Genomic DNA, 57671 nt, shown 5'->3' with positions numbered 1-57671 from the left:
TGGTCTCCGCGTCCGACCCCTTCCAGACCAACGCCATCAGCCAGGACGGCACCACGGCCTACGCCGTCGCCACCTACAAGCTGACCGCGCTCAAGCTGACCGACGAGGCCCACGACGGTCTCGACAAGGCCCTCGCCGACGCCCGGGCCACCGGTCTCGTCGTCGAGGCCGGCGGCGACGCCGTCAAGGTCGACGGAGCGCCGGGCGGCGGCGCCGAAGGCATCGGCATCCTGGTCTCCGCCATCGTCCTGGTCCTCACCTTCGGCTCGATGATCGCCGCCGGTATGCCCCTGCTCACGGCCATCCTCGGCGTCGCCATCGGCGGCGCGGCCATCACCGCGCTCGGCAGCACCCTCGGCCTGTCCAGCACGACGTCCACCCTCGCGCTGATGATCGGCCTCGCCGTCGGCATCGACTACGCCCTCTTCATCGTCTCCCGCTACCGCTCCGAGATGGCCGAAGGCCGTGAGCGCCAGGACGCCGCCGGGCGGGCCGTCGGCACGGCCGGCTCCGCCGTCGTCTTCGCCGGCCTCACGGTCATCGTCGCCCTCGCCGGCCTCACCGTGGTGAACATCCCGATGCTCACCAAGATGGGCCTCGCCGCCGCCGGCACGGTCGCCGTCGCGGTCCTCATCGCGGTCACCTTCGTCCCGGCCCTCCTCGGCTTCGCGCCGATCAAGGTCATGCCCCGCCGGGACCGCAAGCAGTACAGCGGCAAGCCGCTGACCGAGCGCCAGCAGCGCAAGGCCGACCGGCGCGCCGCCAAGGGCCACAAGCCGAACCTGGGCACCCGCTGGGCGCGGTTCGTCGTCCGCCGCCCGCTCGTCGTCCTCCTCTTCGGCGTCGTCGGCCTCGGCGTCGTCGCGGTGCCGGCCGCGAGCCTCCAGCTCGGCCTGCCCGGCGAGGGAACCATGGCGCCGGAGACCACCCAGCGCAAGGCCTACGACATGCTGTCCGAGTCCTTCGGGGCCGGGTTCAACGGGCCGCTGATGGTCACCGTCCAGGCCAAGGACGCGGCGACGGCCGCCGCCGGCGTGGGCAAGGAGCTCGCCAAGATCGAGGGCGTCGCCACCGTCACCCCCGCCACGCCCAACGACAAGGGCGACACCGCGGTCCTCACCGTCATCCCGAAGACCGGACCCACCGAGACCGCGACCGAGGACCTCGTCGGCCACATCCGCGGCGCCGCGGGCACCCTCGGCACCGGCAACGGCGGCGCCGAGATCCTGGTGACCGGTCAGACCGCCCTGTTCATCGACTTCTCCCAGACCCTCGACGACGCGATGCTGCCCTACCTGGGCCTGGTCGTCGGACTCGCCTTCCTCCTGCTGGTCCTGGTCTTCCGCTCGCTGCTCGTCCCGCTCAAGGCGGCCCTCGGCTTCCTGCTCTCGGTGAGCGCGGCCCTCGGCGCTGTCGTGGCCGTCTTCCAGTGGGGCTGGCTCGGTGACTTCTTCGGCGTGGAGCACCCCGGCCCGATCATGAGCACGCTGCCGATCTTCATGATCGGCGTGGTGTTCGGCCTGGCGATGGACTATGAGGTCTTCCTCGTGACCCGGATGCGGGAGGCCTACGTCCACGGGGCGCAGCCCAAGGACGCGGTGATCACCGGATTCCGCTACGGCGGCCGGGTGGTCGGTGCCGCCGCGATCATCATGGTCAGCGTCTTCTCCGGCTTCATCATGGAGGACAACGTATTCGTCAAGATGGTCGGCTTCAGCCTCGCCATCGCCGTCCTCTTCGACGCGTTCGTGGTCCGCATGGCCCTCGTGCCCGCCCTGTTCGCCCTGCTCGGCCGCTCCGCCTGGTGGCTGCCCCGCTGGCTCGACCGGGTGCTGCCCAACATGGACGTCGAGGGCGAGAAGCTGAGCCGCACCGCCCCCGTCGTGCCCGCCCAGCAGCGCCGCGAGCAGGAGGCCGGCGCCCTGCGCTGACCCCAGCGCCCGGCGCCAGCGCCCGGCGCCAGCGCCCGGCGCCAGCGCCCGGCGCCACCGTCCGACCCGAACGCCCGTACCCGACGGCCCGAAGCCGTCGGGTACGGGCGTTCCCGCCGTCCGTCCGCGCCGCTCAGACCACCGGCAGGCCGGTCGGCTCCTTGATGCGCTTCATGATGATCTGCGAGTTGACCTCGGTGATGCCGGTGAGCGCGGTCAGCTTCTCGATCCACAGCCGCTCGTACGCGCGCAGGTCCGCGACGGCGATCCGCAGCAGGCAGCCGGGGCTCCCGAAGAGGCGGTAGGCCTCGATGACGTCCGGGATGTCCTGGAGGGCGGCCTCGAAGGCCTCCACCGCCTCGCGGTCGCGGCGCACCTCCACCGAGACGAGCACCTCGAAGCCGCGCTCGACCGCCTCGGGGTCGATCACGGCGCGATAGCCCTGGATCACCCCGTCCTGCTCCAGCTGGCGCACCCGGCGCATGCAGGGCGACGGTGTCAGCCCCACCCGCTGGGCGAGCTCCTGGTTGCTCAGCCGCCCGTCGGCCTGGAGCTCGCGCAAGATATCGCGGTCAATAGCGTCCATGGCGCAATTATCACCCACGCTTTCTCGGCCACCTCGGCGGAAGACGCAAGCATATTGCGTGTAGATCGCTCTATCATTGCTGCTTTGAGTACATATGTGCGAGTGACGTGAAGGGTGGCCAGGCAGCATGGGACGGATCGTCGTCATCAGCACCGGCGGCACGATAGCCAGCCGCTGGCAGGGCTCAGGCTTCGCGGCGGACGCCGACGGCAACGAGGTCATCGCCACGGCGCCGCTGCCCGAGGGCATGACCGTCGAGGTCGTCGACCTGTTCAGTGTGAACAGCCCCCGGCTCACCACGGCCCACCAGCTCACCCTCCTGCGCACCGTGCACGAGGTGCTCGCCGACCCCGGCGTCGACGGCATCGTCGTCACCCACGGCACCGACACCCTGGAGGAGTCGGCGTTCCTCGTCGACCTCCACCACCACGACCCGCGCCCCGTGGTCTTCACCGGCTCGCAGCGGCCCATGGGCACCGCCGACGGCGACGGACCGGGCAACCTGTACGACGCGCTGCTCACCGCGGCCACCACCCGCGGGCTCGGCGTCCTGATCGCCTTCGCCGGACGCGTGCACGCCGCACGCGGCACCGTGAAGACGCAGGCCGTGGACCTGGACGCCTTCGCGGACCCCTCCAGGGAACTGCTCGGGAAGGTCGGCTTCGGCAAGGTGACCGTCCTGCGCACCCCCCTGCGCCCGGCCCCGCTCCCGCTCCCCGCGATGCCCGAAGTCCCGCCGCGCGTCGACGTGGTGATGCACCACGCCGACGCCGACCCGGTGCTCCTGAACGCCTCCGTCGAGGCCGGCGCCCGCGGCATCGTCCTCATCGGGACCGGCGCGGGCAACGCCACCCCGGAGATCGCCGAAGCGGTCCGGGCCGCCGTCGCGCGCGGGGTCCTGGTCGCCCTGACCACCCGGGTCATGGCCGGACCGGTCACCGAGATCTACACGCACGGCGGCGCGGTGGACCTCGTCGCCGCCGGCGCCGTCCCCACCGGCACCCTCCGCGCCGGCCAGGCCCGCATCGCGGTCCTCTCCGCCCTCCTCGCCACCGACGCCACCGCCGAACAGTCCCGCATCCTGCGCGACTCCCTCACCCCGCAGGGCCCGGTCCTCGTCGAGGCATGACCCTCCCGGGCGTCATCGGCTGACCGGGGTGACCGGCCGGCGCCCCCGCAGGGGTGCCGGCCGGGCGTCCGCCGTCAGGTCCCCGCGCCGCCGAACGCCGACAGGATGCGGTCCGCCGCCGAGGTCGGGGTGAGCGAGCCCGCCCGGACCTCGGCCTCCAGCTCCGGCGCGAGTTCCCGTACGGCCGGGTTCGCACGGAGCCGCTCCAGCAGCTCGTCGCGGACCATCGACCAGGTCCACTCCACCTGCTGCGCCGCCCGCTTCGCCGCCAGCCGGCCGCCCGCCTCCAGCAGGGTCCGGTGCTGCTCCAGGCGGTTCCACACCTCGTCCAGGCCCGTCGACTCCCGGGCGCTGCACGTCAGCACCGGCGGGGTCCAGGCCGCGTCCACCGGGTGCATCAGCCGCAGCGCGCCCGACAGTTCCCGGGCGGCGGCCTTCGCGTCGCGCTCGTGCGGGCCGTCCGCCTTGTTCACCGCCAGCACGTCGGCCAGCTCCAGGACGCCCTTCTTGATCCCCTGCAGCTGGTCGCCCGTACGGGCCAGGGACAGCAGCAGGAAGGAGTCCACCATCCCCGCCACCGTGGTCTCCGACTGGCCCACGCCGACCGTCTCGACGAGCACCACGTCGTAGCCCGCCGCCTCCATCACGATCATCGACTCGCGGGTGGCCTTGGCGACCCCGCCCAGCGTGCCCGCCGACGGCGACGGCCGCACGAAGGCCGCCGGGTCGACCGCGAGCCGCTCCATCCTGGTCTTGTCACCCAGGATGGAGCCGCCCGTGCGCGTCGACGACGGGTCCACGGCGAGCACCGCGACCCGGTGGCCGAGCCCCGTCAGCATCGTGCCGAAGGCGTCGATGAAGGTGGACTTGCCCACCCCCGGCACACCGCTGATCCCGATCCGGCGGGCCCGGCCCGAGTGCGGCAGCAGCTCCGTCAACAGGCTCTGCGCGAGCGCCCGGTGCGCGGGCAGGGTGGACTCGACGAGGGTGATCGCACGCGCGACGAACGCGCGCTTCCCGTCGAGCACCCCCTTCGCGTACGCCTCGATGTCGATCTTCGGCACCGGCGCCCGCCTACAGCTCGTGGCCCAGGTCCGCGGCCAGCCGCGTCACCAGGTCGTGGGCCGCGTCCGGGATGACCGTTCCGGGCGGGAACACCGCGGTGGCGCCCATCTCCAGCAGCGTCGGGACATCGGCCGGCGGGATCACCCCGCCCACGACGATCATGATGTCCTCGCGGCCCTCCTCCGCGAGCTGCTCGCGCAGCGCCGGGACGAGGGTCAGGTGGCCGGCCGCCAGCGACGACACGCCCACCACGTGGACGTCCGCCTCGACGGCCTGGCGGGCCACCTCCGCCGGGGTCTGGAACAGCGGGCCGACGTCCACGTCGAAGCCCAGGTCGGCGAAGGCCGTCGCGATCACCTTCTGGCCGCGGTCGTGCCCGTCCTGGCCCATCTTCGCGACCAGGATGCGCGGACGCCGTCCCTCCGCCTCCTCGAACCGGTCCACCAGCGCACGGGTGCGCTCCACCGACGGGGACTCGCCCGCTTCGTTTCGGTACACGCCCGCGATCGTACGGATCTGGCTCGCGTGCCGCCCGTACACCTTCTCCAGTGCGTCCGAGATCTCACCCACGGTCGCCTTCGCGCGCGCCGCGTCCACCGCCAGCGCGAGGAGGTTGCCGTCGCCGCGCTCGGCGGCGTTCGTCAGCGCCCGCAGGGTGTCCTGGGTGACCGCTTCGTCGCGCTCCTCGCGCAGCCGCCGCAGCTTGGCGATCTGCTGGGCGCGCACGGAGGAGTTGTCGACCTTGAGGACGTCGATCGCCTCGTCGTTCTCCACGCGGTACTTGTTCACGCCGATCACCGGCTGGCGGCCCGAGTCGATCCGGGCCTGCGTCCGGGCCGCGGCCTCCTCCACGCGCAGCTTCGGGATGCCCGCGTCGATGGCCTGCGCCATGCCGCCGGCCGCCTCGACCTCCTCGATGTGCTGCCAGGCCCGCCGCGCCAGGTCGTACGTCAGCTTCTCCACGTACGCGCTGCCGCCCCACGGGTCGATCGACCGGCAGGTCCCCGACTCCTGCTGCAGCAGCAGCTGGGTGTTGCGGGCGATGCGCGCCGAGAAGTCCGTCGGCAGCGCGAGCGCCTCGTCGAGGGCGTTGGTGTGCAGCGACTGCGTGTGGCCCTGGGTCGCGGCCATCGCCTCGATGCAGGTGCGCGTGACGTTGTTGAAGACGTCCTGCGCGGTCAGCGACCAGCCCGAGGTCTGCGAATGCGTGCGCAGCGACAGCGACTTGGCGTTCTTCGGGTCGAACTGCTTCACGAGCTTCGCCCACAGCAGGCGCGCCGCGCGCAGCTTCGCGACCTCCATGAAGAAGTTCATGCCGATGGCCCAGAAGAACGACAGGCGCGGCGCGAACGCGTCCACGTCCAGCCCCACCGCCTGCCCGGCCCGCAGGTACTCCACGCCGTCCGCGAGGGTGTACGCCAGCTCCAGGTCGGCCGTGGCGCCGGCCTCCTGGATGTGGTAGCCGGAGATGGAGATCGAGTTGTACCGCGGCATCTTCTGCGAGGTGAACGCGAAGATGTCGGAGATGATCCGCATCGAGGGCTTGGGCGGGTAGATGTAGGTGTTGCGGACCATGAACTCCTTGAGGATGTCGTTCTGGATGGTCCCGGCGAGCTTGTCGGGGGTGACGCCCTGCTCCTCCGCCGCCACGATGTAGAGCGCGAGGACGGGCAGCACCGCGCCGTTCATCGTCATCGACACCGACATCTTGTCCAGCGGGATCCCGTCGAACAGCTGGCGCATGTCGTAGATGGAGTCGATCGCCACGCCCGCCATGCCGACGTCACCGGTCACGCGCGGGTGGTCGCTGTCGTAGCCGCGGTGCGTGGGCAGGTCGAAGGCCACCGACAGGCCCTTCTGACCGGACGCCAGGTTGCGCCGGTAGAAGGCGTTCGACTCCTCGGCCGTGGAGAAGCCGGCGTACTGCCGGATCGTCCAGGGCTGGTTGACGTACATCGTCGGGTACGGGCCGCGCAGGTACGGGGCCACGCCCGGGTACGTCCGCAGGAAGTCCAGGCCCTCCACGTCCCGCCCGGTGTAGAGCGGCTTGACACCGATGCCCTCGGGCGTCTCCCACAGCAGGTCCGCGGCCGCGGTGCCGGTGGACTCCTTCACCGAGGACCGCCACTGCTCCTCGGAGACCGGTGCGGCGGCGGAGGGGCCGAGCGCCAGCTCGGAGAAATCGGGGATGCTCATGCGGGCACTCCCATCCGGTCGAGTACGGAGGACAGCACGGCGACGGCGTCACAGCCGGCGAAGACGTACTCGTCCACGGAAGCCTCTGCGGTGCCCGGCCGCCCGGCGAGGAAGACCGTCGTGGCGCCCGCGGCGCGCAGCGCCCCGGCCACCGCCTCGGCCTGCTCCTCGTACAGGGCGTCGCTGGAGCAGAGCACGGCCATGCCGTCCGCCCCGCTCGCGGCGTAGGCCGCGCCCGCCGTCTCCGGGTCCACCGACACCGGGTCGTGCACGGACTCGACGCCGCCCGCCTGGAACAGGTTCGAGGCGAAGGTGGCGCGCGCGGTGTGCGCGGCCGCCGGGCCCAGCGCGGCGAGGAAGATCCGCGGGCGGGCGCCGGTCGCCGCCAGGTGCGCGTCGCTGCGGGCGCGCAGGGCCTCGTACGCCTCGTCGCGCCGTACGCGGGGGAGCCCGCCGGTGGGCGCCGCGGGCGCCGGTTCGCGGACGACCGGCTTCTCCGAGAGCAGCGGGAACTCGCTGACGCCGGTGATCGGTTCGCGGCGCTTGGCCAGCTTCTTGGAACGCTCCGCCCAGGTGGCGGCGAGGCGTTCGGCCACCAGCCCGGAGCGCAGGGCCGCGGCCATGCCGCCGGCCTTCTCCACCGTCCGGAAGAACTCCCAGGCCGCGTGGGCGAGTTCGTCGGTGAGGCGCTCGACGTAGTAGGAACCGCCGGCCGGGTCGATCACCCGGGCCAGGTGCGACTCCTCCAGCAGGATGGTGGAGGTGTTGCGGGCGATGCGGCGCGCGAACGCGTCCGGCAGGCCCAGCTCGTTGTCGAAGGGGAGCACGGTGACCGAGTCGGCGCCGCCGACGCCCGCGGCCATGCAGGCCACGGTGGTCCGCAGCATGTTCACCCACGGGTCGCGGCGGGTCATCATGACCGGCGAGGTGACGGCGTGCTGGAGCTGGGCGCCCGCCTCCGGGGCCCCCGAGGCCTCGGCGATCCGGGCCCACAGCCGGCGCGCGGCACGGAACTTGGCGATGGTGAGGAACTGGTCCGCGGTCGCGGCGTAGCGGAACTCCAGCTGGCCGAGCGCGTCTTCGACGCCCAGCCCACCTGCGGAGAGGGCGCGCAGGTAGGCGACTCCGGTGGCCAGCGAGAGCCCCAGCTCCTCGGCCGCGCTGCCGCCGGCCTCGTGGTAGGGCAGGGCGTCCACGGTCAGGGCACGCACCCCCGGCAGGCCGGCGGCGGCCTCCCGGGCCAGCTCGACGGCGGCGTCCTGGTCCAGCGCCTCGCCGGTGCGTGCCTCATGGCCCAGCGGGTCGGCGCCCAGGGAGGCCCGCACAGCCTCCGGTGCCACCGAGCGCTCGGCGTACAGGTCCAGCAGGGCACGGGCGGCCGCGGCGTAGTCGGCGCCGGCGTCCAGGGCGACCGGGGCGAGGTCCAGGTAGACCCCGTCCAGGGCCCGGGCGAGAGCGTCGACGGGGATGCCGCCGCTGCCCACGGTGAGCCAGAGGGAGGTGACCCCGTTCTCCAGGTCGGCGAGGGCCGCCTCGTTCAGGCGCTGCGGGTCGGTTCCGGCATGGCGCTGGCGCACGTCCCAGCCGTTCGCGGTGGTGCCTTCCGGCCTGCCTCCGCGGACGAAGGGGGCGAAGCCGGGAAAACCGGTGTCGGGCACCGTCCCGTCGGACGGCGCGGTGTACAGCGGGCGGGTGGTGAGCCCGTCCTCGAGTCGGGTGGACAGCGCATCTTCTGCGGCCTCGCCGGATGCTTCCTTGCCCGACTTGCGCAGTACGCCTTCTACAAGGCGCTGCCACTGCTCATGCGTCGCGTCAGGGAACTCGGCGGCCAGGGAGAGCCCGTCGTCAGGCAGGACCGTCATGGCTCGAATGTAGGGGAGCGCGCTCAGGTGGCACCATACCGACGGGTGTGATCTCCCCCTCTCGGAGGGTACCGAGGGGGTCCTGGAACACCCGGCTGAGCAGCACGGTTGCGGCGGCCTCGGGGAGCACGGCCGGACCCGCGTGCGGGACGACGATCCGTTCGGGGTCGTCGCAGACGTGCGAGAGCTCCAGCGCTGCCGCCCGGAGCTCCTCCAGATAACCGTCGTGCAGGACGCTCGCCAGCTCGGTCACGACCATGACCGCCGGATTGAAGACATCCAACAGAAGCGACGCCGCACGGCCCACGGCGCGGGCGCGCTCGCGCAGCAGCCGGTCGGCGCGCGGGTCCCCGGCTGCCGCCGCGTCCACCAGCAGCGGGACGGAGGGGTCGGGCACGATGCCGCGGCGCACCGCCTCGGCGCCGAGCGCCGTGTCGGAGGCCGTCGCCTGCAGGCAGCCGCTACGGCCGCACGCGCACGGCACGGTCGCCCCGGGCACCGGCAGGTGCGCCACGTCGCCTGCGGCGGAGCCGGGGCCCTGGTGCACGGTGCCCTCGATCCCGAAGGCGGCGTCGACGACGTTGCCGATGAACAGGTGCACCAGGCTCCGGCGGGCCTCGGGCCGGCCGAAGAGGATCTCTGCCCGCGCGACGGCCCGGGCGTGGTTGTCGATCCACACGGGCAGCCCGAGGGCGGCGGACAGCTCGGCGGCGAGCGGCTTGCGCCGCCACCGCAGCACGGGGTGGCGTACGACGACCCCCTCGTCGGGCCGGACCCAGCCGCCCAGGGCCGCGCCGACCCCGAGCAGCGGCCGCCCGGAGTCGAACGCGGCCAGGAAGCGGCCCAGTTCGGCGGTGATCTCGCCGGACAGTCCGGCCGGGTCCCGGCCCTCGTGGGGGAAGGCCCGCCGGGCCAGCAGCCGGCCCCGCAGGTCGACGAGGCTGAAGGTGGAGGCGGGCACACCGATGTGCAGCCCGGCGGCGACCGGTCCGCCGACGGCCCCGGTGTGCAGGTCCAGGGGGATCCGCGGCCGCCCCACCCCGCCGCCGGGCCCGGGCAGCTCGCGCAGCAGCCCGCCCCGCAGCAGCCCGGTGGCCTGCCGGGACACCGCGGCGGGGCTCAGCCCGCAGAGCGGGGCGATCGCGCTGCGCGCGACCGGGCCGTGGTCCAGCACCGTCCGCAGCACGGTGGCGGCATTGGCGGCCGTCCGGCTGTCACCGGCCATACGCGTCACGCGGTCTCCTCGGGGGTGGGGTGCGTCCCCCGATGATGCCGGTTTCCCGCGGGGTGCCCGGCGGGGGAGAGGGGCTCGGGCCCGCCCGGGGTCCGGCACGTGGTCCGGCCCGGGGGCGGATCCCGGCGAACGCGTGGCGGCCGCATTGCGGCACCGTGAAATCCGGCCACGCTTTTCGGCCGCCGGGGTGGGGCGGGGAACAGGCCTGGGCGAGGGGGAAAGGGCAGGTCGTAGGGGGTGTACGGGGTGGGCCGGGGGGCCGGTCGGGGGTGCGTCCGGTGGCCGAGGACGGGGGTTGACCCGGGTCTGGGGCGCTGACACGCTCCGGGACATGTCCGCGAACGAACACCTCGCCCCGCGGCTCCGCACCCCCGGCCCCTGCACCGCGCCGGGCCGGTGTCCGGGCCGCTGTCAGGCCCCCTGTCGCCCCTGACCCCACCGCCCCGGCCCCGCCCGCGGCGCGGACCCCGCCACCGGCGGCCCGCGAATACCGGCGGACGGCCGTCCCGGTGGCTCGCGCTCCGCACGAGCCGACCGGGCCCGCCCGGCCCGCAGGCCATCAGTCCGGCGGACCGGTAGCCGGGCGGCCCGCAGGCCCTACGGCCCGGTGGGCCCGCGTCGTCGTCCGGGCGGTCCGGCGGGCCGGTAGCCGGGCGGTCAGCAGGCTCTAGGGCCCGGCGGCCCGCGTCGTCGTCCGGGCGGTCCGGCGGCCCGCAGGCCACCAGTCCGGCGGACCGGTAGCCGGGCGGTCATCAGGTCCTACGGCCCGGTGGCCCGCGTCGTCGTCCGGGCGGTCCGGCGGTCCGCAGGCCTGAGGCCCACCGTCGACCCATGGCGGGTGGTCCGGGCTCGTCGGCCCACAGGCCGGTCGAGCCGGCCGGTCGGTCGTCGGCTCGCCGGTCCGACCGTCCACGGGCGGACGGGGACAGCAGCCGTCTGCGCACCGCGGGCCGGCCGGGCCACCAGCCCGGTGGTCTGCGGGTCCCGGCGGCCGGCCGACGGACCGGCCCCGGGGCGACGGCCCGCAGACCACCGGTCCGCCGGACCGGGGGCCCTCCGCGACCCCGGTCCGGCCCCCGCGCCGCGGTGCACCCGGCCCCGAAGCCGCACCTTGCACCGCACCGAACCCGTATCCGCACCCGCACCCGCACTGCACCGCGCAGCGCACCCGCACCACACCGCACCCGTATCCGCACCACACCGCACCCGTATCCGCACGGCACAGCGCAGCGCACCCGCACCCGTATCCGCACAGCTCAGCGCAGCGCAACCGCACAGCTCAGCGCAGCGCAACCGCTCGTCCGATCCTTCGTAGCTCCATTTCTTCCGCTGCGGAAATAACCCCCGCAGCCGTATCCGGGAGTCACCATGGCCACTGCCACCCGCGCCGACGTCCACGTCGACACCACCCTCACCGTCACCAAGATCGGCGGCCGTATCGGCGCCGAGATCGGCGGCGTCCGCCTCGGCGGCGACCTGCCCGAGGCGGACGTCGCCGGCATCCGCGCCGCCCTGCTCGCCCACAAGGTCGTCTTCTTCCGCGGTCAGGACCACCTCGACGAGGCCTCCCACGAAGCCTTCGCCGAGCTGCTCGGCGCCCCGGTCGCGCACCCCACCGTCCCCTCCGCGGACGGCCGTTACGCCCTCGGCATCGACTCCCACCACGGCGCCCGCGCCAACCAGTGGCACACCGACGTCACCTTCGTCCCTGCCTACCCCGCCTTCTCCATCCTCCGCGCCGTGACCATCCCCCCGTACGGCGGCGACACCCTCTGGGCCAACACGGCCACCGCCTACACCCACCTCCCCGAGCCGCTCCGCGCCCTCGCCGACGGCCTGCGCGCGGTCCACTCCAACGAGTACGACTACGCCGCCCTGCGGCCCGACGCCCTCCCCGAGGCCCTGGCCCAGTACCGCGAGGTGTTCACCTCCACCAAGTTCCTCACCGAGCACCCGGTGGTCCGCGTCCACCCCGAGACCGGCGAACGCACCCTGCTCCTCGGCAACTTCGTCCAGCGGATCCAGGGCCTCACCGGCCGTGACTCCCGCGCGCTGCTCGACCTGTTCCAGGCCCACGTCGAGAGCCCCGAGAACACCGTCCGCTGGCAGTGGCAGCCCGGCGACGTCGCGATCTGGGACAACCGCGCCACCCAGCACTACGGCGTGGACGACTCCGACGACCACGAGCGCACCCTGCGCCGCGTCACCGTCGACGGCGACGTCCCGGTCGGCCCCGACGGAGCCCCCTCGCGCCTGCTCAGCCCGGAGAACGTCCCGGACCCGGCCTTCGGCATCGCCTCGGGCGCCTCCACCTCCGACGCCCCCGCCGCCTGATCCGGCAGAAGCCCGGTCCCGCCCGCGCCCCGGCCCGATCCCGCAGAGAACGTACGCCGCCCAAGGAGCCACCGTGCCCAAGCTGCTCGCCCTCACCGGCAGCCCCTCCGCCCACTCCCGCACCGACGTCGTCGCCGACCTCGCCCTGCGCCACCTGACCCGTTCCCACTCCGGCTTCGAGTCCGCCCGCCTCGCCGTGCGCGCGCTGCCCGCCGCGGACCTGCTCGCCGCCCGCCGCGGCGAGCCCGAGATCCGCCGCGCCCTGGACGCCGTCGCCGAGGCCGACGGCCTGATCATCGCGACCCCGGTCTACAAGGCCTCGTACACGGGCCTGCTCAAGGCCTTCCTCGACCTGCTCCCGCAGGACGGCCTCGCCGGCAAAACGATCCTGCCGCTCGCCACCGGCGGCAGCCTCGCCCACGTCCTGACCATCGACTACGCACTGCGCCCCGTGCTCTCCGCCCTCGGCGCCCGGCACGTCACCGCGGGCCGGTTCGTCCTGGACTCCACCGTCGAGCGCGGCTCCGGCCCCGACCGGCTGCGGCCCGAGGCGGAGCTCGACCTCCTCCAGGCCGTCGACGAGTTCGCGGACGCCCTGCGCACCCCGGTCCCGTCCGCGGCCACCGCGCTGACCGCCGCCGACGCCCTCACCGCCACCGCCGCCCCGTAAGCCCGTCCCCGCCCCTCAAGAACCGCACCGACAAGGATCCGTCATGCCCGCAGCACTCACCTCGACCACCACCTCCCGGCGCCAGTTCCTGACCCTGCTCGGCATCTCGGCGGCCGCGGTGAGCTGCGGCACGGCCACCGCCGGCGGCGGATCCGGCTCCGGTTCCGCCGGCCAGGTCACCACCCTCAAGTACCAGGGCAGCGTGGGAGCCGTCACGCTCCCCGAACTCGCCGCCGACCTCGGCTACCTCGGCGACGTCAAGCTGGAGTGGATCGGCAACACCATCAGCGGCCCGCAGGACATCCAGTCCGCCGCCACCGGCCAGATCCACTTCGGCGGCGCCTTCAACGGCGCCGTGGTCAAACTGGCCGCCAGCAAGGCCCCGATCACCTCCGTGATCTCCTACTACGGCTCCGACCAGCACTCCTACAGCGGCTACTACGTCCTGGAGGACAGCCCCATCCGGACCGCCCGCGACCTCATCGGCAAGAAGGTCGGCATGAACACCCTGGGCGCCCACTCCCAGGCCATGCTGGAGATCTACCTCAAGCGGGGCGGGGTGTCGAAGGCGGACTCGGCCAAGGTCGAATCCCTGGTCGTCCCGCCGGTCAACACCGAACAGGTGCTGCGGCAGAAGCAGATCGAGGTGGGCGTCCTCGGCGGGGTGCTGCGCGACAAGGCCCTCGCCGCCGGCGGGCTCCGCCCGATCTTCACCGACTTCGAGCTGCTCGGCCCGTTCAGCGCGGGCAGCTACGTGATGACGAAGCGCTTCATCAAGGAGAACCCCGACACCGTCCGGACCTTCGTCACCGGCGTCGGCAAGGCCATCGAGTGGTCCCGCACCACCCCGCACGACCAGGTCATCGCCCGGATGACGGAGATCGTCACCAAGCGCGGCCGCAACGAGGACACCGCCACCCTCAAGTACTGGCGCTCCTACGGCGTCGCGGAGACCGGCGGCCGGATCTCCGACAAGGAGTTCCAGGTCTGGCTGGACTGGCTCGCCGAGCGCGGCGACATCAAGGAGGGCCAGCTGAAGGCGGCCGACCTCTACACCAACGAGTTCAACGCCAACGGGAAGGGGTGACGACGGCCATGGCGAAGATCGTGTTCGAGGGCGTCCGCAAGACCTTCGGGGACTTCACGGCCCTCGACGGCATCGACCTGGAGATCCGCAGCGGCGAGTTCCTCGTGGTCGTCGGCCCCAGCGGCTGCGGCAAGTCCACCCTCCTGGACCTCCTCGGCGGACTGTCCACCCCGACGTCCGGCCGGATCCTGCTCGACGGCAAGCCGGTCACCGGGCCGGGACTCGACCGGGGGATCGTCTTCCAGCAGTACGCGCTGCTGCCCTGGCGCACGGCGCTCGGCAACGTCGAGTTCGGCCTGGAGGCCACCGGCGTCCCGCGCCGCGAACGCAGGGCACGGGCGAAGGAGTTCCTCGACCTCGTCGGCCTGACCGGCTTCGAGGACCGCCACCCGCACCAGCTCTCCGGCGGCATGCGCCAGCGCGTCGCCATCGCCCGCTCGCTGGCGTACGACCCCGACGTGCTGCTGATGGACGAGCCGTTCGCCGCCCTCGACGCCCAGACCCGCGAGTCCCTCCAGGACGAGCTGCGCCGCATCTGGCAGCGCACCGGCAAGACCGTCGTCTTCATCACGCACGGCATCGAGGAGGCGGTGTACCTCGGCCAGAAGGTGGCCGTCATGACCTCCCGGCCGGGTCGGATCAAGGAGATCGTCCCCGTCTCCTTCGGCGAACGCCCGGGAACAGGTACCGGAACCGGCACCGCAACCGGCACCGCAACCGGCACCGCAACCGGCACCGCGATCGGCACCGGCACCGGCCCACAGGGCGAGGACCTGCGCTCCAGCCCGGAGTTCGCCCGCTACCGCCACGAGATCTGGACCCTCCTCCACGACGAGGTGGCCCGCGCCCAGCAACTGGAGAAGGAGGAGGCCTCCGTATGAGCACCGGAACCGACACCGCAGCCCCCGCCCTGCTGCCCGCCGCCCCGGCCCCCGCCGAGGAGGTACGGCAGGCCGCGCCCCCGCCGCGTCCGGAGCCCGACGCCGGGCACCCGGCACGCCCCGCCCGCCGGCCCCTCAGGGCGCTGGGCCGCCGCCTGCGGGCCGTCGCCCTGCGGTCGGCGGCGATCCTCGCCCTGCTCGCCGTGTGGGAGGCCGCGCCCCGGCTCGGCCTGGCCGACCCCACCTTCCTGCCGCCGGTCAGCGAGGTGGCCGCCGCCTGGTGGGAGCTCCTGGGCAACGGCCAGCTCGGCCAGCACACCTGGGCCAGCCTGGTCCGCTCCTTCGGCGGCTTCGCCATCGCCGTCGTCGTGGCCGTCCCGCTGGGGCTGCTCATCGGCTGGTACCGGCCGGTCGCCGCCCTGCTCGGCCCGCTGCTGGAGGTGTTCCGCAACACCGCCGCGCTGGCCCTGCTGCCGGTCTTCGTGCTCCTGCTCGGCATCGGCGAGACCTCGAAGGTGTCCATCGTCGTCTACGCCTGCGTCTGGCCGATCCTGCTGAACACCATCAGCGCCGTAGGCAACGCCGACCCCACCCTCGTCCGGCTGGCCCGCTCCATGGACCTGTCCACCCCGAGGCTCTTCCAGAAGGTGATCCTCCCGGCGTCCGTGCCGGCCGTCTTCACCGGCATCCGGCTCGCCGGCGCCGTGTCCATCCTCGTCCTCGTGGCCGCCGAGATGATCGGCGCGAAGGCGGGCCTGGGCTACCTGATCAACGCCTCGCAGTTCAACTTCGCGATCCCGCAGATGTACGCGGGCATCGTCACCATCTCCGCCATCGGCGTCGCCTTCAACCAGCTCCTGGTGACCATCGAACGCCGCCTGAGCACCTGGCGCGTCCCCTCCTGACGCCCGCCCCGGCCGGCCCGTGCGGACCCGCCCGCCCCGGCCGGCCGGCACACCCCTTCCCACCCCGCCGCACACCACGTCACGCCACGCCCCGCCACATCCCACCACGCCCCGCCACGCCACGAACCGGAACCACGAGGACCCGTCATGACCGCTCCCCGGACCCTCCACCTCAACGCCTTCCTCATGAACGCCGGGCACCACGACGCCGCCTGGCGCCACCCCGCCAGCGCCCCCGAACGCGTCACCGACCTGACGTACTTCCAGGAGCTGGCCCGCACCGCCGAGCGCGGCCGGCTCGACTCCATCTTCTTCGCCGACGGTCTCGCCCTGTGGGGCAAGGCCCGCTACAACGCCCTCGGCGGGTTCGAGCCGCTCACCCTGCTCTCCGCCATCGCCGCCGTCACCGAACACATCGGCCTCATCGCCACCGTCTCCACCACCTTCAACGAACCCTTCAACCTGGCCCGGAAGTTCGCCTCCCTCGACCACATCAGCGGCGGCCGGGCCGGCTGGAACATCGTCACCTCCGGCACCCTCGACGAGGCGCGCAACTTCAACCGGGACGAGCACCTGGAGCACAGCCTCCGCTACGACCGGGCCCGCGAGTTCCTCGACGTCGCCACCAAGCTCTGGGACAGCTGGGAGGACGACGCGATCGTCCTCGACAAGGAAGCCGGCATCTACGCCGACACCGACAAGCTGCACCCGGCCGCCCACCGCGGCGAGTACTTCGGTGTCGCCGGCCCGCTCAACGTCCCGCGCTCCCCGCAGGGCCACCCGCTGCTCGTGCAGGCGGGCTCCTCCGAATCCGGGAAGGAGTTCGCCGCCCAGTACGCCGAGGCCGTCTTCACCGCCCAGCAGACCCTCGCCGACGGCCAGACCTTCTACAAGGACCTCAAGTCCCGCCTGGCCCGGTACGGCCGCGCCGAGGGTGACCTGCTCGTACTGCCCGGCATCGCCCCCGTCATCGGCTCCACCGAGGCCGAGGCGAAGGCCCTGGAGCAGGAGCTCACCGACCTGCAGGTGCCGGAGTACGGCCTCGCCCAGCTCTCCGGCATGCTCGGCGTCGACCTCACCGGCCTGCCGCTGGACGGCCCGCTGCCCGACCTGCCCGAGGAGCGGGACATCAACGGCAACAAGTCCCGCTTCACGCTCGTCGCCGAACTCGCCCGCCGCGACGGCCTCGACCTGCGGCAGCTGATCGCCCGCCTCGGCGCCGGCCGCGGCCACCGCGTCTTCGCCGGAACCCCCGAGCAGATCGCCGACCAGCTGGAGCAGTGGTTCACGCAGGGCGCCGCCGACGGCTTCAACATCATGGCGCCCGTACTGCCCACCGGCCTCACCGACTTCGTCGACCAGGTCGTGCCCATCCTCCAGCGGCGCGGACTCTTCCGCACCGAGTACACCGGCCGCACCCTGCGGGAGAACTACGGCCTGCCCCGCCCGGCCAACCGGTACGCGGGAGCCGTCTCATGACGGACCTCGCCACCGACGTCCTGGTCGTCGGCGGCGGACCGGCCGCCGCCTGGGCCGCCCTCGCGGCGGCCCGGGCCGGAGCCCGCGTCGTCCTGGCCGACAAGGGCTACTGCGGTACGAGCGGTGCGACGGCCGCCGGCGGCACCGGCGTCTGGTACGTCCCGCCCGACCCGGCCGCCCGCGAAGCGGCCATGGCCAGCCGTGAGGGCCTCGGCGGCCACCTCGCCGACCGGCGCTGGATGGGCCGCGTCCTCGACGAGACCTACGCGCGCATGAACGAGCTGGCCGTCGGGGCCGGCCGGTACCCGTTCCCGGCCGGCCCCGACGGGACACCGCTCCTGGGAGGCCTCCAGGGTCCCGAGTACATGCGGCGGATGCGCATCCGGATCCGCCGCGCCGGGGTCCGCATCCTCGATCACAGCCCGGTCACCGAACTGCTCACCGACGCGGACGGGGCCGTCGCGGGCGCGGCCGGCCACCGCCGCCAGGCCCGCGAGGACTACCGCGTCCGGGCCGGTGCCGTCGTCCTCGCCACCGGCGGCTGCGCCTTCCTCAGCGGCGCGCTCGGCACCAACACCAACACCGGGGACGGCGCGCTCTTCGCCGCCGAGGCCGGCGCGGAGCTCTCCGGCATGGAGTTCTCCAACGCCTACGGGATCGCCCCCGAGGGCACCTCGGTGACCAAGACCGCGTTCTACTCCTTCGCCACCTTCTACCGGGAGGACGGCAGCGTGCTGGAGGGGGCGGGCAGCCAGGGCGGCCGCTCGGTCATCGCCCGCACGCTCCTCGACGGCGTCAAGGTCCACGCCCGCCTGGACCGCGCCGGCGAGGCCGCCCGGTCCGCGATGCGCCTGGCGCAGCCCAACTTCTTCCTCACCTTCGACCGGCTCGGCATCGACCCCTTCACCGACCGCTTCTCCGTGACCCTGCTGGCCGAGGGCACCGTCCGCGGCACCGGCGGCATCCGGATCACCGGGGACGACTGCGCCACCGGGGTCCCCGGCCTGTACGCCGGCGGGGACGCGGCCACCCGCGAGGAGATCTGCGGGGGCTTCACCGGAGGCGGCAGCCACAACGCCGCCTGGGCCATCTCCTCGGGCAGCTGGGCCGGAGCCGGCGCGGCCGCCCACTCCCGCTCCCTCGGCCCGGGCCGGGCCGCCTCCCGGCCGGTCACCGGGGCCGGCGGAGCGGGCCTGCGCCCGACGGGGCGGCCCGCCGCGCCCGGCGGCCACCGGGCGGCCGTGGAACTCGTACAGCGGGAGGTCCTCCCGTACGACAAGAACTACCTGCGCCGCGGCGACCGGCTGGCCGCGTCGCTGCGGGCGCTCGACGCCGGCTGGGCCGAACTGCGCTCCGGGCTCCACGGCGAGGGCACGGACCTCGTCAGGGCCCGGCAGGCGGCGGCGATGACGGCGCACGCGCGGTGGATGTACGCGGCCGCGCTGGCCCGCCCGGAGAGCCGCGGGATGGCCCGGCGGCTCGACCACCCCGACCAGGACCCCCGGCTGCACCACCGGATCCTGGTGGGCGGCCTGGACCGGGTGTGGACCCGGCCGGCCCCGAGGGCCGGGGTGACGGCGTGATCGAACTGGTCTCGGCACAGCGGTGCATCGCCTGCGACAAGTGCGTGGAGGTGTGCCCGACCGATGTGTTCGAACGGGGACCGGAGGGGATCCCGCTGCTCGCGCGGCAGGAGGACTGCCAGACCTGCTTCCTGTGCGAGGCCAACTGCCCGGTGGACGCGCTGTTCGTGGCGCCGCTGACCAGACCGCTGCCCGACGAGCCTGCGGTGCGCGACGAGGCCGAACTGGTCCGCAGGGGGCTGCTCGGCAGCTACCGGCGCGACATCGGCTGGGGCGAGGGGCGCACGCCCGGGGCGCTGCGGGCGGTCGGCCCGCCGCTGGGCCCGACGGCGCCGCCGATCACGTCCTGACCGCGCGCGTGCCGCCGCAGTCCGCCGCCCGCGTGCCGTCGGAGTCCGCTGCCCGAGTGCCGTCCGGAGTCGGCCGCCCGAGTGCCGTCGGAGGCCGCTGCTCCGGCGGCACGCGCGCATACCGGGACCGACACGACAGCGGCCGGGACCGGCACGCGCGGCGGGGTCAGACCGTCAGGACGATCTTGCCGCGGGTGCGGCCCGCGGCGCTCAGCTCCCAGGCCTTGGCCGCCTCGGCGAGCGGCAGCGCGTGCTCCACGTTCACCGCGAGCTTCCCCGCGTCCGCCAGCTCCGCGAGGAAGGTCAGGTCGGCGCTGTCCGGACGCACCCACAGCTGGTGGGCGCCCTTCGCGGCGGCCTCGTGGTCGGCGATGGACACCACCCGGTCGCGCCGGCGGACCAGCGACTGGAGGGTCTCGACGACGCCGTCCCCGTAGAAGTCCAGGCCCGCGTCGACGCCTTCGGGCGCGAGCTCGCGAACCCGCTCCGCCAGCCCCTCCCCGTACAGCACGGGCTCCGCCCCGAGCGAGCGCAGGTAGTCGTGGTTGTGCGCGCCGGCCGTGCCGATGACCCGCAGGCCGAGGGCGACCGCGATCTGTACGCCGAAGGATCCCGTACCGCCGGCCGCGGAGTGGATCAGGACGGTCTCACCGGCCCGGACGCCGACGCGGGTCAGCGACTGGTGGGCGGTGAGGCCGGCCAGCGGGAGGCCCGCTGCCTGCTCGAAGGACAGCGTGCGCGGCTTGCGGGCGAGGGTGCGGACGGGGGCGGCGACCAGTTCGGCGTAGGTGCCGAGCTCGACCCACTCCTTGCGGACGTAGCCGTAGACCTCGTCGCCCACGGCGAAGTCGAAGGTGTCGGGGCCGACCGCCTCGACGACACCGGCCACGTCCCAGCCGGGTATGACCGGGTGGCGGACTTCGAGGAGGGGGTCGAGGTAGCCGGCGGCGAGCTTCCAGTCGACCGGGTTGACCCCGGCGGCCTTGACGCGGACGAGCACCTCGCCGGGCCCCACCTTGGGTTGCGGGACGTCAACGACCGTTAAGGAGGCGGGAGTTCCGTATGCGCTGTATGTGATGGCCTTCATGATCGCCCCAACGCGGCCCCCGCCCGGGCTATTCCGGACCGCTCAGGCCGGCAGCGTGTTGCGGTGCGAGCGCCGGCGCGCCGCGCTGAACAGCGCCTGGATCTGCGCGCCCGACTGCTCGACGTCGTCGAGGGGCGAGGGGAAGGGCAGCCGCACGTCGCGGTGGCCGCGCCGCTCCTCCAGCCGAAGGGTGATCCCGTAGCGGTCCATGGCCAGCGGCAGGGCGCGCACGACCGCGGCCGTGGGCTGCGGCTGGACCAGCCGCAGCAGCAGCGTCACCAGGTCGTGGTGGTCGTCGAGGAGGTGCGTCAGCATGCCCGCCTCGTAGGCGGCGAGCGGGTCGGGGCCGGCCTCGTCCAGTTCCTCCAGGCCGACGTACGCGATGCCCTCGGCGGTCTCCAGCTCGGCCCGCTCGAACTCCATGCACGTGGACTCCGCGCCGGACTCGGCGGACAGGTCCGAGTAGGGGGTGAGCAGCCGTCCCAGCACGGTGACGCGGGCGCGCACCCGGTCCCGTACGGGGGTGGGCGCGACATCGGTGAACTCCAGCCGGATCGCGGGCCGGTGCTCGGCGTGGCCGCCCGGCTCGGCGGGGTGCAGGTGCAGCCGGCCCATGGGGTCGCCGCCGTCGAGGTGGCGGACTTCGGAGCGCATTCCGTCGGTGATCACCGTCATGGAGTGGGCGGCGGCCAGGATCGACCGGATCCGCTCGGCGGCGGTGGGCAGGGCGGCGGCCGAGGTTGCGGGGTCACCGAACAGGCGCATGCGGATCTCTCCATCGTCCGTGTGGGTTAGGTATGCCTAACCTAACTCATCTTGGTCCCAGAGAGTACCCGGCACGGTTCGTGTCGTTGTTGGGCTGAACGGGTGAAACACGAGAGGATGGGGGGATGCACATGAAGCGCGCGGCCGAGGCGGCCCGGTGAGCAGGTACGACGTCACCGACGAACAGTGGGAGGGGCTCGCGCAGGTGGTACCCCTGCGCAGTCGCAACGAATGGCCCTCCCGGGTGGACCACCGCACGATTCCCAAGTCGCCGGGGGCGGCTGCGGCGGAGCAGCGGCGCTTCGTGGTGATCAGAGTCCAGATCTTCGCGGACGCCCGGGAGGTGGCCGAGTACCTGATCGCGCAGATCCCGGTCCTGCTCGACCTCACCGGCGCGGACAGCGAAGTGGCCAAGCGGATCCTCGACTTCAGCAGCGGGGTTGTCTTCGGGCTGGGCAGCGGGATGCACCGGGTGGACCGGAACGTCTTCCTGCTCGCGCCCGTGGGGACCGAGGTCGAGGGGATCGCGGCCGCGGCCGTCCCCCGATCGTAGGAAGGTCCGTACGAAGGAACGGTTCGCCGGGGCCGCGGGGGGCCCGGCGGCCCGTACCGTCCGGCGCATGGACGCCACCGACGTCGCGTTAAGCGACGCCCGCACCCATCCCCCCGAGCCGGCACCGCCCGCCGATCCCCCCACCCCACCGCCACCCCCGACCGAGTCCACGCCCGCGGCCGCAGCCGTGCCCGCGGATGCGGCTGGGCCCGCACACACGGCCCCTACCGTGGCCGTGCCCCCGGTTCCGGCTGGGGCCGGATGCCCAGCACCCTCCCTGGTCGTGCCGCCGGTATCGGCCGTTTCCGCAGCCTTGGCTGCGCCCCCGGCCATGGCCATGCCTGCGCCTTCGGCTCAGGCCGTGCCCGAACGTCCGGCCCCCGAGCCGGGCATGCCCGAGTCCCTGACCCGGCCCGTGCGCCCGGACCCGGATCTGGCCCTGGCTGCACCTTCGTCCCCGGCCGTGTCCGCGCCGTCCGGCGGACGGGCCGCCACCGCGGCCACCGTCCCGGCCGTGCGCACCGCTCCAGCGCGATCTGCCGCCCCGGGCCCCGGCCCGGCTTCGTCGCCGCCCGCGGCGGCGGCCGGTTCTCCCGCCGAGCAGAGCGCACCGGCTCCGGCCCTGGCCGTACCTTCGTCCCCGGCCGTGCCTCCGGCCCCGGTCCCGGCCATGTCCGAACCTCCGGCTCCTGCCCCGGACATGGCCGCGCCGTCCGGCGGATCGGCCGCCGGCCCCGCCGGGCGGACCGGTTCGGCGGCGACGCCGTTCGCGGGACCCGGCCGGGCTTCGTCGCCGGCCGCGGCCGCGGCCCCGGGCCCGGAGCAGCCGACCGGTTCCGCGGGCGACGTTCGGGAGGTCGTCCCGGCGCAGGCCGACCGTCGCGCTGCCGCCCGGCCCGCAGGGCCCGCGCAGCGCCACGCGCGACCCGTGGTCACCGAACTGCGGCTCTCCGCCTTCGGGCGGCACCGCGGCGCGGCCTTCCCCATCGGGCCCGTCACCCTGTTCGCCGGCCCGAGCGGCAGCGGCAAGTCCCAGGTCCTGGACGCCTACGGGGCACTGGCCGCGCTCGGCGCGGGCGCCACCCTCGACGAGGTCTTCCCCGACCCCGCCGCGCGCATCCCGGACGGGGCCCTCCCCGACGCGCAGCGGCGGCGCGGGTTCCGCCTCGGCTGCACGGTCGACGGCCCCGCCGGACCGGTCCGGCTCGACCTCGCCGTCCAGGCCGAACCCGCCCTGAGGATCGTCGGCGAACGGCTGTCGCAGGACGGGGAGATCCTGTTCGCCACCGCCCTGCGCGACCCCGGCAGGCGCTCGGTGCAGGCGGCCTGGCTGACCGGCGGTGCCGTCGGCGTCACCCGGGCCCCGCTGCCCGACGACCGCCTCGGCACCGCGCTCCTTCCGCTGCGGGTGGCGGGGTCCACCGCCGGCCAGCGGAAGGTGCTGACCGCCGCCGAGCAGGTGATCGTGGCCCTGCGTTCGGTGTTCGCCTGCGACCCTCGCCCGGACCGGATGCGCGCGCCCGTCCCGCAGGGCGAGGGCCGGCTGCTGGGCGACTGCGCCAACCTGGCCGACGTACTGCGCCGGACCCGCCACGAATGCGGGACCCGCCACGCGCTGCTGACCGAGGCCGCCCGTACCGGCTGCGCGGGGCCCGTCGCCGCCCTGGACGTACGGGTCCCCGGGGGCGGCGACGCCGTCACCGCGGTCCTGGACCGCGGACCGGGCCGCCCCGCCACGGAACTGGCCCGGCTCGGCGCGGGCGAACTCCGCTTCCTGGCACTGGCGCTGGTCCTGCTCACCGGGCCGGGGGTGCTGGACATGGACCCGGCCGCCGAACTGCTCTCCGCGCAGCAGGCGCTGACCGTGCTGGCCGACGGGCTCGACCGTGGCCTCGACGGCGGGCAGGGCGGAGAGTTGCTGCGGCTGGCGCTGCTCTCCTGCGGCCGCGGCCACGTCCGGCTGGTGGCAGAGGTGGGGGAGGGGACCGCGGCGGCCGCCCGCCGCCTCGACGGCGTGTCGGTGGTAGACCTGTCGGCATGAACGAGACGCAGGAGCCCCGGCAGCCCGAACCGCGGCCCGAACCGCGGCCCGAGCAGCGGCCCGAACCGCGGCCCGAGGAAAGGCTCGACCTGCTGCAGCGCAGGCTCGCGCAGTTCGCGGCGGCCCGTGGCTGGGAGCCGTACCACACGCCCAAGAACCTGGCGGTGGCGCTGAGCGTGGAGGCGGCCGAACTGGTCGAGATCTTCCAGTGGCTGACACCGGAACAGTCGGCGAAGGTGATGGAGAAGCCGGAATCCGCCCACCGCGTGGCCGATGAGGTCGCCGACGTACTCGCGTATCTGCTGCAGTTCTGTGAGGTTCTCGGGGTGGATGTGCTGGATGCGCTCGCCGCGAAGATCGAGAGGAATGAACTGCGCTTCCCCGTAACGGGTGGTCCGACACCGAATCGTCACTCTTCGGAGTGATGGACTCATCCACAATCACGTTTCTGTCCACATTTTCCGAATACCCCTGGCTTTACTGGCCCGTTGCCCTCACTCTGGGTAGTGGTGAGGACGGCGGGGTGTCGTGCGGACGGGGGACGGCATATGGATGCGGTACGGCTCATCGCGGCCGGCCGGCACGCTCTGGCACAGAGCGGGGCCGCGTGGGACATCGTGGGCGAGGCCTGGCAGGCCCAGGCGCTCGCGCAGGGGATCGGGAGCTGGCTGGCGGTCACAGGGCCGCCGGAGCTGAGATCGGAGGCACGGGGACTGGGGGAAGCGGGAGGCAGAGGATGCGGGGTACTGGATCGGGCGGCCCTGCGCGGCGAGGGCAGCGCGCCCGAGTACCCGCCGCGAGCCGCACAGCTGAGCGTGGTGGCGGATGTCCGTCAGGCGCTGCTCGGACTCCAGGCGCTGCTGGGCGAAGTGGGGATAGCCCTGGTCGGGGTGGCCTGTGGCACGGACGACGAGGCTCTGTACTGGCAGTGCATAGAGTCGATCGACGCGGCTGACGAGTCGAGCGACCGGGTACGGGCGATCCTGCGCCGCATGGTGGTGCGCGAGAGGGGTTCCGCCTCGGGGGTGGCCTGACCCGGGCGCGGCCCGGCGCAAGGCCGCACGGCACGGGGCTCCGCAGGGCGGCACGGGCGGTGCCCAGCCAGGTACGGGCGGCCGGCACGGGCGGCGAGCATGGCGCACCGGCCGGGGTCCCGCCGTGCGCGACGGGACCCGCACGGTCAGGAGAACCGGTGGGACGGGCGCCCGTTCTCGGCGGTGCGGTCCCGGTCCGCGGAGGACTGCAGATCGGCGTCGAGGCGGGAGAGGTCGGCGTTCAGCGCGGCCATCAGCTCCTCCATCTGCTGCAACAGGCCCTTCGGCGCGCCGCCGCCCGGCGCGGGCACCGCGGCGGACTCCTGCTGTGCCGTGTCGTGTGCTGCCCGTCCGGTCCAGCCGGTCTGTCGGGGGGTCTCCGGCGCGGCCTCGTGGGACATGGCGGCCTCCTCGGCCCTGGCCCTTCCGAGGGAAGGGGGCGGTGGACGCACCGGCGAGGAGCCGCCGGCGCGCGGGCCGGGCGGTCCGGCTCCGCCCGGGCAAACGATCTCCGTCCGGGCCGGTCACTGGCGGCGCGGGGCCCCGACACGTCCGGTTGACGAAGATTCACCCCGGCGGCGCGGGAGGGGCAGGATGGAAGGTATGGATCTTCGCATTTTCACCGAGCCCCAGCAGGGTGCGAGCTACGAGACCCTCCTGAGCGTCGCCAAGGCCACCGAGGACCTGGGCTTCGACGCCTTCTTCCGCTCCGACCACTACCTGCGGATGGGGGCGGCCGACGGCCTGCCCGGCCCCACCGACGCCTGGATCACCCTGGCGGGCCTGGCCCGCGAGACCCGGCGGATCCGCCTCGGCACCCTGATGACGGCAGGCACCTTCCGGCTGCCCGGCGTCCTCGCCATCCAGGTGGCCCAGGTCGACCAGATGTCCGGCGGCCGCATCGAGCTGGGCCTGGGCGCGGGCTGGTTCGAGGAGGAGCACAAGGCCTACGGGATCCCCTTCCCGGCCGACCGGATGTCCCGGCTGGAGGAACAGCTGGCCATCGTCACCGGGCTGTGGGCCACCGCGCCCGGCGCCACCTTCGACTATGCGGGCGACCACTACCGCGTGGAGAACTCGCCCGCCCTCCCCAAGCCCGCCCAGACCAGGATCCCGGTCCTCGTCGGCGGCCACGGGGCCAGGCGCACCCCGCGGCTCGCCGCGCGCTACGCGGACGAGTTCAACATGCCGTTCGCGTCGATCGCGGACAGCGAGCGCCAGTTCGGCCGGGTCCGGGAGGCGGCCGAACAGGCCGGCCGCAGGCCCGACGACCTCGTCTACTCCAACGCCCTCGTGGTGTGCGTGGGCAAGGACGACGCCGAGGTCGCCCGCCGGGCCGCCGCCATCGGCCGGGACGTGGCCGAGCTCAAGGCCAACGGCCTGGCAGGCTCTCCGGCCGAGGTCGTGGAGAAGATCGGCGCCTATGGGGCCGCCGGTTCCTCCCGCGTCTACCTCCAGCTGCTCGACCTCGACGACCTGGACCACCTGGAGCTGATCTCCGCCCAGGTGCTCTCTCAGCTCCGCCCGGGGCCGGGGAAGGGATAGCGATGCCGCGTGCGACCGGCCCGCTCGCCGAGGCCCTGGCCCGGCGGACCGTCCTCCTGGACGGCGGGCTCAGCAACCAGCTCGCCGCCCAGGGCTGCGACCTGACCGGGGGACTGTGGACCGGCCGCGTGCTCGACGAGCGGCCGGTCCAGGTCGAGGCCGCCCACACGGCGTACGCGCAGGCCGGCGCCGAAGTGCTGATCACCGCCAGCTACCAGGTCGGCTACGAGGCCTTCGCCGCCCAGGGTCGCGACCGCGACGCGACCACCGCCCTGCTGCACCGCAGCGTCGCGCTCGCCGCCCGGGCGGCCGATGCCGCCGACCACGACGTCTGGGTCGCCGCCTCCGTCGGCCCGTACGGAGCGGTGCTCGCGGACGGCTCCGAGTACCGCGGCCGGTACGGCCTGAGCGTGCGCGAGCTCGCCGCCTTCCACCGCCCCCGCATCGAGGCCCTGCTCGCCGCGGGCCCCGACGTACTGGCCGTGGAGACCCTCCCCGACCCCGACGAGGCCGAGGCCGTGCTCACCGTCCTCGCGGAGACGGGCGCACCGGCCTGGCTCGCCTACACCGTGGCCGCCGGCAGCACCCGGTCGGGGCACCCCCTGCCCGAAGCCTTCGCGCTCGCCGCGCAGGCCCCGCAGGTGATCGCTCTCGGCGTCAACTGCTGCGACCCGGCGGAGGTCCTCCCGGCCCTGGAGGCGGCGGCCGCCGTCACCGCCAAACCCCTGCTGGCCTACCCCAACGACGGCTCCGTCTGGGAGGCGTCCACCGGCACCTGGCGGACCCCCGCGGCCGTGCCCCCCTGGCCGACGGCCGCCTGGCGCCGCACCGGGGCCCGCCTACTGGGCGGCTGCTGCCGCATCGGCCCCGACCGGATCGCGGACCTGGCCCGCGAGACCGGCCGTCCCGACGAATCGATCATGTGATGGACCGTCAAGTCAGGTCATTCTTGGTCTAGTTCCGGCCAACGCGATTTGTCTGCGGTCGTTGGGCTGACAGGTGCCATCAGGGCGGGCACGATGCTCCGACATTGAACGGGGGGTCGCGATGAGCGCTGCCGAAAACACATCCGAGATCGAAGGCCGGGACGCCGATCCGAGCGGCCCCGGCGGCCAGGCCGACCAGGCCGCCCAAGGCGCCCTCGGCAAGCCGGGACAGTCCCAGGACCCCGAGGAGCGGGCCGCCGCCGAGCTGGCGCTGCGGGTCTTCCACGGGGACGAACGCTGGGGCTGGGAGTTCGTCCAACCCCCCGAACCTCCGGCGCACCGCGACGCCCAGAACCCGCCGGTCCACAGCGAACCCTCCGACGCCGAGGTCCGCGCGGCGCTGGAGCGGACCATGACCGGCCGCAGCACCCGGGGCTTCGGCTGCATGACCCTGATGGCCGGCGCCGCGGCGTTCTTCGCGGTGGGTCCGGAGGCCGCGATCATCGTCGTGGTCCTCGTCATCGCCCTGATCATCGCGACCTCCCCCAAGTCCAGACTGCGGGCCGCCCAGCGCCGCCTGCAATCCGCCCGGGAACACGCCCAGCGTGACTACCACGCACGCTGGCAGGCCTGGCAGTACGGCCTCGAAGCCCACCGCGCCGAGCACCTGCGCCACAACGAGACGCTCGACACCTGGTACCCGATCTCCCTCACCTCCGGCCCCAGCCGGATCGACGTCTTCGGCGGCACCGGCAACGGCTGGGCGAGCCTCCTCGCCACCCTCGGCGGGCCCGTCCTCGGTGGCGGCCGCCCGGTCGTCGTCCTGGACCTCACCCAGCAGGCCGTCGCCCTGGAACTGGCCGGCCTCGCCGCCCGGCGCGAAGTGAACGTCGCCCACGTCCCCATGCCCGGCGCCCTGCTCGGCATGGACCTGCGCGAGGAGTTCACCTCCGAGGAACTGGCGGAGACGTTCGCCGAAACCCTCGCGAGCATGCGACCGCCCGGCGCGGACATCGACCTCCGCACCATCGACGTCGACGTGATCCACACCGTCACCGACCTCCTCCAAGGCCCCGTGACCCTCGCCCGCCTCGCCGCCGGACTGCGCGTCCTGCTGCGCGTCTACGACGTCGACCCGTCGTCGCCGGGCCCCCTCAGCCCCGCCGAGATCGAGTCGATCACCCGGGCCATCGACCTCGTCGGCCAGGGCGAACGCGTCCAGAACGAGCTCCGCTACGTACGCGCCCAGATGGAACTGCTCGCGAAGGCGGAAGCGGCCGACACCCCCGACACCCCCGCGTCCGCCTGGTGGAAGCCCGGCAGCCTGACCATCGTCACCACCGAGGACCGCGTCCACCGGCGCAAGGACCTCACCGACCGCTTCGTCTTCTTCCGCCTGCTCCACACCCTGCGGGGGCGCTCCGTCGCCGCCGGTTCCGGCACGCTCGTCGTCGCGGGAGCCGACCACCTGGGCCGCGAGGCCCTCGAAACCATGGCACGCCAGGCCCGGACCGCGGGAGTCCGGCTGGTCTTCCTCCTCGAACACCTGCGGGAGGCCGCCGTCCAGGTCGCCGGCGGCTCCGACAGCGCCACGATCTTCATGCGCATGGGCAACGGCGAGGAGGCCAAGGCGGCGGCCCAGTTCATCGGCCAGGAACACAAGTTCCTCGTCAACCAGCTCACCCGCCAGATCGGCGAAACCCTCACCGAGGGCCGCGGCAGCAGCTACAGCTACCAGCGCGGCGTCTCCGACACCGACGGGGTCAACCGCGGAGGCTCCTCCAGCTGGAGCGGTTCCGACTACAACTCCGGCAGCAACTGGGGCACCTCCCGGTCCACCACCACCTCCCTCTCCCGCAGTTGGCAGGACTCCACCAACACCTCCACCGCCCGCTCCACCACGACCGGCGAGAACCTCAGCAGGGTCTACGAATTCGCCGTCGAACCCACCCAGCTCCAGGCCCTGCCCCCCACCGGACTCCTCCTCGTCGAGGCGGGCCCGCACGGCCGCCGGGTCGTGTTCGGCGACTGCAACCCCGGCATCACCCTCCTGCCCCGCCTCTCCACCCGACCGCGCCCGAGCCTGACGTGACACCGGCCGACGGCGCCGCGGCCGGGCCCGCCACGCTCCGCGCCCACCGTTTCCACCGGCTGCTCACCGTCCCCCGACGGCCCGAGGAGCCGCACGCGGAGGACCGTACGGCCGCGCAGCTCACCGCGGCGGTGACCGCCTCCCACGCGATCCTGGGCCATCACGCGGGAGGCGGTCCGACCGGCCTCGCCGCGGCCTGGATACGTCCGGGCCGGCACCGGCCTATGCACTTCCTCGTCGGCGGAGCCCCCTACTTCCCGCCCGCCGGGAACGAGCCGCACGGGGCCGCGGAACGCCCGCCAGGCCATGCGCCAGGCCATCCGCCAGACCGCCCGCTCGGCTATCCGCCCGGCTCCACCGCCCGGGACGTCCCGTCCGGCGAAGCCGCGGCGCTGCTGGAGGCGATGCCGTACTGGCTGCCCTGCCTCGGCTCCCACGACGCGCTGCGCATGGGCGACGACGAGCGCGCCCTGCCGTCGGAGCGCCGCGGGTCGTTCGACGACGCCGTGGCCCACCTGCCGGACGCCTTCGCCTGGCTGGTCCTGGCCGAGCCCGTCCCGTACGAGCGACTGGAACAGGAGCGCGCCGCACTGTCCGTGCAGCTCCCCAGGCTGCGCCAGCGGGAGAACTCCGCGGCGGACCGGGTGGCCGCCGAACGGGCCGAGGCCCGCTACCGCGAACTGACACGGGCGCTCGCCACCGGCGTGTGGAACGTACGCGTCCTGGTCGGCGGCCGCCGGCCCGAGTCGGCGCTCGCCTCGGCGGCGCTCCTGTGCGGCTCGGGCGACCTCGACGACCTGCCGTACGTCCTCGTACCGGCGCGGCGGCCCGTACCGCTCGCCGAGGCACTGACGGCCGCCCGCCCGCAGGGCCCCGGATCACCGGGCGCATCGCCCTTCCTCGCCCCCGCCGAACTCGTCGCCGCGCTCGCCCGCCCCCCGGCGCGGGAACTGCCCGGCATCCGCACGGTGGCCCCCAACCGCTTCGACGTCACGGCCGACGACACCGGCTCGGGCTCCGACGGCTTCCTCATCGGCGACATCCTCGACGAGTCCCTCACGGCCGCGGACCGGCTGCACGTCTCGCGCTCCACCCTCAACCGGCACGCCTTCGTCTGCGGCGCCACCGGCTCCGGCAAGTCCCAGACCGTACGCAGCCTGCTCACCGCCCTGTCCACGCACGAGCGGCCCGTCCCGTGGCTAGCCATCGAGCCCGCCAAGGCCGAGTACGCACGCATGGCCGGCCGCCTCGCCGCGGCGGACGGACCCGAGACCGCGCGCCGGGTCACCGTCATCCGGCCGGGGGACGTGGACGTACCGCCGGCGTCCCTCAACCCACTGGAACCGGAGCCGGGCTTCCCGCTGCAGAGCCACGTCGACCTCGTACGGGCCCTGTTCCTGGCGGCCTTCGAAGGGCACGAACCCTTCCCGCAGGTGCTCGCCCGGGCCCTGTCCCAGTGCTACACCGACGCCGGATGGGACCTGGTCACCGGCGAGCCCCGCCCGGCCCACAAACCGAAGTTCGTCCTGGACGAGCCCGACGAACCCCGCTCGGCGGTCTACCCCACCCTCGGGGCGCTCCAGGCGACGGCCCGCCAGGTCGTCGAGATGATCGGCTACGGCAAGGAGGTCACCGCCGACGTACGGGGCTTCGTCGACGTCCGCATGGGCTCACTGCGGGAAGGCACGCCGGGCCGCTTCTTCGAGGGCGGCCACCCGCTGGACATCGCGGGCCTGCTCTCCGGCAACGTCGTCCTCGAACTGGAAACGATCACGAACGACCAGGACAAGGCCTTCCTCATCGGCGCCGTCCTCATCCGCCTCGTCGAACACCTGCGCGTCCATCACGGCGCGGGCGGGGTACCGCTGCGCCACGTGCTGGTGGTGGAGGAGGCACACCGACTCCTGAAGAACGTGGAGGACGGCCCGGCGGCGGCAGCCGTCGAACTCTTCGCCTCGCTCCTCGCGGAGATCCGCGCGTACGGCGAAGGCGTCGTCATCGTCGAGCAGATCCCCAGCAAGATCCTCCCGGACGTCATCAAGAACAGCGCGCTGAAGATCATGCACCGGCTCCCGGCCGAGGACGACCGCCGGGCGGTCGGCGCCACGATGAACCTCCAGCAGGACCAGAGCGAGAACGTCGTCGCCCTGCCGCCCGGGCGCGCCGCCGTCTCCTCCGACGGCATGGACCGGCCGGTCCTCACGGCCGTCCCGCACGGCGAACACGACGAGAGCACGAAGGAGGCGTCCGCGCAGCCACCGCTGCTGGGCAGCCGTAGCCCCCTCTGCGGCGCGGCGTGCCACCGCAGGCCGTGCACCCTGCGCACGATGAACGACTCCCACCACCGCTCCCTGGAACCGCTCCACCTCATCTGGGTGGAAGCGGCCGCCTCCGCCCAGGCGATGGGCAAAAGTGCTCCCGGTCCGGCCGACAGCGTCCGGGCCTCGCTGAACGCGCTCCCGGAACGTGACCTCGAATGCACCCTCGTGTACGCGGTCGAACGGGCGGTCGCCGCCCGTGAGCCCTTGATGCGCGACGAGGTCGACCCGGCGGACTTCGCGGAACGCCTCTACGCCGTCCTTTCCGCGGCCCTGCTCGGCACGGAACCGGCGGCTGAGGATCTGCGCCGTTACGCGTACGCCAACTACCGCTTCAGGGACGTCCTGGACATCATCCGCCGAGCTGTCAGGGACGACCCGGAAGGGCCTCACGACTACCCGGAGCGGGCGGACCGCTGGGTGGCCCGCGGCCTGATCCTGACCGGCTCATCGGGGGTGGAGCACCGCCTCCAGGTCCGTGCCCGGCCGGGCTACGGGGCGGACAGGGTTCACGGCCGGGTCGGCGACGTGGAGCGCAGCGGGCTGAGGGATGCGGTGGCCGCTGTGACGGGTGGCACGACGGAGGAACACGTCAAACGAGCCTTCGGACAGGCCTGTGCGGAGGGGCCGCGGTTGGACGCCGTGGTGGCGGAGACAGCGGTGCGGGTGGCGCAGGAATGCGTCAGGGGGAGGGAGACCCGATCATGAGCGAGGTCGACGCCGCCACCGACGCCCCGCCCCCGCCGCCACCTCCTCCTCCGCCGCAGGAAGAACTGGGGGTGAGCAAGGAGGGGGAGTCCCGGGAAGCGGGCACCGAGGCCGAAGGGACGGCCGACCCGGGCGCGGACGGCGACCGGTTCGAGGACGAGCAGCCGTTGGACGACGATCAGGGGGTTGACGGCCCGACGTCCGAGGTGACGACCGGCCCGGACGCGGACACCAACGGGTGTGAAGACGAGCCGCCGTTGGACGACGATCGCGGTGCCGCCGACCAGCCTTTGGGGGAAGCGGGCGAGAACGCATCCGGTGACGACGGCTTACCGGAGCAGCGCGCTGCAGGACCGGACCCGGCCGAACCGCCTCAGCCCGAAGAGGTGGAAGCCGCCACGGACCAGCAACAACCGGAGTCAGAACCCGAGCCGGAGTCAGAACCCGAGCCGGAGCCGGAACCCGAGTCGGAGCCGGAACCCGAGCCGGAACCCGAACCCGAACCCGAACCCGAACCCGAACCCGAACCCGAGCCCGAGCCCGAACCCGAACCCGAACCCGAGCCCGAACCGGAACCGGAGCCGGAACCTGAGTTTGAGCCGGAATCCGTTGACGACGCAGCAGCGGAGCGGGCGCCGCGGCCCGAAGAAGAGCCCGTACAGGAACGCGGAGCCCAGGAGGTCACCGCCCCGGTTGACGCTGACGAGGCGGGGGCCGAAGCGGCGGACGGGCAGCAGCCCGGAGACGCGGAGCAGGATGTTTCGGAGGGCGCAGCGACCGATGCGGCGCAGGAGGAGGAGCCGAGTCCTGGCCAGACCGACTCCCAGCGGTCGGACGCAGGAGCATCGGAACCGGGCTCGATGGCGGATCAGCGCGATCACCAGGAAGACGAGGGGGACACGGACAGCTGGTCACCGGCCGAGAACGAACAGGCGGCCCGGCAGCCTGCTGATGAGATCGGCGACGTGATGGTGGCGGCGGCCCAAGGGGCGGCCGAAGTGGGTGTGGCCGTGGCCGAGACCGCGGCAGCCCTCGCCGGGCAGGCCGTGAATGCCGTGGACGAAGTCGCCGCGGGCGCGTCCTTCGACGCGCATGCCGGGCAACTGACCCGAGGCTTCGAAGGTGACCTGCCCTCGGACACTGCACCACTTGCCGGAGGCGAGGTGCAGGAGGGAACAGCGGACGTCGGCGAGCCGCCGAACGATGGCGAACCTCAGGAGGCGGAGGCGGGAGCAGACGCGACGTCAGGCGTTCCGGCCGGTCCCTTGAGGGAGTTCGGTACCAACGCCGAGGCGGACGCCTACGGCCGCAGTGTCTGGGGGGACGCGCTGAGGAATCTGACCCCGGAGCAGCGCGGAGCCCTGGAGAACTATTCCAACGAGAATCCGCCGGGCTTCAGCAGTCCGCCCGACTACAAGGACATCAACGGTGGCCTCCGCGGACACGTGCCGCGGACCAGCGAGGTGGACGACCACATCAGGGGGATGGATGACGCACTCGACCGGCAGAGGACCCCCGACCGGCTGATGGTCGTGCGGGAGACGGGCGTCAATGCCTTCGACCGGCCGGTCGGTGACCTCCCGGGTTCCGTACAGAGTGACCCCGGATACCTGTCGACGGCTCTCGGACCGGATCCCACGTTCGATCCTGGGAAGGAAGTGGTCCTTCACCTTGATGTTCCGCCGGGGACCCGAGCCATGTACATGGAGGGCCTGACCCTGAATCCCGGGGAAAGGGAACTGCTGCTGGACCGTGGTCTGCGCTATGAAGTGACCGACGTGGATCGCATGGGAGGGCGTTGGCACGTCTATGGAAGGGTCCTTCCCTAGGGTTTCGCAAGTGATGTGAAGTTCGAGAAAGAGGTGCGCTGCATTGTCCGGTCCGCTCTCAGGGGATCCCGAATTCCGTACCGTGTCCGCTCCGGAATCGTTCCCCCATCGCACACGATCCTCCGTCCTGTACGCCGCCGTCCTTCGAGGAGGTGAAACCATGGGATTCCTGTGGGCTGCGACGGCGGACGATGCCGCGGGGTTCGTCGTGTTGCAATCCGCCGGAGACGACGCCTACAACACGTCCGTTGCCTGGTCCCTTCTGCTGCGGCAGGCGAAATCCGAAGGTTTGACTCCGCTTCAGGCCCTCCGTAGTTGGGTAGGCAGGACGGCTCATCCCAAGGCAGGCAGCGTTTCGGCGGCCCAGGAAGAGGCTGCCACGCTCGAAGATCTTGAACTCAGGGGCGCAACCCTGCAGGCGGAGTAGGCGGGGCTCGGCTCCGGGCCGCCCCCGACCGGGATCGTGCTGGTCGAGTCGGCAGCCGGGGGACGGCGCGTGGCCTTCGGGGACTGCAACCCGGCCATCGTCGCCATGCCCCGGGTCTCCTCCCGCCCCCGCTGACCCGCCGACGCCTGGTGCTGTGGCCGCGCTAGCGCTCGCAGGCGACGCCGTCGCCGTCCCGGTCGAGGTGCCGGCCGTAGCCGGGGTCGCCGCGGCGGATGGGGGCCGCGCCCGCCGCCCTCACCGCGGCACAGTTCCGGTACGAGACGTTCCCGCCGCCACCCCCGCTCCCGTCCGTCTCGTCCTCGGGCGTCGGGGCTGCCGGGGGAGCCGCCGTCGTGGGGGCGGGTGCCGGGGCGGCCGGCGCAGGACGAAGGTTCGTGCCGGGCGTCGCGGGGCAGCCGGTGCCCGGAGCCACCAGGTGCACGACCGGAGCGGCGCTCTGCGGCGGGAGTCCACTGCCGGCGGCGACGTCCTGGAAGCAGACGAGCCAGGTCCCGTGGTCGGCGGGCAGGGTGACGTCGGCGTAGGCGCTCAGCGCCTTGAGTTCGCCGTCGATCAGTTCCTCCACCGTCTTCTCCGCCTGTGCGTAGGGCCAGCCGACGGCCGACGGCATCTGCGGTGCGGCGCTCGGTGTCGGTGTCGGGGTGGGCGTCGGCGTCGGGCTGTTGCTCGGGGCGGGGGCGGCGGAGGCCGCCGCGGTCTGCGCCTTGCCCTCGGGCCCGGTCTCCTCCGGCGAGTCGGACAACAGCGGTATCAGGAACCAGACGCCGGACAGCACGGTGGCGAGGACCTTCTGCGTCCGTTCCCACTGGCTCGTCCAAGCGAGCGCGATCCCCGCGGGCGGGAGGAGGACGAGCGCCGTGATGATCAGGGCGGGGTGCTGCCACCAGCGCCGTGGCGGCTTGGGCGCGGGCATCGGCGCCGGGGCGTAGGCGTGCGGGGGAGGGTACATGGCGCTCCTGGAGGCTGAACTCGGTGCGGGGCGCGCGAGCCTATCCAGAAGGTTGAAGATCGTACTTGTTTTCGCTGGAAATCCGTTGGCCCGAGGATGATCCGACCGTCATGCTGAAGCGCATGTTCCTTACGATCACCACCACCGGGACCGCCGAGAATCCGGCGACTGACCTGGGCTTTCTCCTGCACAAGCACCCGGACCGGGTCCGCGTGGAGAACCAGTCCCACGGCACCGCCCACGTGTTCTACCCCGAGGCCACGGCCCAGCGGTGCACGGCGGCCCTGCTGCTGGAGGTGGACCCCGTCGCGCTCGTCCGCCGGGGGAAGGGCAAGGGCCGGGGCGGGGCGCCCGACGCCGCGCTCGCGCAGTACGTCAACGACCGCCCGTACGCGGCCTCCTCGCTGCTCGCCGTCGCGCTCAGCGGGGTGTTCCGCACCGCTCTCAAGGGCCAGTGCGTCCTGCGCCCGGAACTCCCGGATCGGACGCGCCCGCTGCGCGTCGAGATCCCCGTGCTCCCCGCGCGCGGCGGCGCCGCGATGGTGCACCGGCTGTTCGACCCGCTCGGCTGGGACCTCGTACAGGCCGAGGCCGTACCGCTCGACGAGCAGTTCCCCGAGTGGGGGGACTCCCGCTACGTGCGCCTCGTACTGGAGGGCGAGCTGCGCCTCGCCGACGCCCTGCGCCAGCTGTACGTGCTCCTGCCGGTCCTCGACGACGCCAAGCACTACTGGATCGCCGCCGACGAGGTCGACAAGCTGCTGCGCGCCGGAGACGGCTGGCTCGCCGCGCACCCCGAGAACGCGCTCATCAGCTCCCGCTACCTGGCCCGCCACAAGCGGCTGACGCAGACCGCCGTCGAGCGCCTGGAACTGGTCCGTCTCGCCGAGTCCGACGGCAGCGAGGTCGAGGAGATCGACAACGCCGTGGACGAGACGCGCGACACGCAGGAGCGGCCCGTACCGCTCGCCGTGCGCCGGCGCGAGGCCGTGCTCACCGCCCTGCGCGCCGCCGGGGCCCAGCGGGTGCTGGACCTCGGCTGCGGCCAGGGCCAGTTGGTGCAGGCGCTGCTGGGGGACCCCGCGTACACCGAGATCGTCGGCATGGACGTCTCCGTGCGCGCCCTGACCATCGCCGCCCGGCGGTTGCGGCTGGAGCGGATGGGCGAGCGGCAGCGCTCGCGCGTCACGCTGCTGCAGGGCTCGCTCGCCTACACCGACAAGCGGCTGGCCGGCTACGACGCGGCCGTGCTGAGCGAGGTCATCGAGCACCTCGACCTGGACCGGCTGCCCGCGCTGGAGTACGCGGTGTTCGGCTCGGCCCGTCCCGGCACGGTCCTCGTCACCACCCCGAACGTCGAGTACAACGTCCGCTGGGAGACCCTGCCGGCCGGACACGTCCGGCACGGCGACCACCGCTTCGAGTGGACCCGCGAGGAGTTCCGCGACTGGGCCGGCCGGGTCGCGGAGCGCTTCGGCTACACGGTCGCGTACGTCCCCGTGGGCGACGACGACCCCGAGGTCGGGCCTCCGACGCAGATGGCCGTCTTCACCCGGAACGCCGCTGGCGACACCTCCACCGCTGCCGCCACCACCACCGCCGGCTCCACCACCACCGACTCCCCGAAGGAGGGCGAGGCAGCATGACCACCGAGACCAAGCGCACACTTCCCGTCACCGACCTGTCCCTCGTCGTCCTGATCGGGGCCACCGGATCGGGCAAGTCCACCTTCGCCCGCAAGCACTTCAAGCCCACCGAGGTCATCTCCTCCGACTACTGCCGTGGCCTGGTCTGCGACGACGAGAACGACCAGAGCGCGAGCCGGGACGCCTTCGACGTCCTGCACTACATCGCCGGCAAGCGCCTCGCCGCCGGCCGGCTGACCGTCGTCGACGCGACCAGCGTCCAGGCCGACGCCCGCCGGCAACTGGTCGCGCTCGCCCGCGAACACGACGTGCTGCCCATCGCCATCGTCCTGGACATGCCCGAACAGGTCTGCGCCGAGCGCAATGCCGCCCGCCCCGACCGGGCCGGCCTGCCCCGCGCCGTCATCCAGCGGCACCGCCGCGACCTGCGCCGCTCCCTGCGCGGCCTGGAACGCGAGGGCTTCCGCAAGGTGCACGTGCTGCGCTCCGTGGAGGAGGCCGAGGCCGCCGAGGTCGTCCTGGAGAAGCGGTTCAACGACCTCACCCACCTCACCGGCCCCTTCGACATCGTCGGTGACATCCACGGCTGTTCCTCCGAGCTGGAGACCCTGCTCGGCAGGCTCGGCTACGAGGACGGCGTCCACCCCGAGGGCCGCACGGCCGTCTTCGTCGGCGACCTCGTCGACCGCGGCCCCGACAGCCCGGGCGTCCTGCGCCGCGTGATGGGCATGGTCAGGTCCGGCAACGCCCTGTGCGTGCCCGGGAACCACGAGAACAAGCTCGGCCGTTACCTCAAGGGCTCCAAGGTCCAGCAGACCCACGGCCTCGCCGAGACGATCGAGCAGCTCTCCCACGAGCCGCCGGAATTCGTCGAGGAGGTGCGGGAGTTCATCCGCGGCCTCGTCAGCCACTACATCCTCGACGGCGGCAAGCTGGTAGTCTGCCACGCCGGCCTGCCCGAGAAGTACCACGGCCGCACCTCGGGCCGGGTCCGCTCGCACGCCCTCTACGGGGAGACCACCGGCGAGACGGACGAGTTCGGCCTGCCCGTGCGCTACCCGTGGGCCGAGGACTACCGGGGCAAGGCCGTCGTCGTCTACGGCCACACACCCGTCCCGAACACCGCCTGGATCAACAACACCATCTGCCTCGACACCGGAGCCGTCTTCGGCGGCCGCATGACCGCCCTGCGCTGGCCCGAGCGCGAACTGGTCGACGTACCGGCCGAGAAGGTCTGGTACGAGCCGGTCAAGCCGCTCGTCACCGAGGTGCCGGGCGGCAGTGACGGCCGGCCGATCGACCTGGCCGACGTCCACGGGCGCCGCGTCGTCGAGACCCGGCACCTGGGCAACGTGGGCGTCCGGGAGGAGAACGCGGCCGCGGCCCTGGAGGTCATGAGCCGCTTCGCCGTGGACCCGCGGCTGGTCCCGTACCTGCCGCCCACCATGGCGCCGACCGCGACCTCCCGCGAGGACGGCTACCTGGAGCACCCGGCCGAGGCCTTCGCCCAGTACCGCAAGGACGGCATCGACCGGGTGGTGTGCGAGGAGAAGCACATGGGCTCCCGCGCCACCGTCCTGGTCTGCAAGGACGCCGACGCCGCCCGCGAGCGGTTCGGCGTGGACGGTCCGACCGGTTCCGTGTACACGCGCACCGGACGGCCCTTCTTCCGCGACTCCCAGGTCACGGAGGAGGTCCTGGCGCGGCTGCGGGCGGCGGTCACCGGCGCCGGGCTGTGGGAGGAGCTGGGCACCGACTGGCTGCTGCTCGACGGGGAACTCCTGCCCTGGTCGCTGAAGTCGGGCGGCCTGCTGCGCAACCAGTACGCCGCCGTGGGCGCCGCATCCCGCGCCGTCTTCCCGGACGCCGTCGCCGCCCTGGAGGCGGCGACCGCCCGCGGCGTCGACACCGGCGCCCTGCTGGAGCGCCAGCGCGGCCGGGCCGTCGACGCGGCGGCCTTCACCGACGCCTACCGCCGCTACTGCTGGAGCACCGACGGGCTGGAGGGCGTACGGTTCGCGCCGTTCCAGCTGCTGGCCGCGGCCGGGCGGTCGCTGGCCGCCGTGCCCCACGACGAGCAGCTGGCCTGGCTGGACCGGCTGGTCGACGCCGACGACCCGGGCACCGCGGGCGGCAGCGGACTGCTGCGCCGCACCGGCCGGATCCTGGTGGACACCGGGGACGAGGACTCCGTACGGGCCGGCACCGACTGGTGGCTGGAGCTGACGGCGGCCGGCGGCGAGGGCATGGTCGTCAAGCCGCTCCGGGCCTACGCCCGGGACGGCAAGGGGCGGCTGGTCCAGCCCGGGGTGAAGGTGCGCGGGCGGGAGTACCTGCGGATCATCTACGGGCCGGAGTACACGCGTCCGGAGCAGCTGGAGCGCCTGCGCGAGAGGTTCCTCGGGCACAAGCGCTCGCTCGCCCTGCGGGAGTACGCGCTCGGACTGGAGGCGCTGGACCGGCTGGCGGCCGACGAACCGCTGTGGCGGGTCCACGAGCCGGTCTTCGCGGTCCTCGCGCTGGAGTCGGAGCCGGTCGACCCGCGGCTGTGACGGCTGCGGTGACAGCCGCGGCAATGGCCACGACGACGGCCACGACGACGGCCACGACTGCAGCCGCGGCGTAAAGGCGGAGCCCCCGTACGGCCTCGAATTAGGTCGTATGGGGGAACTTTCGCGGAGAACTCCGGGAAAACCACCGGCGGGATCGTTCATCCAGAGCAGCGGAACGACCGTGACCCCGGAAGGACGGAACACCACCTATGAAGATGACCGCGCGCGGAAGCATTGCGGCGCTCCTGACCTGTATCGCCGCGGCCGGCGTGGCCACCCCGGCCGTGGCCGACGGGGTGCCGGTGGGTGTGCCGCTCGAAGGTGTGGAGACCACGACGGGCCTGGACGTGCCGCGGATCGCCACCGCGGTGCCGCTGCCGGTCGTCGGAGCGCCCGAGGCCCCCCGCATGCACAAGGGGGACATGCTTCCCACGCCGCTGCTCCCGGCGGTCCCGATCGCCACCGAGCTCGGCGAGACCCTGGTCACCTCCCCGCTGCCGAACCTGGCCGGCCGGCCGGAGACGGACGGCGAGGGCTCCCTGGAGTCGCCCGCCACCACCGTGCGCACCCGCACCCCGGGCGCGGTCCTCGGCTCCCCGCTCACGATGCCGGACGGTTCCAACTCCGGTCTGCCGAACCTGACCGCGCCCAAGCTGGGGATCCTCACGCCGGAGATCACGGGGGCGCCGGAAGCACTTCTCGGTGTCGCCCTGCCCCGCTGAGCCGACGCCGCCTCAAAAGGCCGCCCGGTCTGCGAACGTGTACGGCATGGGATTCCATGTCGACTCCGAGACCGGGCGGCTCCGCCGCGTCATCCTCCACCGGCCCGACCTGGAGCTGAAGCGGCTCACACCGAGCAACAAGGACGCGCTCCTCTTCGACGACGTGCTGTGGGTGCGCAGGGCCCGCCAGGAGCACGACGGCTTCGCGGACGTGCTGCGGGACCGGGGCGTGGAGGTCCACCTCTTCGGGGACCTGCTGTGCGAGGCCCTGGGGATCCCCGAGGCCAGGCGCCTGGTGCTGGACCGGGTGTTCGACGAGAAGGAGTACGGCCCCCTCGCCACCGACCACCTGCGGTCGGCCTTCGACGGGCTGGCCTCGGCGGAGCTGGCGCAGGCGCTGGTCGGCGGGATGACCAAGCGGGAGTTCCTGGAGCGCCACACCGAGCCGGTGTCCGTGCGCTTCCACGCCCTGGACCTGGACGACTTCCTGCTGGGGCCGCTGCCCAACCACCTCTTCACCCGCGACACCTCCGCCTGGATCTACGACGGGGTGTCGATCAACGCGATGCGCTGGCCCGCCCGGCGGCGCGAGACCGTCCACTTCGAGGCGATCTACCGCCACCACCCGCTCTTCACCGGCTCCGGCGCCTTCCACTACTGGTCGCAGGGGCAGGCGGACTATCCCTCGACGATCGAGGGCGGCGACGTCCTGGTCATCGGCAACGGCGCGGTGCTGATCGGGATGAGCGAGCGGACCACGCCGCAGGCGGTGGAGATGCTGGCGCGGGGCCTGTTCGCCGCCGGTTCGGCGACGTCCATCGTGGCCCTCGACATGCCGAAGCACCGGGCCTTCATGCACCTGGACACGGTGATGACGATGGTCGACGGAGATACGTTCACTCAGTACGCGGGGCTCGGCATGCTCCCCTCGTACACGATCGAGCCGGGCGACGGCGGCAGCGAGCTCAAGGTGACCGACCACCCCGCGGAGCACATGCACCGGGCCATCGCCGCGGCCCTCTCGCTCGACTCGATCCGGGTGCTGACCGCCACCCAGGACGTGCACTCGGCGCAGCGCGAGCAGTGGGACGACGGGTGCAACGTGCTCGCCGTCGAGCCGGGGGTGGTCGTCGCCTACGAGCGGAACGTGACCACCAACACCCACCTGCGCAAGCAGGGCATCGAGGTGATCGAGATCCCGGGCAGCGAGCTGGGGCGCGGCCGCGGCGGGCCGCGCTGCATGAGCTGCCCCGTGCAGCGCGACGCCGTCTGAGCAGGCAGGTCCCGGGTCGACCCGGGAAAAGGTCACACCGCCGTCCTGTATATCAATACAGAGCGTCGTATAGACTTCCAGCATCCCCTGTCACCGTGACGCTGGAGCGACCCCATGGCCCCCGCCCTCAAAGGCCGCAGTTTTCTCAAGGAGCTGGACTTCACGGCCGCCGAGTTCCGCGGCCTGGTCGAGCTCGCCGCCGACCTGAAGGCGGCCAAGAAGGCCGGGGTCGAGCAGCGTCTGCTCCGGGGCAGGAACATCGCGCTGATCTTCGAGAAGACCTCCACGCGCACCCGCTGCGCCTTCGAGGTCGCCGCCGCCGATCAGGGTGCCCACACCGTCTACCTCGACCCGGCCGGCTCCCAGATGGGGCACAAGGAGTCGGTCCGGGACACCGCCCGGGTGCTGGGCCGGATGTTCGACGGGATCGAGTACCGGGGCGACAGCCAGGAGGCCGTCGAGGAGCTCGCCGCGCACTCGGGCGTGCCGGTCTTCAACGGCCTGACCGACGACTGGCACCCCACCCAGATGCTGGCCGACGTCCTCACGATGACGGAGCACAGCACCGAGCCGCTGCACCGGATCGCCTTCGCCTACCTCGGCGACGCCCGCTTCAACATGGGCAACTCCTACCTCGTGACCGGCGCCCTGCTGGGCATGGACGTACGGATCGTCGCGCCCAGGAGCTACTGGCCCGCCGAGCACGTGGTGGCCGAGGCGCGCCGGCTCGCGGCGGAGAGCGGCGCGCGGATCACCCTGACCGAGGAGGTCGCCGAGGGGGTCGCCCAGGTGGACTTCGTGGTCACCGACGTCTGGGTGTCCATGGGGGAGCCCAAGGAGGTCTGGGACGAGCGGATCGCGGCGCTGTCGCCCTACGCCGTCACCATGGACGTGCTGCGGGCCACCGGGAACCCGGACGTGAAGTTCATGCACTGCCTGCCGGCCTTCCACGACCTGGGCACCAAGGTGGCCCGGGAGATCCACGAGCGGCACGGGCTCGACTCGCTGGAGGTGACGGACGAGGTGTTCGAGTCGGAGCACTCGGTGGTCTTCGACGAGGCCGAGAACCGGCTGCACACCATCAAGGCCGTACTGGTCGCCACGCTCGGCCGTCCCGGCCCGGGTGACGTACGGCCCGAGTGACGCATAGTCATACGCGACCGCACGGGGGTTTCACGCGTCGGCCGGCAGCAGCCGCCGTGAGGGCAGGGTGAACCACACCGCCTTGCCGTGCGGCGTGCGCCGGTGGCCGCAGGTGGAGCTCAGCGTCCGGATGAGCAGCAGTCCGCGGCCGTGCTCCTGCCAAGGGTCGGGGTGGGCGTCGTCCGGGCCGGCCGACAGCTCGCCGAGCGGCTGCGGGTCGCCGTCGTGGACCTCGACCTGGCAGCCGTTCGCCAGGAGCTCCACGACGAGCTCGATCGGCTCGCAGGCCGGGGTGTGCTCGACGGCGTTGGCGACCAGCTCCGCGGTCAGCAGCTCCGCCGTGTCGCAGTCCGCGGGCGCGTCGGCGTCGGCCAGCGCCGTGCGGACGAGGGCGCGGGCAAGGGGTACAGCGGCCGCCGAGTGGGGCAGGGTGATCCGCCAGGCGGGGTTTTCGGGCACTGCAGGATCTTCCTCTCCGGGATGGGCCGCATCGTGTCGGGGAGCCGGGCCGGGGACTCGCACGAGGGGTCCGTGCCGGCCGGCTCGCGCCGGAGGTGCGTGGGGTGTGTGGCGTGCATGGGGTGTACGGGGTGCACGGGTCTATGGGGGAACTATCCCTTTCAACGATACGGAGTCGAAATTTGATCCCGTAGGGCACCCCGCCATCGGTACGGGGGGCCCGAGGTCCCTTCTCTCGCGTTTCTCTGACGGTAGTCACGATCTGGTGATACCGTCGGTCGCGTGAGCCCCTTCACCGGTTCCACACCAGCGACCGAACGGTGGCACCACCTCCGGATCACCCGGCAGGACGGCGTCGCCACCGTCACCTTCGACCGCCCCGAGAAGATCAACGCGCTCACCTTCGGCGCCTACGCCGACCTGCGCGATCTGCTCGCCGAACTGTCCCGCGAGCGTTCCGTGCGCGCCCTCGTCCTGGGCGGCGAGGGCCGCGGCTTCTGCTCGGGCGGAGACGTCGACGAGATCATCGGCGCCACCCTCGCCATGGACACCGCCCAGCTCCTGGACTTCAACCGGATGACCGGCCAGGTCGTCCGCGCGATCCGCGAATGCCCCTTCCCGGTGATCGCCGCCGTGCACGGCGTGGCCGCCGGGGCCGGCGCCGTCCTCGCGCTCGCCGCCGACTTCCGGATCGCCGACCCCACCGCACGCTTCGCCTTCCTCTTCACCCGCGTGGGCCTCTCCGGCGGCGACATGGGCGCCGCCTACCTGCTGCCGCGCGTCGTCGGCCTCGGCCACGCCACCCGCCTGCTGATGCTCGGCGAACCCGTCCACGCACCCGAGGCCGAGCGGATCGGTCTGCTCAGCGAGCTCACCGAAGAGGGCAAGGCCCACCTACGGGCCGCCGAACTCGCCGCCCGCCTCGCCGCGGGCCCCTCCCTCGCCCACGCCCAGACCAAGGCGCTGCTCACCGCGGAACTCGACATGCCGCTGGCCGCGTCCGTCGAGCTGGACGCGGCCACCCAGGCCCTGCTCATGAACGGCCAGGACTACGCGGAGTTCCACGCGGCCTTCACCGGGAAGCGGCCGCCGGAGTGGAAGGGCAGGTAGCGCCATGCCGCTCGGCAGCGCATTGCGGGTCGCCGTCGTCGGCGGCGGACCGGGCGGGCTGTACGCCGCCGCACTGCTGGCCCGCCGGGGGCACAGCGTGGACGTGTGGGAACGCAACGCCCCGGACGACACCTTCGGCTTCGGCGTCGTGCTCTCCGACGAGACCCTCGGCGGCATCGAACGGGCCGACACCGTCGTCCACGCCGCCCTGAGCGCGGAGTTCGTACGCTGGGACGACGTCGACGTCGTGCACCGGGGACGGCTGCTGACCTCCGGCGGCCACGGCTTCGCCGCCATCGGACGGCGCCGCCTGCTGGAGATCCTGCACGAGCGCTGCGCCGGACTCGGCGTCCGGCTCCGCTTCCGCACCGGGGCCCCGGACGTCACCGAGCTGCGCGCCTCCCACGACCTGGTGGTCGCGGCGGACGGCGTGCACAGCGCGATCCGCGAGGCCGACGCCGCCCACTACGGGCCCACCCTCACCCCGGGCCGCTGCCGCTACATCTGGCTCGCCGCCGACTTCGCCTTCGAGGCCTTCCGCTTCGAGATCGCGGAGACCGAGCACGGCGTCATGCAGCTGCACGCCTACCCGTACGCGGCCGACGCCTCCACCGTCATCGTGGAGATGCGCGAGGAGGTCTGGCGGGCGGCCGGCCTCGACCTGTGCGACGAGGACGAATCGGCGGCCCGCTGCGCCAAGATCTTCAGCGAGGCCCTGCGCGGCCGGCCCCTGCACGGCAACCGCTCCGCCTGGACGCAGTTCCGCACCGTCGTCAACGAGCACTGGTCCCACGGCAACGTGGCGCTCGTCGGCGACGCCGCGCACACCGCCCACTTCTCCATCGGCTCCGGCACCAAACTCGCCGTCGAGGACGCCCTCGCCCTCGCCGAAGCGCTGGACGCCGCCGAAGGGGACGTACCGGCCGCCCTCGCCGCCTACGAGGCGGCCCGCCGCCCCGCCGTCGCCAGCACCCAGCGGGCCGCGGCCGCCAGCAGCCGCTGGTTCGAGGAACTCGCCGGATACGTCGACCAGCCCGCCCGGCAGTTCGCCTTCAACCTCCTCACCCGCAGCCGCCGCGTCACGCACGACAACCTGCGGCTGCGCGACGAGCGGTTCACCCGCGCCGTCGAACGGGACTTCGGCTGCCCCGACGAGAGCACCCCGCCCATGTTCACGCCGCTCACCCTGCGCGGCCTGACCCTGCGCAACCGCGTCGTCGTCTCACCCATGGACATGTACTCGGCCGAGGAAGGCGTGCCCGGCGACTTCCACCTCGTCCACCTCGGCGCCCGGGCCCTCGGCGGAGCCGGCCTGGTGATGACCGAGATGGTCTGCGTCAGCAAGGAGGGCCGCATCACCCCCGGCTGCGCCGGCCTCTACACCCAGGAGCAGGCCGACGCCTGGCGGCGCATCGCCGACTTCGTCCACACCTCGGCGCCCGGCGCCGCACTCGGCGTCCAGCTCGGCCACGCCGGCCGCAAGGGCTCGACCAAGGTCATGTGGGAGGGCATGGACGACCCCCTCCCGCACGGCAACTGGCCCCTCGTGGCCGCCTCCGCACTCCCGTACCGGCCCGGCGTCTCCGCGTCCCCGCGCGCCCTGGACCTCGCGGACCTCGCCGCACTGCGCTCCGACTTCGCGGCGGCCGCCGTCCGCGCCGCCGACAGCGGCTTCGACCTGCTCGAACTGCACTGCGCCCACGGCTACCTGCTCTCCGGCTTCCTCTCCCCGCTGACCAACCACCGCACCGACGCCTACGGCGGCTCCCTGGAGCACCGCCTGCGCTTCCCGCTGGAGGTCTTCGACGCCGTCCGCGCGGTCTGGCCCGCCGAGCGCCCCATGACCGTGCGCCTGTCGGCCACCGACTGGGCACCCGGCGGCACCTCGCCCGAGGAGGCGGTGCGGATCGCCGCCGCGTTCGCCGCCCACGGCGCCGACGCCATCGACGTCTCCACCGGCCAGGTCGTCGCCGACGAGGCCCCCGAGTACGGGCGCTCGTACCAGACCCCGTACGCGGACCGGATCCGCAACGCGCTCGGCGTCCCCGTCATCGCCGTCGGAGCCATCTCCTCCTGGGACGACGTCAACTCCCTGCTGCTGGCCGGCCGAGCGGACCTGTGCGCCCTGGGCCGCCCCCACCTCTACGACCCCCACTGGACCCTGCACGCCGCCGCCGACCAGGCCTACGAGGGCCCGGCGGCGCCCTGGCCCGCCCCCTACCGCGCCGGCAGCCGCAAACCCCCGACGGGCCGCGGCTGACGGCCCGGCCGCGACCGGTTCAGGCCGGGACGATCCGGGCCCGGTCCTCCACCGGCCGGTAGCCCAGCCGCAGGTAGACGCCATTGCTCGTCGGGTTGGCCAGATCGGTGAAGAGGACCACCTCCTCGGCGCCGGCCGCGTACGCCGCCTCGCTCACCGCGTGCGTCACCCCGGCGGCGTACCCGCGGCCCCGGAACCCGGGCGGGGTGTAGACGGGCCCGACGCGCGAGGCGGACCCGATCGGACGGGAGAAGGCGGCCAGCGAGACGGGGACGCCGCCGTCCTCCCACACCAGGAAGCCCCCGTACGAGAGCCGGTCGCGCACCTGCGCCTCGGTGGGACCGGCCGGGATCTCCACCTCCGCGTGGAACGCCTCCAGCCATCCGGTCAGCAGCGGCAGGTCGGCCTCGGTGGCGACCCGCACCCGGCCGGCGGGGGAGGGCCGCGGGGCGACCAGTGCGTCCAGCCGGTACAGCCGGTGCTCCTCGGCCACGACGGTGGGCCGGCCCCAGGCCAGGGCCAGCGCCTCCGCATCCCGGCGGCGGGCGTTGACCGCCCCGAGCCCGGCCAGCAGCGGCTCGGTGGTGAGCACGTCGGCCAGCGCACGGACCGCCTCCTGCGGCAGCGCGCCGAGCTGCAGCGGGTGCGGCGGAGTGCACACCAGCGCACCGGAGACGGTCCCGTCGGGGCCGGTCCACCAGCCGAAGACGGGGGCCTCGGGGCCGAAGGCGTGCAGTCCGCGCCGCTCCAGCGCGTCGGCCACGCTCAGCAGCATGGTGTTGGGCACGGGCCGCGCGGCCACGGCAGGTCCCGCCGCGGCCCGCCAGGCGGCCAGGTCGGAAGTGAAGGTCCAGGTCATGGCTCATCCTGCCGCGGCGGCGTCACCACCCGCACCGTCATTTCACGCGGCCCGCAGGTCCACGAACTGCGCCCCGATGTCCCGCAGGCGGGCGTGGAGTTCGGCGAAGACGGCCGCCGACCGGTCGCCCGGCCAGCCCGCCGGGAGCAGCTCGTGCGGCAGGCCCGGATCGGCGTACGGCAGGCGGCGCCAGCTGTCCAGCGCCAGCAGGTAGCCGCGGTACGCCTCCTCCGGCGTCGGCCGGGGGCCCGACTGCAGGGCCCGCAGGGCCGGCTCGTGCAGATCGAGGAACTCCTCGTGCTGCTTGGCCAGCGCGGCCAGGTCCCACCAGCGGGCCACGGCCTCGGCGCCCGGGGCGAAGCCGAGATGGCTGCCGCGGAACAGCTCCACGTACGGCGTCAGGTGCAGCCGCTCCAGTGTGTGCGCGGTCTCCTCCGCCAGCCCGGCCGGGGCGATCCACACCCCCGGCGCCACCGCGCCGAAGCCGAGGCCGGCCAGCCGGGAGCGCAGCAGGTGCCGCTTGGCCCGCTCCTGCTCGGGCACGGAGAACACCGCCACCAGCCATGCGTCCGACGACTGCGGGCCGCCGTAGATGCGGCGGTCGCCGTCGTCCAGCAGCCGGCGCGCCTCGCCGGAGAGCTCGTACGCCGCCGAGCCGTCCGCGGTGCGCGCGGGCAGCAGGAAGCCGCGCCGCTTCAGCCGGGACACCGACGAGCGGACCGACGGGGCGTCGACGCCGGCCGCGCCCAGCAGGCGGACCAGCGCGGACACCGGGACCGGGCCCTCGAAGGCCCGCCCGTAGGCTCCGTAGAACGTGACGATCAGGGATCGCGGAGTGTGCTGCTCGACCACGGCTTCACTCTAGGGGGTGTCGTGCCGATCGGGCCGGGCTCCTTGATCGCGCAGCCTGAAGCGCTGGAGCTTGCCCGTGGCGGTCCGCGGGAGCGCCGGCAGGAAGACGAAGGAGCGCGGGCACTTGTGCGGGGCCAGCTCCGCCCGCATGAAGGTCCGCAGGGCCTCCTCCGTCAGGGCCGCCCCCTCGCGGGGGACGGTGTACGCAACGACGATCTGCCCGCGTCGCTCGTCCGGGCGGCCCACCACCGCCGCCTCCGCCACGTCCGGGTGGCGCAGCAGGGCCTCCTCCACCTCCGGGCCCGCGATGTTGTAGCCGGCGGAGACGATCATGTCGTCGGCCCGGGCGACGTAGCGGAACCGGCCGTCCGGGTTGCGCACGTAGGTGTCGCCGGTCAGGTTCCAGCCGTCCCGTACGTACTCCGCCTGCCGGGGGTCGGCCAGATAGCGGCAGCCCACGGGGCCGCGCACGGCCAGCAGCCCCGGCTCGCCGTCCGGGACCGGCCGTCCGGCCCGGTCCACGACGCGGGCCTGCCAGCCCGGCACCACCCGGCCGGTCGTGCCGGGGCGGATGTCCTCGTCGGCGGCGGAGATGAAGATGTGCAGCAGCTCGGTCGCCCCGATGCCGTTGATGATGCGCAGGCCGGTGCGTTCGTACCAGGCCCGCCAGGTGGCCGCGGGCAGGTTCTCCCCGGCCGAGACGCAGCGGCGCAACGCGGACAGGTCGTACATGCCCACGTCGTAGGGGCCGAGGGCGTCCAGCATCGTCCGGTAGGCGGTGGGCGCGGTGAACAGCACCGTCACCCGGTGCTCGGCGAGCGCGGGCAGCAGCCGGCGCGGCACCGCGTCCTCCAGCAGCAGCGCGGACGCGCCGGCGCGCAGCGGGAAGACCACGAGCCCGCCGAGGCCGAAGGTGAAGCCGAGCGGCGGGCTGCCCGCGAACACGTCGTCGGGGCGCGGCCGCAGCACGTGGCGGGAGAAGGTGTCGGCGACGGCCAGCAGGTCGCGGTGGAAGTGCATGCAGCCCTTGGGCCGCCCCGTGGTGCCGGAGGTGAAGGCGATCAGGGCGACGTCGTCGGCCGAGGTCTGCGCGGCGGGGAAGGGCTTCCCGCCGTGCGCCTCGGCCAGCCGGAGCAGGTCGTCCGCGCCGGCGCCGCCGTAGGCGGTGATCCGCAGCCCCGGCACCTCGGCCTTCACGAGGTCGTCCAGCACGTCGGCGTGGCACAGGGCGTGCCGCACCTCGGCCATCTCGCACACCGTCGCCAGCTCCTGCGCGCGCTGCTGCGGCAGCACGGTGACGGCCACCGCGCCCGCCTTCATGACCGCGAGCCAGCAGGCGGCGAGCCAGGGGGCGGTGGGACCGCGCAGGAGCACCCGGTTGCCGGGGACGACGCCGAGGTCGGTGGTGAGCACGTGGGCGAGGCGGTCCACGCGGTCGCGCAGTTCGCCGTACGTCCACACCCCGCCGGCGCCGTCGCGGAAGGCCGGGCGGCCGGCGCCCTCGGGGCCGAACCGGGCGATGGTGGCGTCGAGCAGCTCGGCACCGCAGTTCAGCCGGTCCGGGTAGGCCAGTTCGGGCAGATCGAAGAGGAGCTCCGGCCAGGCGTCCGCGGGTGGCAGGCGGTCGCGGGCGAAGGTGTCGATGTGAGCGGAAGGCTTGAGGTCCAAGGCGGGTTCGCCCCCCTTGCAGCGGTCCGGAGTGGGGTGGGGCCGGCCGTGCGGTCGTTTCTCCCGGCGACCACCGGGAGGTACTCCATGGAGCGTATCGTGATGGTGACGGCAGTCAACAGGACGCGATAGATGCGGGGACATTCGGATGACCGGATTCGCGCTCGGGGTGGACCAGGAGGAGTGGTGCGGGCGGTTGCGCGCACTGTCGGCCGAACGGCTGAGGCCGCTGGCCGAGAAGGGGGAGCCGGGCCGGGTCAACCGGCCGCTGCTGTTGGCGCTCGGTGAGCTGGGCCTGCTGGAGCGGGTGTTCGCCTCGGGGGCACTGGACCTGTGCCTGCTGCGGGAGTCCCTCGCCTACGGGTGCACGGAGGCCGAGACCGCGCTGGCCCTCCAGGGGCTGGGGGCGTATCCGGTGCTGCGGGCCGGCAGCGAGGCGCAGAAGGAGCGGTGGCTGCCGCAGGTGCGGGCGGGGCGGGCGGTGGCCGCCTTCGCGCTGAGCGAGCCGGGGGCGGGGTCGGACGCGGCGGCGCTGGCGCTGGCCGCGGAGCCGGATCCGGCGGGTGGAGGCGGGGTCGGGGGCGGCGGGGGCGGCGGCTGGCGGCTCAGCGGTGAGAAGTGCTGGATCTCCAACGCCCCCGAGGCGGATTTCTACACCGTGTTCGCCCGGACGGGTGAAGGGCCCGGCGCGAAGGGGGTGTCGGCCTTCCTGGTCCCCGCGGACCGCGAGGGCCTGACCGGCGAGCCGCTGGACATGCTGTCCCCGCACCCGATCGGGTCCCTCCGCTTCGACGGGGTGCCGGTCGGACCGCGGGACCTGCTCGGCGAGCCGGGGCGGGGCTTCCGCGTCGCGATGGACACCCTGAACCTCTTCCGGCCCAGCGTCGGCGCGTTCGCGGTGGGCATGGCCCGGGCCGCGCTGGACGCGACGCTCGCCCACACGGCGGGACGTACGGCGTTCGGCGGAGTGCTGAGCGACCTGCAGGCGGTGGCGCACCGGGTCGCCGAGATGGCCACCCGCACCGAGGCGGCCCGGCTGCTCGTGTACGCGGCGGCGGGCGCGTACGACCGGGGGGCGTCGGACGTGCCGCGGCGCGCGGCCATGGCGAAGCTGCTGGCCACGGAGACGGCCCAGTACGTGGTGGACCACGCGGTCCAGCTGCACGGAGCGGTGGCCCTCCGGCGGGGCCACCTGCTGGAGCACCTCTACCGGGAGGTGCGGGCGCCGCGGATCTACGAGGGGGCGAGCGAGGTGCAGCGCACGATCATCGCCAAGGAGCTGTACGGGGCGTTGGACGGGGAGGTGGCCGGGCGATGAGCCTCGACCGGATCAACCCGGCGGAACTGTCGCCGGCGACGGGCTTCTCGCACGCGGTGGTGGCCACGGGCTCGCGGCTGGTGTTCCTGGCGGGGCAGACGGCGCTGGACGGCGCGGGCAAGGTGGTGGGGGAGACCCTGCCGGAGCAGTTCGAGACGGCCCTGGCCAACCTGCTGTCGGCGCTGGCCGCGGCGGGCGGCGCACCGGCGGACCTGGCCCGGGTGACGGTGTACGCGGTGGACGTGGCCGCGTACCGGGCCCATGCGGCCGAACTGGGCCGCATCTGGCGGAGGCTGGCGGGACGCGACTACCCGGCGATGGCCGTCATCGGCGCGGTCCGCCTCTGGGACGAGGCGGCCCAGGTGGAACTGGACGGCGTGGCGGTCCTCCCGTAGCCGCTGGGCTCCCGCCGGGGTTGCGGTCCTGGTGTGGCTCCGGCTCGGCCGCTCGGCTCCCGCCGGGGTTGCGGGTCTGGTCTGCTTCGGCCGGGCCGGGCGGTCCTGCTCGGCCGGTGTTCCCGGGGCTCCGCCCAGGACCCCGCGCCTCAATCGCCGGCGAGGCTGAATGGGGCCGGGTTTTCGCGGGGCGGGATGCGAGGGGTGGGGCGGTGCCCCGGCGGAGTGTCTCCTCGGCTCGGCGCCTGCGGGGTGTCGCGGCCAGGCGGCCCAGGTTGCGCGCTCGTCCTGCGGGGACACTCCGCCGTGTCCCCACCCCACGCCGGTGCTTCGGCGCCCGCGGAACCGGGCCCGTACGGCTGGAGCGGGGACGGTGAGGGGTGTCCCCGCAGGACGAGCGCGCGACCACCGGGTACGGCCGAGAAGTGGCCGCACGCGCCGAGCCGAGGAGATACCCCTCGGCGGCACCGCGACCCGGCCGCCACCGCGCCTGGATCCCGCCCGGCCTCCCGCGAGGGAACCCGCACCGCGACCCCCCGCACGATGCCGGATCCCGCCCCGCCTCCCGCGAGGGAACCCGCACCGCGACCCGCCCGCCACCGGGCCCGGATCCTGCTCGGCCCCCCCGCGAGGGGCCCCGCTAAAGGGGCAGGCGGGCCATTGAGGTGATCGTCAGCGGGCCCAGTGGGGTTTCGCGCAGGACGGTGTAGCCGAAGTGCCGGTACAGGGGGACGTTCGACGGGTCCGCCGTGGTCAGGTAGGTGCCGTGCGCGGTGGTCAGGACGTGGTCCAGCAGGGCGCGGCCGGCCCCGCGGCCGGTCAGGTCCGGGCGGACCCCGATGAACTCCAGCGTCCCGGCCCCCGCCGGCGCGCCCCCCTCGGTGGCGCGCACGTAGCTCAGCGTCCGCCCGAGGGCGCGCGGCCCGCAGCCCAGTACCGTACGGGCCGCCCAGCCGGCCTGGGCGACGGCCGACGGCGCCGTGTCCGGCGGGGTGAGCACGGCCGCCGCCAGGATGCGGCCGTCCGGTCCGACGAGGGCGGCCCGCCGGGCACCGGCGAGGCGGGCGTGGGTGCGCAGGGTGCTGCGGAACCAGTGGGTGCGCGCGGAGGCCGAGTCGCCGCAGATCCAGGAGACGGCGGGCTCCCGGGCGAACGCGGCGGCGAGCAGGTCGGCGCAGGCGACCGGATCGGGGTCGGTGTCGATCCGCCAGGAAGCCTCAGGCACGGGTATCGGCACCGGCATCGCGCACCTCCTCCAGCGGAGCCTCCGGTACGAGGTGGCAGACGAGCAGTTTGAGGAAGAACAGCGGCGCGAACCAGGCCAGGGCGGTCGCGACCGGCAGCCAGAACAGGTTGACCAGGACGGCGGCCATGAAGACGGCCATCGCCACCGGCCGCCGCAGCCGGACGGGCGCGAACTCCACGGCCACCGCCCCGCCGAGGAGCAGCGCCGCGTTGCCCAGCGTCCAGTCGAGGTCGCCGTCCAGGACGAAGAGCCCCATCGCGGCGAGGTGGACCAGGTGCGCGGAGACGAACAGCAGCCGGGCGCGCCGGGCCGCGGGGCCGGCCCGGTGGTACCAGCGCTTGGCGGCGTTGGTGGCGTTGGTCAGCACCCCGCCGATCAGGTCGAGTCCGGCCAGGGCCACCACGACGAGCTGGGCGGTGGACCAGTCGCGCGCCGCCCCCGAGTTCCACACTCCGGCGGCCAGCAGCAGCGCACAGCCGAGGAGGCCGACGGTTTCCACCGCGTTCTCGGAACGGGACTTCCCCGGGCCCATGAACCGTTCCAGGCGCCCGGCGAGGCCCGGCGCGGTGGCCGGTATCTCCCAGGAGATCCGCAGGTCAGAGCGCATGGCTGGGCTCCTGTCCGGTCGGCGCCGCGCCCCACAGGCCGCGCAGCAGGGTCCACAGCTGCCCCGGCACATCCCCCGGGTCGGTGCCGGTCGCCATGCGGGCCAGGGCCCAGGCGTCGGCGGCGCGGACGACCGCCGCGGTCGCCGCGACCATCAGCGAGGCGTCCACGTCGGTGCGGACCAGCCCGAGCCGGCGGCCGTCGGCGACCAGGGCGCCGAACCAGTCGAGCCACGGGCCGTCGGCGGTGCGGCCGATGGCGGCGTCGGCGAGGGCCAGGTCCTCGGGGTGGCCGCCCAGGTGGGCGGCGAGGGCGGCGGAGCCCGCGGCGAACCGGGCCGCGAAGTCCTCCTCGTCGCGGGCCGGTTCCCAGGGCCCGAGGGCGTCGAGCAGACGGCCCAGGACCCCGTCGAGGACGGCGGTGAGCAGGTCCTCCCGGCCGTCGAAGTAGTGGTAGGCGGCCGTCTTGGAGACCCCGGCAGCTTCGATGATCTTGTTGTAGGAGGCGCCTTCGGCGCCGTGTTCGGCGAAGTGGCGCCGCGCGACGCCGAGGATGTGCTCCCGGCGCTCGGCAGGCAGGCGGTCGAAACGGGGAAGTGGCATGCACTGATAATACGCACCGGTGGGGTGTACTGCTAGTACACCCCACCGGTTCATGCGTGGTCGCCCTCCAGGAGGCGGGCCATCCAGCCCTCGATGCCGTCGACCGTGCGCGGCAGGGCGCCCGACATCAGGCGGGCGCCGTCCGCCGTGATCACCAGGTCGTCCTCGATGCGGACGCCGATGCCCCGGAGCTCCGCCGGCAGGGTCTCGTCGTCGGGCTGGAGGTACAGGCCCGGTTCCACCGTCAGGACCTGGCCCTCCTCCAGGGCCCCGTCCAGGTAGGCCTCCGCCCGCGCCTTCGCGCAGTCGTGCACGTCGAGGCCCAGCATGTGCCCGCTGCTGCACAGCGTGTACCGCCGGTGCAGGTCGCCCTCCGCGTTCTTCAGGACGCCCCATTCGGCCAGGCCTTCGGCGATGACCCGCATCCCGGCCCGGTGGAAGTCTCCGAAGCTCGCTCCCGGGCGCAGTGCCGCCATGCCCGCATCCTGGGCGGCCAGTACCAGTTCGTAGACCTGCCGCTGGACGGGCGAGAAGCGGCCCGACAGCGGCAGGGTGCGGGTGATGTCCGCGGTGTAGAGGGTGTCCGTCTCCACGCCCGCGTCCAGGAGGAGCAGTTCGTTCCCGTTGAGCCGGCCGTCGTTGCGGATCCAGTGCAGGGTGCAGGCGTGCGCACCCGACGCGGCGATCGTCTCGTAGCCGGTGCCGTTGCCCTCGGCCCGGGCGCGCAGGCCGAAGACCCCCTCGATCCAGCGCTCCCCGCGCGGGTGCGCCAGGGCGCGCGGCAGGGCGCGTACGACGTCCTCGAAGCCCGCCGCCGTGTGGTCGACGGCCAGTTGGAGCTGCTCGACCTCCCAGGCGTCCTTGATCAGGCGCAGCTCCGAGAGCGCGGCGCCGAGCTCCGCGTCCGTGGCGGCGTGGCGGCCCTCCGGCGCACCGAGGGAGTCCAGGTGCGCGCAGCGGGTGCCGGTGAGGCGCTCCGCCTCCGCCAGGTCCGGGCGGCGGCCCACCCAGAACTCCCCGTACCTGCGGTCCCGGTAGAACTCCCCGTTCCCGTCCGCCCGCGGCGAGCGGGGGCGCAGGTACAGCACGGCCTCGTGCGCGTGCGGGCCCGACGGCTCCATGACCAGCACGTGCCCGGCCTGGTCCTCGCCGGTGAGGCCGGTCAGCCAGGCGTACGCGCTGTGCGGGCGGAAGCGGTGGTCGCAGTCGTTGGAGCGGACCTTCAGCTCGCCGGCCGGGACGATCAGCCGCTCGCCCGGGAAGCGGGCCGAGAGTCGCGCCCGGCGGGCCGGGGTGACGTCGTGGGCCGCGACCCGTGCGGAGGCGGGCAGCGGGGAGGCGGCCCAGTCGCCCGCCATGAACCGGGACAACTCCGGTGACACCGGACGGTCGTGACTGCCCGTGTTGAGGCGGGCTGGGGAGTCGGTCACGGGTGCTCCTTCACGGAAGACGCGAACTGGTGGGCGCACAGGTCTTGTCAGTGCAATTTCACATTACTATGTTACAGCTCACACCGCGGCACGTTAATCCCCGTCAAACGCCGTGTGACGCAGGGCAGTTCACGCACCACCCCCCACCTCACCCTCTCCGAACAGGAGTTCTCGGTGCTCAAGCACAGAGCTGTGCGCTCTTCCCTCCTCGCCTCCGCCGTAGCGGTGACCCTCGTCGCCACCGCGGCGCAGGGCACCACGCAGGCCGCAGAGTCCGCGGCCCCCGCCGCGTTCGCCGGCACCACGGCCGCCGCACCCGCCGGCGCGGCCCACGGCCCCACGGGGAACCCGTTCGACGAGGTCGACCGCTTCGCCGAGGCGAAGGACAACACCCCCGCACCCGCCCCCGCCCCGGGCGGTCTGAACCTCTCCGGCCAGGTGCCCGGCGCGGCCCCCGCCAGCGCGCCCGCCCAGGAGCTGGAGAAGCGGGGCAGGGCGGCCAAGTCGGCCCCGACCGCCAGGAGCGTCGCCGCGGGCGTCCCCTGCACCCTCGACGGGATCACGAACCTCGCGCCCGAGCAGTTCGCGGACTTCCTCGCCGACCAGGCCGTCCTGGCCGACGGCTGCCTGCGCGGCCTGATCTGGACCTGGGACGCCCGCCTGGCGCCCGTGATGTCGGACGCGCACGTCCAGGCCGTGTCCCGCCGGATATCCGCCCTGGCCGCCGCCCACGACGGCCGCAACTCCTCCCACCTGGAGGAGATGTTCACCTACCTGCACGCCGTCGCCTACCACGACTTCTCACGCGACGAGATCGACGTCACAGACGCCCCGACCACCGCCGCGATACGCAGGGCCATCGACGACTACGGCAACGCGGCGCGGAGCTTCGACGTCACGCCGACCAACGCCCGCACCCTGCGCGAGGCCCTCTACGCCGCCGGCCCCGGCCTGCGCCAGCACCAGCTCGGCCTGGTGAAGAAGGTCCTGGCCACGATGGACCCGGCCCACCCGGCCACCCACCTCGACCCCGCCTGGGCGGGCGCCGTGCTCGCCGCCCTCTCCACCAACTACCTCGGCGTGTACCCGGGCAACCAGGACACCGCCTTCCATGCCGCCGTGGCCGCCGACCCCGCCTACCGCGACGCCTTCAAGGCCTTCGCCGGGTACACGCACCTCAAGGGCACGGGCAACGCCTGGGTGGTGCGCGACGCGCTCAGCGAGTACGCCCGCTTCGGCCAGGTCGAGGGCCTGCGCGACCCGGTCGTCGCCGACCTCGGCGCGATGCTCGGGCCCCTGAGGGCCGGTTTCGGCGACGGCAGCGAGCCGTGGGCCAAGGTGGTCTCCTGGCTCAACTTCTACGAGGCCTGCAAGCCGTACGGGGTGTGCAAGGAGGACATCGAGAAGCAGCTCTTCCCCTACACCTACACCTACGACAACGGCGCCATCAAGGTCCGCACCGGCCTGGACCGGGCCACCGTCGACCAGCTCTACTACGCGAGCAAGCAGGTCAAGGCCCAGTACCACCGCGTCCTCGGCACCGACCAGCCGCTCGCGGGCGACCCCAACGCCACGCTGAACATCGTGCTCTACGGCTCCCGCGCCGACTACGTCAACTACCACCCGATCCTGACCGGCTACGACACCAACAACGGCGGCATCTACATCGAGAACGGCGCCACCTTCTACACCTACCAGCGCCGGGTCCCGCAGGACTCCTCCCTCACCCTCGAGGAGCTCTTCCGCCACGAGTACACGCACTACCTCAACGGCCGCTTCGCCGTCCCCGGCTTCTTCGGCCAGGGCCCCTGGTACGAGAGCGACCGCACGACCGCCATGGACGAGGGCACGGCCGAGTTCTTCGACGGCGCCACCCGCGACAACGGCATAGCCGTCCGCAAGTCCCTCGTGAAGTCCATCATCAGCGACACGGCCGGCGGCGG

47 protein-coding genes (2 of these 47 running past the window's edge) are annotated in these 57671 nt (G+C 73.6%); 30 read left to right on the top strand and 17 right to left on the bottom strand.

Going from position 1 to position 57671, the window contains the following annotated elements; all coding sequences use genetic code 11:
* Positions 1–1931, top strand: the 3' portion of a protein-coding gene (locus AB0O53_RS17925; RefSeq protein ID WP_365196583.1) for an MMPL family transporter. 319 nt of this gene lie to the left of the window's left edge; only the last 1931 of its 2250 coding nucleotides appear in the window; the start codon falls outside the window, past its left edge; it ends in the stop codon at positions 1929–1931.
* A gap of 133 nt (positions 1932–2064) precedes the next feature.
* Here AB0O53_RS17925 and AB0O53_RS17920 read toward each other — a convergent pair whose 3' ends face one another.
* Entirely contained in the window at positions 2065–2517 is a 453-nt protein-coding gene (locus tag AB0O53_RS17920; RefSeq protein ID WP_350994113.1) for an Lrp/AsnC family transcriptional regulator, read from the bottom strand.
* A gap of 127 nt (positions 2518–2644) precedes the next feature.
* Between AB0O53_RS17920 and AB0O53_RS17915 the strand changes: the two genes are divergently transcribed.
* Positions 2645–3646 (top strand): asparaginase, encoded by a 1002-nt coding sequence (locus AB0O53_RS17915; protein WP_350994111.1) that lies wholly within the window; start codon positions 2645–2647, stop codon positions 3644–3646.
* 74 nt (positions 3647–3720) lie between these two features.
* On the opposite strand, the gene meaB is transcribed toward AB0O53_RS17915, so the two are convergent.
* Genes meaB through AB0O53_RS17895 form a run of 4 tightly spaced genes read right to left on the bottom strand, consistent with a single transcriptional unit; the run spans position 3721 to position 9994 of the window.
* A complete protein-coding gene (meaB, locus tag AB0O53_RS17910; RefSeq protein WP_350994109.1) occupies positions 3721–4710 on the bottom strand; it encodes a methylmalonyl Co-A mutase-associated GTPase MeaB in 990 nt (329 codons plus the stop codon).
* A 10-nt stretch (positions 4711–4720) separates the two neighbouring features.
* Entirely contained in the window at positions 4721–6907 is a 2187-nt protein-coding gene (gene scpA, locus AB0O53_RS17905; RefSeq protein WP_365196579.1) for a methylmalonyl-CoA mutase, read from the bottom strand.
* Entirely contained in the window at positions 6904–8769 is a 1866-nt protein-coding gene (gene mutA, locus AB0O53_RS17900) for a methylmalonyl-CoA mutase small subunit (RefSeq protein WP_365196577.1), read from the bottom strand. Before mutA ends, scpA begins: the two co-directional genes overlap by 4 nt.
* Complete coding sequence (locus AB0O53_RS17895; protein WP_365196609.1) at positions 8753–9994, bottom strand: ROK family protein; 1242 nt, start codon at positions 9992–9994, stop codon at positions 8753–8755. Before AB0O53_RS17895 ends, mutA begins: the two co-directional genes overlap by 17 nt.
* Positions 9995–11371: 1377 nt before the next feature.
* Between AB0O53_RS17895 and AB0O53_RS17890 the strand changes: the two genes are divergently transcribed.
* From AB0O53_RS17890 to AB0O53_RS17855, 8 genes are all read left to right on the top strand, one after another.
* Entirely contained in the window at positions 11372–12337 is a 966-nt protein-coding gene (locus AB0O53_RS17890; RefSeq protein ID WP_350994103.1) for a TauD/TfdA dioxygenase family protein, read from the top strand.
* Between the two features lie 73 nt (positions 12338–12410).
* Positions 12411–13007, top strand: coding sequence for an NADPH-dependent FMN reductase (gene ssuE / locus AB0O53_RS17885; RefSeq protein WP_365196574.1), 597 nt, complete (start codon positions 12411–12413; stop codon positions 13005–13007).
* Positions 13008–13050: 43 nt separating this feature from the next.
* Positions 13051–14094, top strand: a complete 1044-nt coding sequence (locus AB0O53_RS17880) for an ABC transporter substrate-binding protein (protein ID WP_350994099.1) — start codon at positions 13051–13053, stop codon at positions 14092–14094.
* An 8-nt stretch (positions 14095–14102) separates the two neighbouring features.
* Positions 14103–14975, top strand: a complete 873-nt coding sequence (locus AB0O53_RS17875; protein ID WP_365196571.1) for an ABC transporter ATP-binding protein — start codon at positions 14103–14105, stop codon at positions 14973–14975.
* Positions 14972–15880: an ABC transporter permease gene (locus AB0O53_RS17870; protein WP_350994095.1), complete on the top strand. Its 909-nt coding sequence runs from the start codon at positions 14972–14974 to the stop codon at positions 15878–15880. The genes AB0O53_RS17875 and AB0O53_RS17870 overlap by 4 nt, the downstream gene beginning before the upstream one ends.
* 147 nt (positions 15881–16027) lie before the next feature.
* The gene (locus AB0O53_RS17865) at positions 16028–17359 is read left to right on the top strand and encodes an LLM class flavin-dependent oxidoreductase (RefSeq protein ID WP_365196569.1); all 1332 of its coding nucleotides are present in this window, start codon (positions 16028–16030) and stop codon (positions 17357–17359) included.
* Positions 17356–18942, top strand: a complete 1587-nt coding sequence (locus AB0O53_RS17860; protein WP_350994091.1) for an FAD-dependent oxidoreductase — start codon at positions 17356–17358, stop codon at positions 18940–18942. The genes AB0O53_RS17865 and AB0O53_RS17860 overlap by 4 nt, the downstream gene beginning before the upstream one ends.
* The gene (locus tag AB0O53_RS17855; RefSeq protein ID WP_350994089.1) at positions 18939–19292 is read left to right on the top strand and encodes a 4Fe-4S dicluster domain-containing protein; all 354 of its coding nucleotides are present in this window, start codon (positions 18939–18941) and stop codon (positions 19290–19292) included. The genes AB0O53_RS17860 and AB0O53_RS17855 overlap by 4 nt, the downstream gene beginning before the upstream one ends.
* A gap of 166 nt (positions 19293–19458) precedes the next feature.
* Here the strand turns inward: AB0O53_RS17855 and AB0O53_RS17850 are convergent, their stop codons facing one another.
* Positions 19459–20379, bottom strand: a complete 921-nt coding sequence (locus AB0O53_RS17850) for an NADP-dependent oxidoreductase (RefSeq protein ID WP_350994087.1) — start codon at positions 20377–20379, stop codon at positions 19459–19461.
* Between the two features lie 42 nt (positions 20380–20421).
* Entirely contained in the window at positions 20422–21144 is a 723-nt protein-coding gene (locus tag AB0O53_RS17845) for a DUF2470 domain-containing protein (protein WP_350994085.1), read from the bottom strand.
* A gap of 157 nt (positions 21145–21301) precedes the next feature.
* On the opposite strand from AB0O53_RS17845, the gene AB0O53_RS17840 reads away from it, so the two are divergent.
* The 4 genes from AB0O53_RS17840 (at position 21302) to AB0O53_RS17825 (ending at position 24772) form a co-directional block, all read left to right on the top strand.
* Positions 21302–21697, top strand: coding sequence for a cell division protein SepF (locus AB0O53_RS17840; RefSeq protein WP_030031705.1), 396 nt, complete (start codon positions 21302–21304; stop codon positions 21695–21697).
* A 670-nt stretch (positions 21698–22367) separates the two neighbouring features.
* Positions 22368–23738, top strand: a complete 1371-nt coding sequence (locus AB0O53_RS17835) for an AAA family ATPase (protein WP_350994082.1) — start codon at positions 22368–22370, stop codon at positions 23736–23738.
* Positions 23735–24163, top strand: coding sequence for a nucleotide pyrophosphohydrolase (locus tag AB0O53_RS17830; RefSeq protein WP_365196563.1), 429 nt, complete (start codon positions 23735–23737; stop codon positions 24161–24163). The genes AB0O53_RS17835 and AB0O53_RS17830 overlap by 4 nt, the downstream gene beginning before the upstream one ends.
* 123 nt (positions 24164–24286) lie before the next feature.
* Positions 24287–24772, top strand: a complete 486-nt coding sequence (locus AB0O53_RS17825; RefSeq protein ID WP_350994078.1) for a DUF6099 family protein — start codon at positions 24287–24289, stop codon at positions 24770–24772.
* A 146-nt stretch (positions 24773–24918) separates the two neighbouring features.
* On the opposite strand, the gene AB0O53_RS17820 is transcribed toward AB0O53_RS17825, so the two are convergent.
* A complete protein-coding gene (locus AB0O53_RS17820) occupies positions 24919–25173 on the bottom strand; it encodes a nucleotide exchange factor GrpE (RefSeq protein ID WP_365196612.1) in 255 nt (84 codons plus the stop codon).
* A gap of 202 nt (positions 25174–25375) precedes the next feature.
* Between AB0O53_RS17820 and AB0O53_RS17815 the strand changes: the two genes are divergently transcribed.
* The 6 genes from AB0O53_RS17815 to AB0O53_RS17790 all read left to right on the top strand — a co-directional run bounded on the left by AB0O53_RS17815 (position 25376) and on the right by AB0O53_RS17790 (position 34617).
* A complete protein-coding gene (locus tag AB0O53_RS17815; RefSeq protein WP_350994076.1) occupies positions 25376–26317 on the top strand; it encodes an LLM class F420-dependent oxidoreductase in 942 nt (313 codons plus the stop codon).
* Positions 26318–26319: 2 nt separating this feature from the next.
* Positions 26320–27243 (top strand): homocysteine S-methyltransferase, encoded by a 924-nt coding sequence (mmuM, locus tag AB0O53_RS17810; RefSeq protein WP_365196561.1) that lies wholly within the window; start codon positions 26320–26322, stop codon positions 27241–27243.
* A gap of 121 nt (positions 27244–27364) precedes the next feature.
* The gene (locus tag AB0O53_RS17805; RefSeq protein WP_365196559.1) at positions 27365–29335 is read left to right on the top strand and encodes a hypothetical protein; all 1971 of its coding nucleotides are present in this window, start codon (positions 27365–27367) and stop codon (positions 29333–29335) included.
* Positions 29332–32361: an ATP-binding protein gene (locus AB0O53_RS17800; protein WP_365196556.1), complete on the top strand. Its 3030-nt coding sequence runs from the start codon at positions 29332–29334 to the stop codon at positions 32359–32361. Before AB0O53_RS17805 ends, AB0O53_RS17800 begins: the two co-directional genes overlap by 4 nt.
* Positions 32358–34190 carry an ADP-ribosyltransferase gene (locus AB0O53_RS17795; RefSeq protein ID WP_365196554.1) on the top strand — a complete coding sequence of 611 codons (1833 nt, stop codon included), beginning with the start codon at positions 32358–32360 and terminating at the stop codon, positions 34188–34190. Before AB0O53_RS17800 ends, AB0O53_RS17795 begins: the two co-directional genes overlap by 4 nt.
* A 160-nt stretch (positions 34191–34350) precedes the next feature.
* Positions 34351–34617 (top strand): hypothetical protein, encoded by a 267-nt coding sequence (locus AB0O53_RS17790; protein ID WP_365196552.1) that lies wholly within the window; start codon positions 34351–34353, stop codon positions 34615–34617.
* A gap of 163 nt (positions 34618–34780) precedes the next feature.
* Here AB0O53_RS17790 and AB0O53_RS38355 read toward each other — a convergent pair whose 3' ends face one another.
* On the bottom strand, positions 34781–35587 hold the full coding sequence (locus AB0O53_RS38355; RefSeq protein WP_403140596.1) for an excalibur calcium-binding domain-containing protein: 807 nt from the start codon (positions 35585–35587) through the stop codon (positions 34781–34783).
* Between the two features lie 122 nt (positions 35588–35709).
* On the opposite strand from AB0O53_RS38355, the gene AB0O53_RS17780 reads away from it, so the two are divergent.
* The 5 genes from AB0O53_RS17780 (at position 35710) to argF (ending at position 42923) form a co-directional block, all read left to right on the top strand.
* Positions 35710–37233 (top strand): 3' terminal RNA ribose 2'-O-methyltransferase Hen1, encoded by a 1524-nt coding sequence (locus tag AB0O53_RS17780; RefSeq protein ID WP_365196549.1) that lies wholly within the window; start codon positions 35710–35712, stop codon positions 37231–37233.
* Complete coding sequence (locus AB0O53_RS17775) at positions 37230–39785, top strand: polynucleotide kinase-phosphatase (RefSeq protein WP_350994055.1); 2556 nt, start codon at positions 37230–37232, stop codon at positions 39783–39785. The genes AB0O53_RS17780 and AB0O53_RS17775 overlap by 4 nt, the downstream gene beginning before the upstream one ends.
* A gap of 209 nt (positions 39786–39994) precedes the next feature.
* The gene (locus tag AB0O53_RS17770; RefSeq protein ID WP_350994053.1) at positions 39995–40507 is read left to right on the top strand and encodes a hypothetical protein; all 513 of its coding nucleotides are present in this window, start codon (positions 39995–39997) and stop codon (positions 40505–40507) included.
* 46 nt (positions 40508–40553) lie between these two features.
* On the top strand, positions 40554–41780 hold the full coding sequence (locus tag AB0O53_RS17765) for an arginine deiminase (protein ID WP_350994052.1): 1227 nt from the start codon (positions 40554–40556) through the stop codon (positions 41778–41780).
* 114 nt (positions 41781–41894) lie between these two features.
* A complete protein-coding gene (argF, locus tag AB0O53_RS17760) occupies positions 41895–42923 on the top strand; it encodes an ornithine carbamoyltransferase (RefSeq protein ID WP_365196544.1) in 1029 nt (342 codons plus the stop codon).
* A gap of 30 nt (positions 42924–42953) precedes the next feature.
* Here argF and AB0O53_RS17755 read toward each other — a convergent pair whose 3' ends face one another.
* Positions 42954–43382: an ATP-binding protein gene (locus tag AB0O53_RS17755; RefSeq protein ID WP_350994049.1), complete on the bottom strand. Its 429-nt coding sequence runs from the start codon at positions 43380–43382 to the stop codon at positions 42954–42956.
* 282 nt (positions 43383–43664) lie between these two features.
* Here AB0O53_RS17755 and AB0O53_RS17750 point away from each other — a divergent pair, with 282 nt between their 5' ends.
* Both AB0O53_RS17750 and AB0O53_RS17745 read left to right on the top strand, forming a co-directional pair.
* On the top strand, positions 43665–44492 hold the full coding sequence (locus tag AB0O53_RS17750; RefSeq protein ID WP_350994047.1) for an enoyl-CoA hydratase family protein: 828 nt from the start codon (positions 43665–43667) through the stop codon (positions 44490–44492).
* 4 nt (positions 44493–44496) lie between these two features.
* Complete coding sequence (locus tag AB0O53_RS17745) at positions 44497–46752, top strand: bifunctional salicylyl-CoA 5-hydroxylase/oxidoreductase (RefSeq protein ID WP_365196542.1); 2256 nt, start codon at positions 44497–44499, stop codon at positions 46750–46752.
* Positions 46753–46771: 19 nt separating this feature from the next.
* Here the strand turns inward: AB0O53_RS17745 and AB0O53_RS17740 are convergent, their stop codons facing one another.
* Genes AB0O53_RS17740 through AB0O53_RS17730 form a run of 3 tightly spaced genes read right to left on the bottom strand, consistent with a single transcriptional unit; the run spans position 46772 to position 50131 of the window.
* Positions 46772–47611: a GNAT family N-acetyltransferase gene (locus tag AB0O53_RS17740; protein WP_365196539.1), complete on the bottom strand. Its 840-nt coding sequence runs from the start codon at positions 47609–47611 to the stop codon at positions 46772–46774.
* Positions 47612–47653: 42 nt separating this feature from the next.
* Positions 47654–48463, bottom strand: coding sequence for a PaaX family transcriptional regulator (locus AB0O53_RS17735; protein ID WP_350994041.1), 810 nt, complete (start codon positions 48461–48463; stop codon positions 47654–47656).
* A gap of 9 nt (positions 48464–48472) precedes the next feature.
* On the bottom strand, positions 48473–50131 hold the full coding sequence (locus tag AB0O53_RS17730; RefSeq protein WP_365196537.1) for an AMP-binding protein: 1659 nt from the start codon (positions 50129–50131) through the stop codon (positions 48473–48475).
* A gap of 148 nt (positions 50132–50279) precedes the next feature.
* Between AB0O53_RS17730 and AB0O53_RS17725 the strand changes: the two genes are divergently transcribed.
* Positions 50280–51449, top strand: a complete 1170-nt coding sequence (locus AB0O53_RS17725; protein ID WP_350994037.1) for an acyl-CoA dehydrogenase family protein — start codon at positions 50280–50282, stop codon at positions 51447–51449.
* On the top strand, positions 51446–51844 hold the full coding sequence (locus AB0O53_RS17720; protein WP_350994035.1) for a RidA family protein: 399 nt from the start codon (positions 51446–51448) through the stop codon (positions 51842–51844). Before AB0O53_RS17725 ends, AB0O53_RS17720 begins: the two co-directional genes overlap by 4 nt.
* A gap of 640 nt (positions 51845–52484) precedes the next feature.
* Here AB0O53_RS17720 and AB0O53_RS17715 read toward each other — a convergent pair.
* From AB0O53_RS17715 to AB0O53_RS17700, 4 genes are read right to left on the bottom strand one after another with little or no spacing between them, the layout of a single operon-like run.
* A complete protein-coding gene (locus tag AB0O53_RS17715; protein WP_350994033.1) occupies positions 52485–53069 on the bottom strand; it encodes a GNAT family N-acetyltransferase in 585 nt (194 codons plus the stop codon).
* Positions 53062–53697, bottom strand: a complete 636-nt coding sequence (locus tag AB0O53_RS17710; RefSeq protein WP_365196532.1) for a hypothetical protein — start codon at positions 53695–53697, stop codon at positions 53062–53064. The genes AB0O53_RS17715 and AB0O53_RS17710 overlap by 8 nt, the downstream gene beginning before the upstream one ends.
* Positions 53687–54298 carry a TetR/AcrR family transcriptional regulator gene (locus AB0O53_RS17705; protein WP_350994029.1) on the bottom strand — a complete coding sequence of 204 codons (612 nt, stop codon included), beginning with the start codon at positions 54296–54298 and terminating at the stop codon, positions 53687–53689. Before AB0O53_RS17705 ends, AB0O53_RS17710 begins: the two co-directional genes overlap by 11 nt.
* Before the next feature lie 50 nt (positions 54299–54348).
* The gene (locus AB0O53_RS17700) at positions 54349–55728 is read right to left on the bottom strand and encodes an aminopeptidase P family protein (RefSeq protein WP_365196529.1); all 1380 of its coding nucleotides are present in this window, start codon (positions 55726–55728) and stop codon (positions 54349–54351) included.
* A 174-nt stretch (positions 55729–55902) separates the two neighbouring features.
* Here AB0O53_RS17700 and AB0O53_RS17695 point away from each other — a divergent pair, with 174 nt between their 5' ends.
* A protein-coding gene (locus AB0O53_RS17695; RefSeq protein ID WP_350994173.1) for a collagenase crosses the window boundary here: on the top strand, positions 55903–57671 show its 5' portion. It continues 616 nt past the right edge of the window; the window shows 1769 of its 2385 coding nt (coding positions 1–1769); it begins with the start codon at positions 55903–55905; its stop codon lies beyond the right edge, outside the window.

It is taken from the genome of Streptomyces erythrochromogenes, from assembly GCF_040684695.1.
GTDB lineage: Bacteria > Actinomycetota > Actinomycetes > Streptomycetales > Streptomycetaceae > Streptomyces > Streptomyces erythrochromogenes_C.
Note: the sequence above shows the minus strand (reverse complement) of the source record. Positions and strands in the feature narration are given on the sequence as shown.

Excerpts from the sequence above, each read along its gene's own strand:
- AB0O53_RS17920 (WP_350994113.1), bottom strand. The coding sequence starts at position 2,517 with ATGGACGCTATTGACCGCGATATCTTGCGCGAGCTCCAGGCCGACGGG.
- AB0O53_RS17915 (WP_350994111.1), top strand. The coding sequence starts at position 2,645 with ATGGGACGGATCGTCGTCATCAGCACCGGCGGCACGATAGCCAGCCGC.
- scpA (WP_365196579.1), bottom strand. The coding sequence starts at position 6,907 with ATGAGCATCCCCGATTTCTCCGAGCTGGCGCTCGGCCCCTCCGCCGCC.
- mutA (WP_365196577.1), bottom strand. The coding sequence starts at position 8,769 with ATGACGGTCCTGCCTGACGACGGGCTCTCCCTGGCCGCCGAGTTCCCT.
- AB0O53_RS17895 (WP_365196609.1), bottom strand. The coding sequence starts at position 9,994 with ATGGCCGGTGACAGCCGGACGGCCGCCAATGCCGCCACCGTGCTGCGG.
- AB0O53_RS17890 (WP_350994103.1), top strand. The coding sequence starts at position 11,372 with ATGGCCACTGCCACCCGCGCCGACGTCCACGTCGACACCACCCTCACC.
- AB0O53_RS17880 (WP_350994099.1), top strand. The coding sequence starts at position 13,051 with ATGCCCGCAGCACTCACCTCGACCACCACCTCCCGGCGCCAGTTCCTG.
- AB0O53_RS17875 (WP_365196571.1), top strand. The coding sequence starts at position 14,103 with ATGGCGAAGATCGTGTTCGAGGGCGTCCGCAAGACCTTCGGGGACTTC.
- AB0O53_RS17870 (WP_350994095.1), top strand. The coding sequence starts at position 14,972 with ATGAGCACCGGAACCGACACCGCAGCCCCCGCCCTGCTGCCCGCCGCC.
- AB0O53_RS17865 (WP_365196569.1), top strand. The coding sequence starts at position 16,028 with ATGACCGCTCCCCGGACCCTCCACCTCAACGCCTTCCTCATGAACGCC.
- AB0O53_RS17860 (WP_350994091.1), top strand. The coding sequence starts at position 17,356 with ATGACGGACCTCGCCACCGACGTCCTGGTCGTCGGCGGCGGACCGGCC.
- AB0O53_RS17850 (WP_350994087.1), bottom strand. The coding sequence starts at position 20,379 with ATGAAGGCCATCACATACAGCGCATACGGAACTCCCGCCTCCTTAACG.
- AB0O53_RS17845 (WP_350994085.1), bottom strand. The coding sequence starts at position 21,144 with ATGCGCCTGTTCGGTGACCCCGCAACCTCGGCCGCCGCCCTGCCCACC.
- AB0O53_RS17835 (WP_350994082.1), top strand. The coding sequence starts at position 22,368 with ATGTCCGAACCTCCGGCTCCTGCCCCGGACATGGCCGCGCCGTCCGGC.
- AB0O53_RS17830 (WP_365196563.1), top strand. The coding sequence starts at position 23,735 with ATGAACGAGACGCAGGAGCCCCGGCAGCCCGAACCGCGGCCCGAACCG.
- AB0O53_RS17825 (WP_350994078.1), top strand. The coding sequence starts at position 24,287 with ATGGATGCGGTACGGCTCATCGCGGCCGGCCGGCACGCTCTGGCACAG.
- AB0O53_RS17820 (WP_365196612.1), bottom strand. The coding sequence starts at position 25,173 with ATGTCCCACGAGGCCGCGCCGGAGACCCCCCGACAGACCGGCTGGACC.
- AB0O53_RS17815 (WP_350994076.1), top strand. The coding sequence starts at position 25,376 with ATGGATCTTCGCATTTTCACCGAGCCCCAGCAGGGTGCGAGCTACGAG.
- mmuM (WP_365196561.1), top strand. The coding sequence starts at position 26,320 with ATGCCGCGTGCGACCGGCCCGCTCGCCGAGGCCCTGGCCCGGCGGACC.
- AB0O53_RS17805 (WP_365196559.1), top strand. The coding sequence starts at position 27,365 with ATGAGCGCTGCCGAAAACACATCCGAGATCGAAGGCCGGGACGCCGAT.
- AB0O53_RS17795 (WP_365196554.1), top strand. The coding sequence starts at position 32,358 with ATGAGCGAGGTCGACGCCGCCACCGACGCCCCGCCCCCGCCGCCACCT.
- AB0O53_RS17790 (WP_365196552.1), top strand. The coding sequence starts at position 34,351 with ATGGGATTCCTGTGGGCTGCGACGGCGGACGATGCCGCGGGGTTCGTC.
- AB0O53_RS38355 (WP_403140596.1), bottom strand. The coding sequence starts at position 35,587 with ATGTACCCTCCCCCGCACGCCTACGCCCCGGCGCCGATGCCCGCGCCC.
- AB0O53_RS17780 (WP_365196549.1), top strand. The coding sequence starts at position 35,710 with ATGTTCCTTACGATCACCACCACCGGGACCGCCGAGAATCCGGCGACT.
- AB0O53_RS17775 (WP_350994055.1), top strand. The coding sequence starts at position 37,230 with ATGACCACCGAGACCAAGCGCACACTTCCCGTCACCGACCTGTCCCTC.
- AB0O53_RS17770 (WP_350994053.1), top strand. The coding sequence starts at position 39,995 with ATGAAGATGACCGCGCGCGGAAGCATTGCGGCGCTCCTGACCTGTATC.
- AB0O53_RS17765 (WP_350994052.1), top strand. The coding sequence starts at position 40,554 with ATGGGATTCCATGTCGACTCCGAGACCGGGCGGCTCCGCCGCGTCATC.
- argF (WP_365196544.1), top strand. The coding sequence starts at position 41,895 with ATGGCCCCCGCCCTCAAAGGCCGCAGTTTTCTCAAGGAGCTGGACTTC.
- AB0O53_RS17745 (WP_365196542.1), top strand. The coding sequence starts at position 44,497 with ATGCCGCTCGGCAGCGCATTGCGGGTCGCCGTCGTCGGCGGCGGACCG.
- AB0O53_RS17740 (WP_365196539.1), bottom strand. The coding sequence starts at position 47,611 with ATGACCTGGACCTTCACTTCCGACCTGGCCGCCTGGCGGGCCGCGGCG.
- AB0O53_RS17725 (WP_350994037.1), top strand. The coding sequence starts at position 50,280 with ATGACCGGATTCGCGCTCGGGGTGGACCAGGAGGAGTGGTGCGGGCGG.
- AB0O53_RS17720 (WP_350994035.1), top strand. The coding sequence starts at position 51,446 with ATGAGCCTCGACCGGATCAACCCGGCGGAACTGTCGCCGGCGACGGGC.
- AB0O53_RS17710 (WP_365196532.1), bottom strand. The coding sequence starts at position 53,697 with ATGCGCTCTGACCTGCGGATCTCCTGGGAGATACCGGCCACCGCGCCG.
- AB0O53_RS17705 (WP_350994029.1), bottom strand. The coding sequence starts at position 54,298 with ATGCCACTTCCCCGTTTCGACCGCCTGCCTGCCGAGCGCCGGGAGCAC.